This window comes from Hymenobacter cellulosivorans (assembly GCF_022919135.1).
In the GTDB taxonomy this organism is placed as follows: Bacteria; Bacteroidota; Bacteroidia; order Cytophagales; family Hymenobacteraceae; genus Hymenobacter; species Hymenobacter cellulosivorans.
The window spans coordinates 1,549,976-1,607,646 of record NZ_CP095049.1 but is presented as its reverse complement, the minus strand read 5'-3'; the positions used below and the strand labels follow the sequence as shown (position 1 = coordinate 1,607,646).

Sequence of the window (57,671 nt, the reverse complement as noted above, 5' to 3'; positions counted from 1 at the left end):
GTTCGTCAGAGGTTGAAACAGTTCAGATGCTTTGCAAACGCACTGGGCCTGCCGGAAGTTTTTACCCGGCCAACTTGCGGTAGCCCTGCCCCGGCTTCAGGACTGCCACTGCTGGCTTACCTCAGGTGCCACGTGCAGGTGTCCGGCCGGGACCTGGGCCTGCAGAAACGCCAGTAGCCGGCCCAGGCGCCCGTTTTTCTCGACTGCGCGCAACGACACGGTCCGGCTGGACCCACCCACCTGCTGCACCCGCAGCGTAGGTCCGCGCCGCAGGGCCATGACCACTGCAAAGACGCCCAGCAGCACCGGAATGACGGGCACGACGATTTCTTCAATGTAGATCCGGCCACCTTCCCCGGATCGAAAAAAGTCTAGCACCAGCCCGCCATACCACAGCCCAAACCCAATCAGGCCCACTCCGAAGGCCAGCATCAAGCGCCAGTTGCGGATGTCGGCTCCGCGCTGCACAAAGAAGGTAGCCTCTGCTAGGGGCAGACTGGCGTAGCGGAAGCGGTTGCGCAGGAAATAAATGGTGTGCTCATCAAGGCCGAACTCATCGGTGTAAAACTGGTAGGGAAGCATGGCAGGCAGCGTTGGGGCTACAACAATAAGCGTATTGAAGCCGGGCGCCAACGGTTTTGCTTTTGTATCGTTGGGTTTATTGTTCTTGCCTGCCGCTTCCTCCTGCTTTCCGTTACACTATGCGCATTCTCTCCGCCGCCCAAACCCGCCAGGCCGACCAGGCCACTATTCAGGAAGAAGGTATCAGCTCCGTCGCCCTGATGGAGCGAGCCGCCACGGCCTTCACCCAGTGGCTGCTGGCCCGCCTGAGCCCCACCGAAGCCGGCGACACCCTGATTTTTTGCGGCCCCGGCAACAACGGCGGCGACGGGCTGGTAATAGCCCGGCAGCTGCACCTGGCCGGGTTTGTGGTACAGGTATTCGGGCTTCCCGCCGACACGTACTCCGCCGATTTTGAAACCAACCGCCAGCGCCTGCCCGCCGGCCTGGCGCTGCAAACGCTGGCTCTCGACGCGCTGCCGCCCATTGCCCCGGGCAGCCTGGTCGTTGATGCGCTGTTTGGCACGGGTTTGTCGCGCCCGTTGGCGGGGCTGGCGGCCGCGGTAGTCGAGCACCTAAACCAGGCCCGGGCCCGCATCGTGGCCGTGGATATGCCCTCCGGTTTGTTTGCCGACATGCCCCAGCCCGCCGACAGCCCCATCGTGCGGGCCCGGCACACGGTAAGCTTCGAGCTGCCCAAGCTGGCATTTCTGCTGCCCCAGAATGCCCAATACGTCGGTCAGTGGCACACTGTCCCGATTGGGTTGAGCCGGCAGTTTCAGGCCCAGGCGGAAGGGAAGCTATACTTCGTGGACGCTACGCTGTTGGCAGGTCGCCTACCCAAACGGGCCCAGTTCGGACACAAGGGCACCTATGGACACGCCCTGCTGCTGGCCGGAAGCCGGGGCAAAATAGGCGCCGCCCTACTAGCTACCCAAGCCTGTCTGCGCAGTGGCGTCGGGCTGCTCACGGTGCGCACCCCGGCCGTGGGCTACGACATTCTGCAAACCGCCGCGCCCGAGGCTATGGCCCTCACCGACCCGGCTTCCGACTTCATCAGCGAGCTGCCCGAACTAAGCCCGTACTCGGCCATCGGTATCGGCCCGGGCCTGGATAAAGCGGACGAGACCAAACTGGTGCTGGAGCAGCTGCTGCGCGAGACCAAAGTACCCTTGGTCGTTGACGCCGACGCCTTGAACATGCTCAGGGCCAACCCGGGACTGCTCCAGCTGTTGCCCCCCGATTCTATCCTGACGCCCCACCCCAAGGAGTTTGAGCGCCTGGCCGGCCCGGCCCGGGATGACTACCACCGCCTGGAGTTGCTGCGTGAGTTTTGCCAGCAGCACCGCTGCTACACCGTGCTCAAAGGGGCCCACACCTGCCTGGGCACGCCCACCGGGGAGCTGTACTTCAACAGCACTGGTAACCCCGGCATGGCCACCGGCGGCAGCGGCGACGTGCTGACCGGCATCCTGACGGCCCTGCGCGCCCAGCATCTGCCGCCCCTGGATACGGCCTTGCTCGGGGTGTACGCCCACGGCCGGGCCGGCGACTTGGCCGCCCGCCATACCGGAGAAGCGGGCCTAATTGCCGGCGACCTGACGCGCTTTATCGGTCCTGCCTTGCAGGAGCTGACCACACCGGACGCGTTTTAGCACCCCTCACGCTATCCAGTAGACGGCCAGAAACTGCACCACCATAATGCCGTCGGCCAGCAGGGCGAAGTAATAGTCGGGGCGGGTTTCGTCGGCAAACCACACAATCAGGCTGGTGAGCAACGTGGGCACGGTGAGTACCAGCAAGTGGGCCGACGTGATGCCCTGCGGGATGAGCAGGCTGGAGGCAGCCAGGCAGAGCAGCGCCAGGATTTTGGCAGCCCGGATACCGAAAATACCCGGGAAGGTGCGCGTGCCGCTAAGGAGGTCCTTGGTATAGTCGCGAATGTCGAAGACGAAGGCCAGGGCCAGAATAAACAGGAAGCGGCGGCCGAACAGTACCAGCACCACTGGGGCCGTCAGGGCCTTGTTCAGATACAGGGCCGGTACCCACACGGTAATGGCGGCCCAGACGTAGGCAATCAGAAAAACCTTGAGCAGGGGAAAGTCGCGCAGGGCCCGCCACCGGCCGCGCAGCTTCACAATTGGGAAGGAGTAAAGCAGGGAAATAGCTGCCAGGTGGCCCAGAAAAAGCGTCAGGTGTCGCCACCCATCCACCCAAAATAGCACAGCGGCCACCGCCAACGACACCAGGGCCAGCCCAAACAGCTCCCGGCGGTGCTGAATCATCCAGAGCTTGCGCCCGGAAAGCACCGCCTGCTGCCGAAACTTATAGGGCAGCACGCTGTCGATGTTGTAGAGAAAGAGCGTGGCCGTGAAAATCAGCAAAGCCAGCCGGAAAGGGATGTGCACCTGCCAGAACAGGAAGGTGGCCCAGGTCAGACTAGTAGCGGCGGCCGCCACCAGGCCGCTGCTATAGAGCAGCGCATCCAGCCAGCGCTTCAGGCCGGTGGAGGAGGCAGAAACGGCGGCCGCTGATTTTTCGCTGACGTGGCGCATGACTCCGGACGGAAGAGAGAACAGGAACCTCTACTAACGTCCCGGCACAAAGATAGGGTTCCGCCCAGTTACTCGCCGGTTTCGTCGTTGCCGGCATCCACCGGTTTCGACTGCGGGGAGCCGTGCTGCCGCAGATAAATGGACAGCCCTACGATGGACACGATGGAGAGAAACTCGCTCTGCCAGTTCTGAAACGACTGAAACCAGAACCGGGAGGTAGCCATAAACTCCAGCAGGCCCACCGTGGGCTCGCCATGCTGCTGCTGCTCGATGTTGTAGACCGACAGGCCGCCGCGGGCGTGCAGCCACACCGAGGTAAAAAACAGCAGAAAGAAGGCCAGGCTCAAAGACTTTTTGTAGAGCGCCAACTGCCAGCCGCCGCGCTTCACCGGGCCCGGCGCATCTTCCTTAGAAGGGTCGGGCTGCCGGTCTACTTCCTCTTCTTCGTACAGTTTTTTCGATTCGGAAGAGCCTTTCTGCCGAAGCCAGATGGTGAGCATCACGTATACGCCCATCTGCAGAAACTCACTTTCCCAGTTCTCGAAGGTGGCCTCCATGAAATGGCCCGAGGTCAGGTACTGGCCCAGCGTCAGAGCTGGCAGGTGCAGGTCTTCCAGGTCCTTGTTGTACTCGTGCCAGCCGGTCAGGGCCTGCCCTACCATAGTGACCAGCACCAGGGCAAAGCCCACCAGCAACAGGCTGTTTTCGTAGAGGAAGCGTAAAAACGGTGACGAGGAAGGTTGCTTGGGCATGTTCGGCCTACGTAAGCATCCCCATAAGAGGTATAGTCGAGCTGTTGATTCGCCTAGCCCTCAACGCTCTACATGCAAAAGCCCCGCCGGCCTGCTGGGCCAACGGGGCTTTTCGTACGAAACCGAAGTCGAATTCTTACAGTTCGACGCCGGTAGAACGTTTCACGCCCGAGGCGTCGAACGTCTCGTTGTAGAGCTTGATGCTGTCCTCGATGATGCGGTAAGCATCTTCGCGGCCCATGAAACGCTCTACGGTTACTTGCTTGTGCTCCAAGGCTTTGTAGTCCTCGAAAAAGCGGCGCATTTCCAGCAGCGTGTGCGGGGGCAGGTCGGCAATATCGTTGTAATGATTCACGGAAATATCGTGAGCGGCCACGGCAATGATTTTGTCGTCCTCTTCGTCGCCGTCAATCATCTGCATCACCCCGATTACCTTGGCATCGACCAGGCACATGGGTACGATGTCGACGGAGCAGATAACCAGAATGTCGAGTGGGTCTTTGTCGTCGCAGTAGGTCTGCGGAATGAAGCCGTAGGCGGCCGGGTAGTGCACGGCCGAGAACAGGACCCGGTCCAGCTTCAGCATGCCGCTGTCTTTGTCGAGCTCGTACTTGCCTTTCGAGCCTTTGGGAATTTCAATGATGCCGTTCACAACTGCGGGGGCGTTTTCGCCGCGCTCCACATCGTGCCAAGGGTTAAAGTGAGCCATAGAAAGATGGACGCGTCACGCGCCCGGGCTGTAGGGGCGCATTGCAGGCGCCCGGTTCGTTAAGAAGAAGTACAAAGTTCACTGGGGTGCGTTATACGCGCCCGGCGGGCCGGCAGCCGACGGAAAACAGACTGGCCGGACCCAAATTTACAGACGGATTGAATAGGCCGGGCAAAAAAGCTTGCACAATTGCCAGTTTCTGTTGCCAAAAGGTGCTAAACCTGCCCCGCTCCTACCGCAGAACTTCCAGCAGCGGAGTGCCGGTGCTGCCGTTGGGCTCCTGAATGTGCAGCCAGCGGGCCAGCGTGGCGGCAATATCGGTAATCTTGGCCGGAGTGCTCGACTCGCCGCGTTTCACGTGCCAGCCCCAGAACACGAGCGGCACGTGCGTGTCGTAGTTGTTCAGGGAGCCGTGGGTCGTGCCCTTGCTCACGGGGAAAGAGTACGACTCCAGCCAGCCGGGCTCCAGCACCACCATCACGTCGCCGCTGCGCTTGGGGAAGTAGCCGTTTTCCAGGTACATCAACATCCCACTTTCCCAGTGCGACTTCTGCAAATCGTCGGCCGTAATGGCGCGGGTTACGCCAGCCAGAGTCACGGCAATGTCGACTACCTCATCCTGCACCGTGCGCAGGTTGAGCTGCTTCTGGGCAATGAGCGGGCGGTTGAGGTACACCTGCTGGTTTTCGTAGCTCAGCACCCAGTTGCCGGCCCCGTGCCGTTTCACCAGAGCCTGCTGAATAGAGTCGCGCATGAGGCGGGGACCCACCGAGCCGGCCGGCAGGTGGTGCTCCACCATAAAGTTAGGCGACTGGGCCGCGGCGTGGTCGGCCGACAGGAACACGAGCACCTGACCTTTGCCCACGGTTTTGTCGAGGGAGCTCAGCAGGCGGGCAATGTCCTGGTCGAGGCGCAGGTAGGTGTCCTCGGTTTCAATGGCGGTGGTGCCGAACTGGTGCCCCACGTAGTCGGTCGAACTGAAGCTCAATGCCAGGAAGTCGGTCTGGCCGCGCTGGCCCAGCTGCTCGGCCCGCACGGCTTCCAGGGCAAAGTCCAGGGTGAGCGAGTTGCCGAAGGGCGTGGACCGAATCAAGTCCAGGTTGCGGGGCGTGGCTACCGGCGCCTTTTCGCCTTCGGCCTTCAGGGCACCCTGCACGGCCTTGGGGGCCTGGGCGCTCAGCGTCGGCAAATCATGGGGGAATACGGGCTTGACTTCGCCCTTAAATGCCGATTCCCAGGCCACGTCGTCGGGGGTGCTTTCAGTGTACTGGCCGATGGGCAGCAGCGTCGTCCAGGGCTTGTCGAGGTACTGAGCGGCCCGCTGCTGGCTATTGAACTGCGCTACCCAGGCCGGCAGCTGCTGGGCGTAGAAGGTGCTGGTAATAAAGGCCCCGTTGGAGCCGTCGTACCAGTAAGCGGCGTTAGCGGCGTGGCCGGCCGGCAGAATGGAGCCCCGGTCCTTGATGCAGACGCCAATCACCTTGCTCTCGAAGTTGGTCGCCAGGCGCAGCTCATCGGTGATGGTGGTGGTTTTCATGTGGCGCGGCGACATTTGCCCTTCCGGCCCGCTGCCGCCCACGCCCTGCACCGTCTTGTCTTCGGTTACATACGTGCCCTTGCCGGTTTCGCGCTCAAACCAGTTGTTGCCCACGATGCCGTGCATGGAGGGCGTAGTGCCGGTATAGATGCTGGCGTGACCCGGCCCGGTATAGGTCGGCACATAGTTGTAGTGGGTGTTTTCGTAGCTGAACCCCTCGCCCAGCAGGCGCTTGAAACCATCGGTGCCGTATTTGTTCCAGTACCGGTAGAGGTAGTCGTAGCGCATCTGGTCCACCACGATGCCGACCACCAGCTTGGGGCGGGCAAGGGGCTTGGTTTTTTTCTGGGCAAAGGCGGGGGCCGCCAGCAGGGCAGCACCCAATAAGAACAGGCTCTTTTTCAAATCCGTAACGCGTTGGTTCGGCTGCGCCACCGTCTTAGAGAATCGGGCGGCTGCAGCGGCCGCAAAGGTAAGGCCCGGCGGCCGTAACACGGCGCTAGCGGCCAAAATAGCAGCCCGCGCGTACACCCAAGCACCATTCCCGGCTTATAGTATCCGCTTCCGACCTATGACTTCGCAACCTCCCTACGCCCTGATCTTCGATATGGACGGTGTCCTCGTTGACAATACGCCCTACCAGGCCAAGGCCTTCCAGCTGCTCTTCCGGGAGCATGGCCTGACCACCAACGCCCGCCAGCTGCTCAAGCGCCTGAACGGAATGCCGGCCACCAATATTCTCAAAACCGTGTTTCGCCATCCAGTGCCAGACAAGCAGCTCAAAGAGTACGCCAGCCAGCGCGAGTTCCTGTACCGGGTGCTCTACTGGGACAAGCGTCGGGAAATGCCTGGCCTCTCGGAGTTTCTGCAAGCGGCCCGGGCGGCAGGCTTCAATATCGGGCTGGGCACCGGCTCCCCACCCGAAACCATCAGCTACATCATCGACCACCTGGATTTGCGCCAGTACTTCGACGTGGTGACCGGCAAGGACGACGTGGAGAAGGGCAAGCCCCACGCCGACACGTTCAGCGTAGTGGCCCAGAAGCTGGGCGTGCCACCGGAGCGTTGCGTGGTCTTCGAAGACGCCCTGCTGGGCGAGCAGGCGGCCTACAAGGCTAAGATGCGCTGCATCGGGGTCAGCAGCGGCCTGAAGCCCGAGCAGTTTCAGGCCCCGCTGCGAGTTATCAGGGACTTCCGCGACATCACGCCCGAGCAGGTGCGCGAGCTGCTCGACCAGAATCCGACCGTGCCCAAGCCGAGCAAGGAACTGGCCAAGCGCCAGTACATGCACCTGTAGAGGCGCAATCGTGCGGCCCAGCACTGAACGACGATGCCAGGTCGGCATGGGCAGGACGCCGGGCCGCAAGGGGGCGTCATTGTAATCATTCGACAATACTGCAAATAGCAAAGGCCGGCTGCTCACGCAGCCGGCCTTTGTAGTAACTCTCTATAGAGAACTGGTTACTCGCGCACCAGGCGCACAGCTTGCTGGCCGGCACGCACCACATACACGCCCGCCGACAGCGCGGCTGGCAGCGCGAGCCGCGCCGCGCCCGTAGCATCGGCCGTGGTGCTCAGCACTACCCGGCCGCGTACGTCCAGCACCTGCACCGAAGCGCCGGGCTGCACACCGCTAAGCAGAACCGCGCCCGTGGTCGGGTTGGGGTAAAGCTGCGGCACCGAAGTCATACGACCCGCCGTGGTGGCTAGCGCCGTGGCGCTCACGCTCAGGTAGAAACGGTCGGTGAGCAAAGCCGTAGCCTGGGTTGCCGTTACACTGAAGGTGTAGCCGGCGGCTGGCAGTGTAGCCAGGTCCGTACGCGTATTCAGTTCTGTGTCGACCAGCATCACGGCAGTACCGGCGGGCAGGTTGAGCAGCTGGTTTACGAGCAGGGCATACGTGCCGGCGACGGGCACGCCTACGGCTAGCGGTACAACCGTACCCGGCCCGAAGGCTGGTACCCCATTCAGAGCCAGGCGCGGACCCACAGTAGTCTGCGAGAGGTTCAGTCCGTGTGGGTTGGCTAGCTTCACGGCATCGTAGGAGGCATCCAGGCCCGTGGTGGCGCGGGCATCGGCATAGAGCGTGGTTCGGTCACGCAGGGTGCCGGCGGCATTGGTCAGGGCCAGTTCCAGCAGCGGGCGCGTCTTGGCTTCAGCCCGGTGGAAGGTCGAGTTCGTGGTGAAGTCTACGCGCCGCCCGCTCACGGCGAAGGTGAGCGTAGGCGTAGTACCCGGCGTGCTGGTGCGGACAAAAAAGCCTTGGCCCACGGCTAATAATGGTTGCCCGCTCAGGCCGGTGAGGTAAGTGTCGTAGCCGCCAGCGTAGGGGCCGGTGCTCTGGAATACGTACTTCGCATTGTCTACACCGGCCGTGCTGTCGAGGCTAGACAGGGCGAAGCTGCTGGCGAAGGGGTTACCCAGCAAGTGCCAGCCCCGGCTGTCGTCGGGGGTGGCAGTGCCGGCGGCCCGGGGCAGGACCACAGATACAGCAGCTTGGTTGAGCGCGCCTACGAAGTCCACCATCTGGTTAGCGGCCAGGTTCACGGTGTAGCCCCGGCCAGCAAGGAAGTTGTCGGGACCATTGCCAGCGGCCGGCGAGTACCAGCCTTGGTCGAAGCCGGTATAGCTGCTGGCGGCCGTGCCGATGCGGGCCGGGTCGAAGCCGAACACCGTGGGGAAGGGCGTAATCAGGCCCGAAGTGGCGCTGCTGTTGTAGCCCGCGTTGAAAACGGGCTGGAAGCCACCCGCCACGGTTAAGTCTGCCAGGGAGTTACCGCTCACTGGCGAGGCAAGATGGCGGTAGCCCAGGCCGGCGTTGCCATTGGCCGGCACAAAGCGCTGTACCGTGACGTTGCCGCCGGTCACCGTACCTGTGGTGGTGCGGCCGTCCTGGTTTACCTGGGCCGTGGTAGTCGCGTCGCTGAGCAACGTTAAGGCTTGGGCGTTCAGGTTCAGGGTGCCAGTGGTAAGGCGTAGCTCACGGCTGATGCTCGTCGGCTGGCTTAGCTGAACAGGGCCACCGCCGTTGGCATTGTCGAGGGTACCTACTATGGCTGGCAGGGCCGTGCCGGTCACCTGCGCCTGCAGCCCGTTATAGATATAGGTGGCTTCGGGCGAGAAGCTGCGTGTTCCGGTGGTTTGCACAGCTCCGGCTCCGGGGGTAGTGCTCAACCCAGCTGGGTCGCAAATGCCAAGGGTGGCTCTGGCGGCCAGCGTGAAGGTGGCCGCCCCGGTCAGGGGTTGGCAATTGGTGAGCAGTACGCCCCCACTCTGCACGTTCACCGCAGCCGAGACGCTAATACCGCCCGTCAGTACGGCTACGCCGATACCCGTTACGGTAACGCTAGTGTAGGTGCCAGCCGGCACGACTGTAGGATTAGCCAGCGTGCCGGTGCTCACAACAAGGCTGTTGGTAGCGGCGGCGGTGTAGATGCCGAAGTGCGCCGTTTGCTTCGTATTGTCGCCTACGGCCAGAAACAGGCCTCCAGCCGTTATCTGCTTTCCACTCACTGCCAGGGCTCTTACGGAACCGTTCACTCCTGCACCTAGCGTACTCCAGGCCGTGCCATTCCAGATGGCTACATTGTTTGCCGCTACTGTGCTGGTGCTGCTGGTGCGAGCCTGCGTGAATATGCCGCCCACGTAGAGCTCTCCCGCATCACCGAAGACGAGGGCAAAGGCTGCGCCATTTACCCCATTGCCATCAACGGAACTGCCGTCGCCCAGGGCGCTCCAGACCGTGCCATTCCAACGAGCAATTCCTTTCGCAGCCACTCTACTGCCGGTACTAGTGCGAACCTGACTAAAGTTGCCGCCCACGTAGAGTTCTCCGGTGGTGGCTACCGCCAGCGTATATACATGGCTATTGGTCCCGTTGTTATTTATGTTACTACCGTCGCCGAGCGCGCTCCAGGCTCCGTTGCTCCACTTGGCGATGTTGCTAACGGGTAAGGTGCTGGTGCTGCTGCTACGTGCCTGATTGAATTCACCACCCACGTAAAGTTCTCCGGCGCTGCCTAATGCCAGTGTACTCACTGTGCCAGTTACCCCATTGTTGTTCACGCTGCTACCGTCGCCAAGCGTGCTCCAGGTTCCGTTGCTCCACTTGGCTACACGGCTGGCGGGTAAAGTGCTCGTGCTGCTGGTGCGGACCTGGCTGAAGACGCCACCCACGTAGACTTCCCCGGTGTTACTCACGGCCAAGGCACTCACTTGATTATTAGCACCGTTGCCGGTAGCAGTGCCGCCGTCGCCGAGCGCGCTCCAAGCCCCGTTGCTCCACTTGGCCACGTAGCTGACAGGTATACTATTACTGAGACTGGTGCGAGCCCGCGTAAACAGGCCGCCCACGTAGAGCTCCCCCGCGCTGCCTAGGGCCAGCGCGTTCACCTCGCTGTTTACCCCGTTGCTGCCTAGGGCACTGCCGTCGCCGAGCGCACTCCAAGCCGTGCCGTTCCACTTAGCTATATAGCTGGCCGGAACCGTACCTACGCCGGTAAATTGCCCGCCTATGTACACGTCGCCGTTGGCCATCCGTACCACGGCCTGAATGTTACCATTCACTCCATTATGATCCGCGCCCAGCGCATTCCAGGTTGCTCCACTCCACTGGGCCACGTTGTTAACTGGTACGGTGCTGGTGCTGCTAGTGCGAGCCTGGCTGAAGCTACCACCCATGTAGAGTTCACCCGTGCTGCCTACAGCTATGGCATTTACCTGGCCCACTTCTACTCCGTTGTTGTCCACGCTAGTACTCTCGCCGAGCACAGTCCAGGCGCCGTTGCTCCACTTGGCTACGCGGCTGGCGGGCACCGTGGCGCTACTGCTGGTGCGGGCATGCGTGAAGACGCCGCTTACATACACTTCGCCCGCATTGCCCAAGGCCAAGCTAAAGACCGTACCACTGCCCGTAGGGCCAATTCCCACGCCGTTGTAGTTCAGGCTATTTCTCTGGCCAAGCACGGTCCAAGCTCCATTGCTCCACTTCGCTACAGCGCTGGCTGGCACCGTGTTGAAGGCACTCGTGCGAGCCTCCGAGAAGTTGCCTCCCACATACAATTCGCCCGCACTGCTCACGGCCAAGCTAGAGACCATGGTGTTGACACCGTTGTTATTTATGTTACTGCCGTCGCCGAGCGCGCTCCAGGCTCCATTGCTCCACTTGGCTATATTACTGACGGGCACTGTATTACCAGCACCATTGCGGGCCTGGGTAAATATTCCTCCTACGTAAAGCTCGCCCGTGCTGCTTACCGCCAGAGCTAAAACTCTGTTGTCTATTCCATTGCCGGTTATGGTACTGCCGTCGCCGAGCGCGCTCCAGGCTCCATTGCTCCATTTGGCCACACGGCTGGCCGCTACCGTATTTGTGCTGCTGGTGCGGGCTTGCGTAAAGATGCCGCCCGCGTAGAGCTCACCGGTGGTGGCTACCGCCAGCACATCGACCTGATTATTTATGCCGTCGCCGAGCGCGCTCCAGGCTCCATTGCTCCATTTGGCTATATTACTGACGGGCACCGTATTGCCAGCACCATTGCGGGCCTGAGTAAAGTAACCACCTGCATAGAGCTCGCCCGTGCTGCTTACCGCCAGAGCTAAAACTCTACCGTTCAACCCATTATTTTCCAAGGAACTGCCGTCACCGAGCGCACTCCAGGCTGTACCATTCCAGCGGGCTATTCTACTAGCTGCTACCGCGCCTGCGCCCGTGAACTCACCGCCCACATACACGTCACCATTGGTGGCCCGCGCCACGGCATAGATAGTGCCGTTGGTACCAGGCAGTCCGAAGCCGTCCTGCCAGTTCTCATCGCCTGCTCCGGCGGGGCGGAATACCGGCCCCCCGGTCTTGGAGTCGAGGCTCATGCGGTAGCCCCTGGCATCAAACGAGCCCGCTCCACCAGGCCGCAGCGTGCCATCGGGGTTGAGCATGGCGCCTACCGAGGGCGTCGACTGTTTCGGGTCCAGCGTCTGGGCCCGGGCCGCCCAAGGCAGCAGCAGAACCAGCAGCGCTAGCAGGCGGCTGGCCAATAGGCGATGAACAGAGCGGACCACCGGAGCAGCCACGAGGTATAGGTGCGTCATACAATAGGTGGAGTGCCACGTCCGGAGAAAAGGCTCGGATCAGCACGGAGTGCGCTGGTAGTCCGATAGATGGAGATAAAAAAGAATGAAGAGTTTCGGCTAAAGGTATTACGGCTGAGTTACTATAGTATTATGCCGGGGAAATATTTTACAACAGGGCAAGCCCGGCCTCATCTGGCCCATCTGCCCGTGGGGGCCGCTACTGAAATCCTCCTTCTACTGCGCAAGCCAGCAGACCGCCGGGGCCTGAGTTGTGCCTTGCAAATCGGCAGGCCTAATGCAGCCAGCAACCAGACCAGACGCTGAGTATCTAGCATTTACCTTTTGTTGATTCTGAAGCCGCTACTAGCGTACCAAATGCAAATCCTGCTGACCAGCGCCTACCGCGTACATGCCCCTTGGCAACGCCAGTTTGGCTGTGCCAGCGGTGTCAGCCTGAGTAAACACTCGTCGGCTCTCGTCGGACCGGGGCAGGCTCGTAAGAACGTGCTGGCTGCCTACTATTCCGGCCAGGGCAAGCCGCACCAGCGCCTGCTTGGCCGTTGTGTTATCCTTAGTACACCTGATGTACTACATCGAAATGCCCCACCCGGTTTTGTGCCAAGTGGGGCGTTCTGATATTGGCCGGAACTTAACCCGCTCCTGGAGCGGCTTACTCCACTACCAGCCGGCCCACCGTGGCCCCGGCCTGCACCAGGTACACGCCGGCCGACAGCCCAGCCAGGGGCAGCCGCACTTCGGTGGCTCCGGCGGGTACGGCTACCGTACGCAGGCGCTGGCCCAGGGCACTGAGTACTTCTACTTCCAATGTGCCGGCTGGCACGGTTAGGCGTGCTTCGTCGTGGGCGGGGTTGGGCGCGGGCTGCAAGGCCGCGGCGTGCCGAGCTTTCGTGGTGGCCAGCGCCGTCCCTGTGCCGTTGTTGAGCCGGATGCTGACCCGTTCGGTTGACAAACGATTATCGACCACAGCAATGCAGTCCAAGTCGCCGTCACCATCTACGTCGGCCGTCGTCAAGCCACGCATGTGGCCGGCCAGGGTGGTAGTCGGGCCGTTGCTAAACCTCGCTGCGCCGTTGTTGAGCCAAACGCCCAACTTATAGCCGGATGCTAAGGTGTTGGTCGTGGTGAGAATGTCCAGGTCGCCGTCGCTGTCCGCATCGGCGGCTACCAGGGATTCCAGTCCTCCTGCGTCCAGTATATCGGGGGCACTACTGAAATTGCCGTTCCCGTCATTTAGCCTCACCTTGACCTTATCATCGTATGAATCAGATACCAGCAGGTCCAGGTCCCCGTCATTATCCAAGTCACCTAGGGTCAAGGCTGCCACTCCGCCCAACTGTGGATTTTTTGTGGCAATCGAAAAGATACCGTTACCAGTATTGAGCCCCACGTTCAGGGAGTTGTAGCTGGTAGTCGTTACAAAATCCAGGTCGCCGTCATTGTCAATATCCCCTACATCCATGAAGTTGGCCCCGGACGGTAACTGCATATCCGAGCCGCCACTAAACACACCCGCGCCGTTGTTGAGCCGAACCCCTATTGAGGAAGCATTGGCAGCCGTCATCACATCATAAAGCAGATAGTTTAACACGAGCATATCCAGGTCGCCGTCACCATCCACGTCGGCCAAGGTAACTCGCTGCGAGGAATAGCCACCTCCGGATACTATGCCGTTAGTTGCGGGGGCCGTAAAGACTCCGCTGCCGTTGTTTATCCACACGCTCACGCTGCCGCTGCTGCTACCGGCGCTATGAATGCCGGTGTGAGACGTCAGTAAATCGAGGTCACCATCGCCGTCAATGTCGCCTGTTACCATGCCGAGGATCCTAGCGGGCACAGCTATTTCAGTCGTGCCCGTAAACACGCCCGCCCCGTTGTTCAGCCGAACATTTACGATAGAGCGTGCAAGGTAAGACGCCAGCAAGTCGACATCTCCATCATTGTCTATATCGGCCATGACCATGTAAGAGGTAGAGGAGTTATCGATTGCTACCTCGCTACCCCCGCTAAATATTCCTGTACCGCCATAGGTGGCCGCCCTGAACTGGAAAACCTGCGGGGTAGTCAGGGCCGTGCCACCGCTGCTGCGGGCCGCCGTGGTGACGGTAGCCTGCACCAGCTCGCCGGGCGTAAAGTCCTGGGCCGGGTCGAAGGTGAGCGTAGAACCGTTGGCCACTGTGGTACCTGAGAGCAAGCCGCCGCGCTGCTGGCTAAACACTTTTACTGCGCCCAGACTGGCAGCGGTATTGGCTACGGGCTGGGAAAGCGTAAAGCGCACGTTGGTGGCGCGGGGAGCCGCCGCAGCATTGGGGGTGGGCAGCAGACCCGTCACGGCGAAGCTTTGGGACATGCCGGGCGTGGCGGCCAGCAGCCCGACGATAAGTAGTACAGAAGTTTTCATGAAGTAGAGGATAGTAGCTGGCAGAATATAGCAGCCGGGCCAAGCCAGCCCAGTGGGGGAAGATAGCACCTTCTTTTTAGCCCATGCCCTCATAGACTATTCAACACGAAAATCCTTCCCCCGCGCACAGCGCAGCGCAGCCTAAAGTAGCGCACCCACTTAGCCACTTGTCGGGTATACGCGTACACAGTAATGCAACAATTAGCTACCAATGCTTGGTATACAGCTCGCAGCCACTTCATCAACTTGATACCGAAAGGGTATACAGCTGCGTATCGTTGTTTTCACCGGCTACCTACCGAACTCCTCATTTTCCCTTCCTCACTTAGCCCTCAGTTTTTCGAATGCCCGACTCTTCTCTTCCCGCTGCTGCTCCTGATGTAAACCTGGTGGCCACCGTACGCCACCACTTCGGCTTTTCCGTGCGCCAGCTGGCCAGCTACCTGGGCGTGTCGGCCGGCTTTATCACTCACATGGAAACCGGCCGCAAAGGTATGCCCGCCTCCCTGCTGCCCCGCCTGACCGTGCTTAGCCGCCTGTTGCCTCCGCCCCTGGGGCAAGGCCCGCCGGCGGCACCCGAGCCCCCGGAATCGGCCATCTACGACACGCTGGCTCCCCTGCCGGCCCCCGACCCGTTGCTCCAGGATACCGAGCTGCCCGGTGCTACCACGCCCGCCGCCGAGCCCCTGCGCCAGCACCTGCGCGATGTGCGCCAGAAGCTGCTGCAATACGGGCAGCGCCTGGCCCAGCAGCAAAGCCGGGCCGTACTGCTGGCCCGCCGCCGCCGGGGCGTGGCCCAGCTCCAGACGGCCCCCTTCCCTACCGAGCCCGCCGAAACGGCCCGCTACGCCCGCTGGCTGGGCGAGCTGGCCACCGACCTGGCCCGCGACGAGCCCGACCCCACCCAGGCCGCCGCCGACCGCCTACTGCTGGCCGCCCGCGTGGCAGCCCTGCGGGCCGAAGTAGCCTTGCTAGCCGAAATAAATTCGCTGGGTTAAGATTATAGGTAAGACTAGCCCGGCACTTTCCGGTAAAACCGGAAGCCTATTAGCGGGCCTACTGAAAAGGCCGGGCGCTGTTGTGCCCGGCCTTGTTGTTTTACTCACTTTGGATAACTGTACTTTACTCGCGTACCAGGCGCCCGATTTGTGTACCACTCCGGATTATATAAAGCCCGGACGATTGGCCAGCGGGCAGCACCAGCTGCGCCGTTCCTGTAGTATCGGCTTTGACAACCAGCACCACCCGGCCCAGGGCGTCAAGGACCTCTACCGCCGCGCCGGGCTTTACCCCGCGGAGCGTAGCCGTGCTACGAGTTGGGTTGGGGTAGAGATGCAGCACTGGCAACTTGGTAGAACCCTCTCGCGCAGACAGTACCGCGGGAATGTTGTACACACCAAATCTCGCAATGACTTTGGTGCCGTCGCCTACAGTGGAGAAAGCGCCGCCGGCCACTACTCGGCTGCTTGTCACGGCTAGACCACTCACGACTGTCCCCAGACCAGTGCCCAGCGGGCTCCAGGTCGTGCCATTCCACTTGGCTATATTATTGACTAGTACCGGGCTGCTGCCGTTATATACGTCTTTAAACCGGCCGCCCACGTACAGGTCATTATCTAGCACGGCCAGGGAATGGACTTCCCGGAACTCCCCGTTCACGCCGTTGTTGGTGCTGGTAGCCGGGGCCGAGCCATTGCCCAGCGCGCTCCAGCTTGTGCCGTCCCACTTAGCTATACTGTTAGTCAGCACCGTACTGCTGTTGCTACGAGCAGCCGTGAAGCTACCTCCTACGTAGAGGTCGGGGCCCATCACAGCCAGGGCCAATACGACGTTATCCACTCCATTATTGGTGCTAGTAGCCGGGGCCGAGCCATTGCCCAGTGCGCTCCAAGCCGTGCCGTTCCAGCGGACTACATTGTTAGCAGCCACCGCACTACTGCCATTGCGAGCGGAGGTAAAAAAGCCGCCTACGTACAAGTCTGAACCTAGCACAGCGAAGGCCAGGGCATTGTTGTTCAGCCCGTTGTTGGTAGCAGTGGCAGGGGCTGTCCCGTTGCCCAACCCGCTCCACACGGTCCCGTCCCACTTGGCTACTCGGTTGACCAGCACCGGGCTGCTCCCGTTTATGGCGCTGGTGAACTCTCCTCCCACGTACAGGTCGGGGCCCATCACAGCCAGGGCCCGGACCTCCCCGTGCACGCCATTATTGGTGCTGGTAGCCGGGGCCGAGCCATTGCCCAGTGCGCTCCAGCTTGTACCGTCCCACTTGGCTACATAAATAGCGGCCAGTAGGCCGCTGGCACTGTAGGCGCCGGTAAAGCGGCCACCTATATAGAGGTCATTCCCTCGTATAGCCAGGGCATAGACGGTGAAATTCACTCCATTATTGGTGCTGGTGGGCGGGGCCATGCCATTACCCAGCGCGCTCCAGGCGGTACCATCCCACTTAGCTATGCGGTTGGCATGCATTGCACCCACACTTGTAAAATCGCCAGCTACATAAAAGGCACCATTGCTGGTTCGCACCACGGCATCTACCGCGGCATTTACCCCGTTCTGTCCGGTGTGGAGTGCGCTCCAGGTCGTACCGTTCCATTTGGCTATTGCGCTAGCCGCCACTGGGCTACTGCTGGTATAGGCGGCAGAGAAGCCACCGCCCACATACAAATCAGTGCCGATTACAGCCAGGGCATTGACGGTGTAATCCAGGCCATTGGTAGTGCTGGTCGGCGGGGCCGTACCGTTGCCCAGCCCATTCCAGACCGTACCATTCCACTTAGCCACTTGGTTAACCGGCACTATACTGCTGCCATTTTGGGCGGCCGTGAAGCCACCGCCCACGTAGAGGTCGGAGCCTAGCACGGCCAGGGCTCTGACGCTGTTATTCAGGCCGTTGTTGGTGCTAGTGGCCGGAGCCAGCCCGTTACCCAGCCCGCTCCAGGCGGTCCCGTCCCACTTGGCTACTCGGTTGACCAGTAGTGGGCTGTTCCCATTTGGGGCAGCTGTGAAGCCACCGCCCGCGTACAGGTCAGTACCGAGCACGGCCAGGGCTCTGACGCTGTTATCCAGGCCGTTGTTGGTGCTAGTGGCCGGAGCCAGCCCATTACCCAACCCGCTCCAGGCGGTACCGTCCCACTTGGCTATATTCCTGGTATACACTGCGCCGCTGGCGTTGTGGGCAGAGTCAAATTCACCGCCCACGTACAGGTCATTGCCCAGCACGGCCAAAGCATAGATGGAACCAAACACGCCGTTGTTGACACTAGTAACAGGAGCCGTACCATTGCCCAGCCCGCTCCAGGCCGTGCCGTTCCACTTGGCTACGTTGTTAACCAGTACTTCGCCGGTGGTGCTACGGGCAGTACCAAATTGACCGCCCACGTAGAGGACATTACCCAGCACGGCGAGGGCGTGGACGCGGCCACTCACTCCGCTGTTAGATTCGGTGGCCGGGGAGGTGCCGTTGCCCACTGCGCTCCAGGCCGTGCCGTCCCACTTGGCTATGCAGCCGGTATACACTACGTCGCTGGCGTTGTGGGCAGTGCCAAATTGACCGCCCACGTACAGGTCATTGCCCAGCACGGCGAGGGCAAAGATTTGGCCCCTTATCCCATTGTTGGAGAGGGTGACCGGGGCCGTGCCATTGCCTAGTGCGCTCCAGGACGTGCCGTTCCACTTGGCTATATTAAAGGCCGGCACTGTGCCTACGCCCTGAAAGCTACCACCTACGTAAAGGTCTCCATTACCGGCCCGAGCCACGGCGAAAATGAAGCCGTTAACACCGTTTCGGCCGAAGCCGTCCTGCCAGTTCTCATCGCCGGCTCCGGTGGGCCGGAAGCTGGGCTCACCCGATGCCGGGTCTAGTAGCATGCGGTAGCCCGTGGCACTGAAGGAGCCCGCCTCGCCAGGACGCAATGTGCCGTCAGGGTTGAGGATGGTGCTTACGGAAGGAGTCGTACCGCCAGCCGGGGCCTGGGCCCTGGCCGCCCAAGGCAATAACAGTAGCAGAAACAGCAGGGCGAAGAAGAACCCGCCGCCTAAGCGCCCGGCCTGGGCCGTGCGGACGGCCGATAAAGGAAAGTGAATCATATAATAGGCGGTAGGCCCGATGGGCAATAAGACCGGACACGAACAGCGTACGCTGACCGTGCGCTACATAGAAAGTAAAGAGAACCAGCAGGCTAAAAGTACGCGCGGCGAGCCAAGGCTGAACTGTAGCAGGAAAATATTTTCCGCCGGGAAGAAAGTTACTGGCTTTGCCATAGCAGCAAACCAGCCGCCGGGTAGCAACAACGGCTAAGCGGCCCTGCGACGGGGTAGGCTGGCTGGGTAGGCAGTGCCTGGGATATTGGCTGAGGTGCCTACCTGGCTGGGTAGGCAGTGCTTGCAGTATTCGCCGGGGTGCCTACCTTACTGGTATGGCTTCTGCTTTCTATCCCCCTGGCCTTAGCCTGATGGCCGCCGTGCGGGCGCACTTAGGCATTTCGATACGGCAGCTGGCCCGCTACCTAGGCGTGTCGATGGGGTTTGTGACACATATCGAGGCGGGCCGTAAGGGGGTGCCTCCGGCGCTACTGCCGCGCCTGCTCCGGCTGGCCCAGCTGCTACCGGCCCCGTGGGGCCAGGGTCCTCCGGCTCCGCCGCCCCCGCCGGCTCCTTACGACCCGCTGCTGCCACTGCCTGCCCCCACCTCGGCCCAGGTACCCGAGCCGCTACGCCAGCGCCTGCGTGATGTGCGCCTGCGCCTGCTGGTAGTAGGTCGGGAGCTAGCCCGGCAGCAGGTCCTGGCCGCAGCCCTGGCCCACCGCCACGCCGGGCTGCAGCTGCTGCACACTGCCGCCGCTCCGCCGGAGCCCGCCGAAGCCGACCATTTCGCCCACTGGCTCCACGAACTGGCTCTGGACCTGGCCCGCGACGAACCCAACCCGGCCGCCACCGCCACTACCCGTCACTTATTGGCAGCCCGCGTCGCGGGCCTGCGCGCCGAAGCAGCGGCTCTGGCCGAAATAAATACGCTTACCTAGTACCTATCCCGCTGGCAATCTGGCCTTTTCGATTACCTTAAAGCTGGCAACTCCGCCACCTTTATTTATTTTATTATATGCCATTTCCAGTAGCATTACTTACCACTAAAGCCGAGTGCGACGCCGCCCTCACGGCCCTGCAACGCGAGCTGCGCGAGTTCGTCCTCAACGACGAGGTGCTCGATTTGCGCGCCGACAAGTCGGCCGAGCGGGCCGAAGACCGGGCCAAGGCCTTGCAGCAGGCCAAGGATGAGGTAGCGCGCCTCACCCCGCAGGTAGCGGCCATGACGGCCGGCACCCGGGAGCACCGCTACCTCGACCGGCTTCTGACCCAGGCCACGCGTCGGGTGCAGGATTTGAGCCTGCCGCCCGCAGTCGGCACCAAAACGTCCGTGGATGCCTTTCTGCAAGCCGTGGACGGGCGCCAGGTGGCCGTGCAGGTACCCGAGCTGGAGCAGGCCATCCAGGAAGTAACTGCCCACCGGCCCACCCTCACGGCCTAACGGCACCCCGCTATTCACTATACCTATCCGCAACGCCAAACGGCCCGTTTCCTGGTAAGGAAGCGGGCCGTTTTGGGTTTGGGGGCGTTTCGGGTGCGCATGGTGGGTCGTAGCCCGTGGAGCGGCTTGAGTCCTACCCGCTACACCCCCGCATCGAGGCGGAGTTGCTTAATCATCTCCTCCCCCAGCTTCCAGGCCTGGGGCCAGTCCTTTTCGGGACTCTCGAAGAGCAGCAGGTAAAACGTATCCGTGGCGGTGTTGGCAATGGCCCACTGCTGAATGATTTTGGCGCCGGCCGCCCCGTTGTTAACGCGGTAACGCACGCCAAACAGCCGCAAAGGGCCCTGGGTCTTGCTTTCCTGGCCCAGCACCTGCTGTCCGGCCTTCCGCCCACTGCTGGCGCTGAAAGCCTGGGCATACGCCGCCGCCGACTGCTTGGACTTAGCCTTCATCTGCCGTACCACGTTCACCGACATGCCGGTCTGGAACTGGCCGCCGGCCACGATTCGCTCCCGGGTCAGGAAGTAGGCCTGGGCGTCGCGGCTGGTTTCGGCCTTGTAGCTCCACGTGTAGGGTAGCAGCATGGCCGCCTTCACTTCCGGCAGCAGCTGCCATTTAAAGCCCATGGGTGCCGCGACCTGGCCGGTGGCTGGAGCGGGCGGCTTGGGCGTTTGGGCCGCCGCCGGACCCGCCAGCAGCAAACCGTAGAGAACAAGAAAGGAGGAACGGACCATAAGCAGTTGAGCAGTAGTGGATCCATTCTTATACGGACCGCCCGGCAGTAGGAGGGGCTGCCTGTGCATTCTACGGCGGTCTAGGACGTACGAATCAATACCGTACTATCCTGGCACTGTCTCCGCGCCCCAGCACTAGTTGGCCGAGAGGTTTCTCCTAATGAGCAAGGCCCGCCTCCTTCCGGAAGCGGGCCTTCTTAGGTTGGCAGACAGATACCACTAACAGCGGCGGCTTATTCAACCAGCAGCCGGGCCGTGGCTTCTCCAGCCTGCACAACATACACTCCGGGCCGCAAGCCGTTCAGAGACAGTGGAGTTTGCTTGCCATTGGCACTCGCCTGCACCACCCGTACAGTTCGGCCCAACGCATCCAGCACCTGTACTTCGGTGGTACGGTCTGGAACCTGCACGTAAGCCGTACCGGTAGCTGGGTTTGGTAGTACTTCAAGACGTGCTGTAGCCAGCGGCCGGGCTGCTCCTAACGTCACCGATTGGTTTAGCCGCAGACTCATTTTACCAGTATTATGGCAGGTAACCATATCCAGGTCCCCGTCGCCGTCTACGTCACCCAGAGCCAAGTCAGCCCCCGCATTAAGGATGGCTGGCTCTCCGCCGGGGTTGATAAAGCTGGCGCTGTTTACCCCATTATTCAGCCGGAGTTTCACGGTGGTGCTGGAAGCATAGCCAAAGTTGGTGGTCACGAAATCCAAGTCGCCGTCGCCGTCCAGGTCGCCCAGCTTAACACCCAGGGTTCCGCCCCAGATAAACGGGTTGGGGTCGGTGCTGGGCGCTACGAAATTACCACTGTTCAGGCCACTATTCAGGCGGATGCTCACCGTGCCTTCGCCGGCGCTTGAGCCGTTGCCTATGTTGGCAGTGAGCAGGTCCAGGTCGCCGTCCCCATCAATGTCGCCCAGGGCCAGGTCGCGGGGGCCGGGCCCTACGATGACCTCCGCGTTGGCAGCCGGCGCGACAAACACCCCACTGTTCAGGCCGCTGTTCAGGCGCACACTCACCGTATTCCCGGTACCGTTGGTTCCGGGGCTGGTTGCCAGCAGGTCTAGGTCCCCATCGCCATCTACATCACCCAGGGCCATATTCCAGGGAGCAGCCTGTACTGCTACCTCCGCGCCAGTGCCGGGGGCCACGAAATTGCCACTGTTCAGGCCGCTGTTTAGCCGGATACTTACGGTGCCGACTCCCGCACTGCTGCCCGCGCCGGCATTGCCCGTTAGCAGATCCAGGTCCCCGTCGCCATCCACGTCCCCGAGCAGTATCCGGTAAGAGCCACCGCCTACTGCCACTTCGGCATTCGTTGCCGGCGGAACGAAGTCGACTGCCGGGAGTCCATTGTTGAGGCGGATGCTCACCGTGCCAGAGTTATTAGCCAAGGCTACGTCCAGGTCCCCGTCGGCGTCCACATCACCCAATGCCAGGTCACGTACATCAGAGGCTAAGTTGGCACTTGGTGCACTGCCTGGAGCCACAAAATTGCCACTGTTCAGGCCGCTGTTTAGCCGCAGAGCCACCGCTCGGTTCAGTGCCGAAATAGAAACTACATCCAGGTCTCCATCCCCATCCACATCGCCTAGCATGAGCCGGCCGGCATCTTTTCTATCCGTGTCAAAGTCTGCATTGCTGGCCGGGGCCATAAAGCTGGCTGGGCCCGCTCCACGCACGGCAGTCATAAACTCAAACACCTGAGGCGCTACCGCCGCACCGTTGGTGCCCTGCACGGTAGCGGGTACGCTTACCCATAGTTTTTCGCCAGCCCGAAAAGCGGTTGTGGGGGTAAATGTTACCTGATTGGTAGTTACGCTGGTGGTCCCGGCTTTGGCCCCTCCTGCCGTCATCGACTGCACCCGAATGCCCGCCGTAGTAGCAGGATTAATAGGCTGCGTGAACCCTATACCAAGGGCCGTTGACCGAGGTGCCGCTACTGCGTTGCGGGCGGGGCTTAGCGAATTGATAAGAGGCGTTTGGCCCACGGCCGGCACTGACAGCAAGCCGGCTCCTAGAAGTAGAGAATATTTCATTGCAAAACAGGTATGAGTGAGGAATGAACGAGGCATACTTTGATAGAATGCCAAGGTAGCATGAGGATTTGTTTTTGTGTATTTTTCTTTAAACCGCAGGGCAAGGAACGCTAAAAGGCCCGCCTCCTTGCGGAAGCGGGCCTTTTCAGCAAAAATATCAGCAGTCCTAGCCGCGGCTGGCCGCCAGGGCTTCGGCCCCACCCACGATTTCGAGAATCTCGGTGGTAATGGCCGCCTGACGCGTACGGTTGTAGGTAAGCTTGAGCGACTTGAGCAGCTCGCCGGCGTTTTCGGTGGCTTTGTCCATGGCCGTCATGCGGGCGCCGTGCTCCGAAGCGTTGCTCTCCAGCACCGCCTTGTAAAGCTGCACCTTCAGCGACTGGGGAATCAGGGTCTGCACGATTTCCTCTTTCGAGGGCTCGAAGATGTAGTCCACGTTCGAGGTAGCGGCGGCCGTAGCGGGAGCCTCAACCGGTACCAGGGGCAACAACTGCTCGGCCCGAACGATTTGCGTCGCCACGTTCCGGAACTCGTTGTAGACCATCGTTACCTCGTCGAACTGCCCGGTCCGGAAACCTTCCATGGCTTGTTCAGCCGCGGCGCGTACCGTGTCGAACGACAATTGGCCGAAGACGTGGGTGTAGTTGCCCAACACCGGTCCACGCTTCGAGTAGTACTCGTGGGCGCGCTTGCCAATGGCCAGCACCGTAATGTTGCCGGCCGCAGCCTGAGCAGCATAGCGCTCCGCAATCAGGGCATTCACCCCCTTGAAGATGTTGCTGTTGAAAGCACCGGCCAGACCCCGGTCGGAAGTAATGGCGATAATCAGCACGCGGCGCACGTCGCGCTGCTCACCGTATTCGCTCACTACGTCGTCGCCGGCCAGGCTGGTGAGGTTGCTCAGAATGCTGTTGAGCCGCTGGGCGTAGGGGCGCATGCGCAGGATGTTGTCCTGGGCCCGACGCAGCTTAGCCGCCGCCACCATTTTCATGGCTTTGGTGATTTGCTGCGTGCTTTGCACCGATACAATGCGGTTGCGGACTTCTTTTAAGCTAGCCATTCTCGTGAAAATAAGTTGTCAGTTGCTCGTTGTCGGTTGTCAGTTTGGGCAAGACCCTGCGGCCTTCTCCTGACAACTGACAACCAACAACTGACAACCAATGAATTACTTAGAAGCGTAAACCGCCGACAGGTCTTTGGCAACCTGACGGATAGCACCCGTGATGGTGTCATCCAGCTTACCAGCCTTCAGAGCCTTGAGCTCCTCGGGGTGGCGCGACTGCATCACCTGACGGAACTCGGTTTCGAAGGCCCGAACCTTGTCTACGGGCACCTGGTCGAGCAGACCGTTGGTAGCAGCGTAGATAATGGCCACCTGGTCTTCCACCTTTACGGGCGAGAACTGGGGCTGCTTCAGGATTTCGAGGTTACGACGGCCCCGCTCGATGGTGAGCTTGGTCGAGGCGTCGAGGTCGGAGCCGAACTTGGCGAAGGCTTCCAGCTCGCGGAACTGGGCCTGGTCGAGCTTCAGCGTACCGGCCACCTTCTTCATCGACTTGATCTGGGCGTTACCACCTACGCGCGATACCGAGATACCTACGTTGATGGCGGGACGCACACCAGAGTTGAAGAGGTTGGTTTCGAGGAAGATCTGCCCGTCCGTAATCGAAATTACGTTCGTCGGGATGTACGCCGAAACGTCACCAGCCTGGGTTTCGATGATGGGCAGAGCCGTCAGCGAACCGCCACCTTTCACCAGGTGCTTGATGCTCTGGGGCAGGTCGTTCATGTCGGCAGCAATCGAGTCGGAAGAATTGATCTTCGCGGCGCGCTCCAACAGGCGGCTGTGCAGGTAGAATACGTCACCAGGGTAAGCCTCACGTCCGGGAGGACGACGCAGCAGCAGCGACACTTCGCGGTAGGCTACGGCCTGCTTCGACAAGTCGTCGTAGACCACCAGGGCCGGGCGGCCCGTGTCGCGGAAGAATTCGCCGATGGCGGCACCGGTGAAGGGAGCAAAGAACTGCATCGGAGCCGGGTCGGAAGCCGAAGCGGCTACTACTACGGTGTAGTCCATGGCGCCACCGCGCTGCAGGGCGTTTACTACCTGAGCTACGGTCGAAGCTTTCTGGCCTACGGCTACGTAGATGCAGAAAACTGGCTCGCCGCGCTCGAAGAACTCGCGCTGGTTCAGGATGGCGTCAAGCGCTACCGTCGACTTACCCGTCTGACGGTCGCCGATGATGAGCTCCCGCTGACCCCGGCCAATCGGAATCATGGCGTCAATAGCCTTGATACCTGTCTGCATGGGCTCGGTTACGGGCTGCCGGTAGATTACACCGGGAGCCTTACGCTCCAGGGGCATATCGAACGTGTCGCCGGCAATAGGACCGCGGCCGTCGATGGGCTGACCGAGCGTGTTTACTACGCGCCCGATGATGCCTTCGCCAACCTGGATCGAAGCAATCTTATTGGTCCGCTTTACGGTGGCACCTTCCCGGATTCCGCTGTAGTCGCCGAGCATTACGGCACCTACGTTATCTTCTTCCAGGTTGAGAACCAGCGCTTGCAGGCCGTTTTCAAATTCAATCAATTCCCCCGACTGGGCATTGCCCAGCCCGTAGATGCGGGCTACACCGTCACCAACCTGCAGAACCGTACCAACCTCTTCGAGTTCGGCTTCAGTCTTGAAGTTGGACAGCTGCTCCCGCAGAATGGCGGATACTTCATCCGGACGCACGTCTGCCATGTTGTTAATTTATATGGTGTTGGTAGGGGTTCTCTTTAAAGGAATTGCGCAGCTTGCGCAAGCTGTTGCGAACCGACTCGTCGAGCTGACGGTCGCCGACCCGCAGGATGAAGCCACCAATCAGCGACTCATCAACCTTTTCTTCGAGCGTAACGTTCTGCAAACCCGACTGTTCGCGAACAATCGTATTCAGCTGCTCGCGCAGGGCCGGAGCCAGCGGGGCTGCGGTGGTAACCTGGGCTACCTGCATGCCGCGCAGCAGATCGTACTGGCTTTGAAACTCAGTGGCTACCCATTCCAGGGCGCTTTCGCGGTTGTGCTGGGTCACAATGGAGAAAAACTTCTCCGTGATTTCCGACACTTTGCCACCGAAAATAGCCCGCAGAATCGCCAGCTTCTTATCGGATTTCACGATGGGATTGCGCAGCAGCAAGCGCAGGTCACGGTTCTGTTCCAGCGTTTTGCGGAACAAATCCATGTCGAGCTTTACTTGCTCCAGCGTTCCACGCTCCTCGGCCAGATCCAGCAAGGACTTGGCGTAGCGGGAGGCAACTCGTTGTTCTGACATCGTTCTTAGTATTGAGTAGCTGGTAGTTGGCCCTAAGCTAACCGGCATTGAACAGCCGGCTTATTCAGAACCGAGTACTCACTACTAATTCAACTTTACATCCTTCAGGTACGAGTCCACGAGTTGCTGCTGGGAGCCGGCATCAGCCAGCTCGCGGCGCAGGATGCGCTCAGCAATGTCGATGGAAAGCTTGGCAGCCGTGTTTTTCACCTCGGTCAGCGCAGCGTGTTTCTCGTTCTGAATGGCTTCGCGAGCCTGCATGATCATGCGGCTGCCTTCTTCGGTCGCTTTGTCCTTGGCCTGCTCGATAAGCTGGTTAGCCATTTGCGTGGCTTCCTGCATCATCTTGTCGCGCTCTAAGCGAGCTTCGGCAATAAGTTTTTCGTTACCGGCTTTGAGCTGCTGCATCTCCAGCTTGGCTTGTTCGGCCATGCGCAGAGCATTCTCAATCGAATCCTCACGCTCCTTGAGGGAGCCGAGAATTGGTTTCCAGGCAAATTTGGCCAGCAGAAACAGCACGATGAGGAAAATCACCAGCTGCCAGAAGACCAGGCCAATATTAGGGGTTATTAAGTCCATATTCTCAGAGTAGGAAGTGGGTGGATTAAGGAAGAGAAAGGCGGTAAACCAGCCGTTCCAGCAACCCCAAAAAGCCAAGTCAGCCCGCCGCGCCGTGCGCCGAAGCGATGCGCAGCGGGCTGCTTAGGCAATGCCCCTAGCTCTAGAGGGCGAACGAAATCAGCAAGCAGACTACTACGGCGAACAGACCCAGACCTTCGATCAGAGCCGCTACGATCAGCATAGCAGTTTGAATTTTACCGGAAGCTTCTGGCTGGCGGCCGATGGCCTCCATAGCGCTACCACCAATACGACCGATACCCAGGCCTACGCCCAGAGCAACCAGACCGGCACCGATAGCTGCACCAAATACAGCCAGACCCGTCGAATTAGTAACAGCCTGCAACAAGAGAGAAAGAAGCATAAAAAAAGATTAGAGGGGGAGTGAAAAACAAAAAATCTGGGGTGAGGAATACTAGTGACCGTGAGCGTGAGCCGGCTCAGCACCGTCGCCGCCACCCATCTGGTAATCAGCATCGTGGTGTTCTTCAACGGCGCCACCGATATACATAGCGGTGAGTAGGGTGAAGATGTAGGCCTGCAGAATGGCAACCAGCAGCTCCAGCAAGTTGATGAACAGGCCGAAGGCCAGGGTTACGGGGCTGATGAAGACGCTCTGGAAAATGAAGATGAGCGAAATAAAGCTCAGAATTACAATGTGGCCGGCCGTGATGTTGGCAAATAGACGAATCATCAGGGAGAAGGGCTTTACCACTACACCGATGAGTTCTACCGGAATCATGATGGGCAGCAAGGCCTTGGGCACGCCGGGGGTGGCGAAGATGTGAGCCCAGTAGTTCTTGTTAGAGCTAGCCAGCGTGATAATCAGCGTCAGCAGAGCCAGGGTCATCGTCACGGCGATGTTGCCGGTGAGGTTAGCAGCACCTGGCATGAGGCCCAGCAGGTTGTTGAACCAGATAAAGAAGAAGATGGTCAGCAGGTAAGGCATGTAGCGCTCATACTTGGGACCGATGGACTTCTTCGCTACTTCGTCGCGGATGAAAACCACGATGGGTTCGAAGAATGACTGCACACCGCGGGGGGCACCGCCGTGGTTTTTGCGGTAGCCACGGGCTACGGCCGTAAACACGAGCAGCAGAATGATACCGCTTAAAATAAGCGAGGCTACGTTTTTGGTAATCGAGAAATCGTATACCTTGCCGCCGTCTTCGGCTACGAGGTGCTCGTGCTCCAGCTTCAGGCCGTTGTATGACTTACCTTCGGCCAGGTTAGAGGACGAGAAAACACTCAGGCCTTTGGCGGGTTGATAGGCAATAACGGGCAGCGGAATGGTCAGGTGCGTACCGTGTTCCTCGTCGCCGAGGGTGGCGAAATGCCATTCGTGCGCGTCCCCGATGTGGTGCAGAATCATCTCCCCGGGGCTGAAGGCCTCCTTGTCGGTTGCTTCGGCCTGTGTTGCGGTGGGTTCGTTGGCAAACACGGGAAGCGAAAGAATGCAGAAGAGAGCTATCAGTAAACGCTTCATTCAAAGAGGGTTAGGGTGCTGTTCACAAAACCTTCACAATTGGCTTTCACCCGGTTTTGAAAACGGGCGCAAGTTACTCAGGATGCTCCAGATTTCAAACCCGGCAAATAAGAAATACATTAAGAAGAAGCTCCCGAGAAAGGTCCAGGTGCCGTGACCTTCCTTGCCACCGCCTTTGTACAGGAAGACTAATACCAGAGTCAGCGACAGTAGCAGCCGCAGCACCATGCCGCCGAAAAAGGCGACCATGAACCCGTCGGGGTTGGCCCTGAGCAGCACTGCGGTCAGCCAATAAGTGACGCCGGTAAGCACGGCAAAGAAGCCCAGGATGTAGTAGGCTTTGGGGTGAATAACGGCGGCCCCAAACTGCATCTGCAGGCCGTACATGATGGCCCAGATGATGGCGCAGAAAATCAAAAAGTTGCGAAGAAACGTCACGGCTTGGGCTTATTCGTTGCGGGAAAGGGAGCGGATGACCTGGTAGGTGGCCGCAATCAGGCCGAACACCATCAGGCCAATGGTGTACCAGGGCTTGTCGTTGTGAACGTACTCGTCGAGCTTGATGCCGGCCCAGGCACACACTCCTATTATAGCCAGCATCTGAAAGGCCAGGCCGGAGTATTTGGCGAAGGCCCGCAGCCGGTCGGTTTCGTTGGAGTTTTGGGGCTTGGGTGGGACGTCGGCCATGGCAGGAGCAGGTTTGGGGGTGCGAAAGTATTGATTTTCCGGGCACTGACGGCCAGCCGACTTGCCAGATACGCAGGCAAACGGTGGTGGCTACGGAAAAACCGTAATTTTACCCAAAGTGCTGCGTTGTAGAGGCAGCGCGTGCTGCCCGAGCGAACGAATCGGCGGAGGATGCGCGTTTAAATCTGCTACCCCAGGCCTCGACCCTACTATCTGCTTTGACAAAGTATCCGCTTTTCCGCCTGCTTATTGCCCCGGTTGCCCTGCTGCTGGGCGTGGCGGCCTGCTCTTCGGAACGTAAGTCCGTGGTGGGCCGTACCTACGAGAACATCGTGGCCCGCGACAATGGCTTTTTCCTGGCCCGCGAGAAGCTGCGGGCTACCGAGGAGACTTTATATAAGGCCCGCATCAACGACTACAATCGGGTGCTGCCGCTGTTTCCGACCCTGGACGATGCTACCGTGGGCCGCGTAACGGCCGACCTGGACGACATTATTAAAAAAGCTTCGCTGCCGATTCAGCACCGCCCCGGCTCCGACTGGACCGATGACAGCTACCTGGTTATCGGCAAGGCGCGCTATTATAAGAAGGAGTACGAAGACGCAGGCAAGACCTTCAAGTACGTCAACACGACCAGCAAGGACGTCAATGCCAAGCACGAGGCCCTGATCTGGCTGATGCGTACGTTTCTGGCGCTGAAGGAATATGACAACGCTGCCGCCGTTTCGGATATTCTCGACAAAGAGCAAGGCGTAGAGCAGAATGCCCGGGAGCTGTTTTTGACCCGGGCCGAGTATTTTTTGCTGACCGGCGACCAGAAACAAGCCATCGTCAACCTGGAGAAAGCCATTCCTTACATCTCGCCCAAAAACGAGCAGTCACGCACGCGCTACATTCTGGCCCAGCTCTACCAGGCCAACGGGCAGGACAAGGATGCCTATGCGCAACTGAATAAGATTCTGAAGAAGAATCCGCCCTACGAGCTAGACTTTTTCTCGAAGCTGATGCTGGGCCAAGTTTCGGACCTGAACGCCAACGACCGGGCCCGCCTGGATAAATATTTTGCCAAGCTGCTTAAGGACACCAAGAACAAGGAGTATACCGACAAGATATACTACGAAATGGCGCGGCTGGAATATCGGCAGCAGCAGTACGACAAGGCCTTGGCTCTGCTGCGCAAAGCTTCCCGAGCCAATAGCGCCAACCGGGCGCAGAAGTCCTACACCTATCTGCTGTCGGGTCGCATTTACTACGAGAACCTGCAGAAGTACCGGCTGGCCGCCGCCTACTACGACAGCACCGTGCAAAACATGGACCGGGCGGCCCCCGAATACGCCGCTACGGCCGAACGGAGCGACATTCTAAAAGAATTCGCCAAGCAGATTACTACCATCGAAACCCAGGACAGCTTGCAGGCCCTGGCTCGGCTGGACTCGGCCGCGCTGCGCACCCAGCTCCTGACCTTTGCTACGGCCGAAATAACAGCCCGTAAGCAGGAAGCTGACCGCATAGCCGCCCAGCAGGAACGTGCGGCCCGGATTGAGCAGCAAGCGGCCAGTGGCGTGAGTGCCCTGCGGCCCGGTGACTCTAATGTGGACCCGCTGGCCTTGGCAAATGGGGCTGGTGGCGCACTTTTCTACTTCGATAACCCCACGGCGCTGAGCACGGCTAAAGCGGAATTCGTCCGGCGCTGGGGTGACCGGCAATTGCAGGACAACTGGCGGACCAGCAGCCAGATTTCCTCGTCGCCGGCTACGGCGCAGGGCGGCAACGTGCCGCTGTCCATTGCGGGCGGAAGTAGCACCCGGGTCAACCCGGTGGAAGGCGCTACGCTGTCGGCCGCCGCTGACCCGGCCGCCCAGGCCCGGCAACTGGCCGCCACCTACCGCCAGAACCTGCCCCTGACCGAGGCCCAGATGCAAGCTTCGCAGAAGCAGGTGGAAGAGGCTCTGTTTGCCTTGGGCGCTATTTACAGCCAGCAACTAAAGGAGCAGGCGCGTGCCGCCGAAACCTACGAGAAGCTGGTGACGCGTTTTCCGCAGAGCAAGCACTCCCCAGAGGTTTTCTACAGTCTCTACCTGATTTATAAGGAACTGAACGACCCCAAAGCGGAGGCATACGCCCAGCGCCTGCGTCAGGAATATCCGAACTCGTCGTACGCCCGCCTGGTAGCCGACCCGGAATATCTGCGGCGTACTTCCCTGGCCAATGAGCAGGTGGCTGTGCAGCTCGACTCGGCATTTGCGTTCTACAAAAAGCAGGAGTTCAAAAAGGCGACGGCCGTATTGGCCCGAAGCAAAAAGCAGAACCCAGTAAGTGACCTGAACGACCGGGTAGCATACCTGAACACCCTGTTGGTTATCCGGACCCAGCCCCCGGCTGCCGCGAAGCTGGCCGTGGAGAAGTTCCAGAAAGATTACCCGGAAAGTCCGCTGGCCGGGCAGGCGCGCGACCTGCTGGCTAGCTACAAACGCTACGAAGAAGGACAGATTGCCGGAGCCCTGGCGTCTACCGACAAGCCGGTAGTTTCTATGTTTCGGCCCGGAGAGGTTGAAAACCGGATGCGCATCCTCTTTGCCCCCGATGAAACTCCGGCCTCCCTGGTAAAGCCCGCTCCGACTATCCCAGCAACTCCGCCCGCCGCCCCCGCTCCCACCGTACCAGTTCCTTCCGTGGTTCCTGCGCCTGCGTCGCAGCCAGTACCAACCCCGACTACAACGCCTGCTACAGTGGCACCCAGTGTAACGCCCGAACCCAAGGCACCAACTAACAAGGATCCTAAGACGAACCGGACGCTCACCAAAAGGGAAATAGCGGCAGCAGCAGCGGCCGCCGCTAAAACGCCAGCGCCTGCACCTGAGCCAACTGCTGCCGCACCCGCAGCGCCTGCACCTGCTACAACAAAGGCACCTGAGCCAACGACTCTGCCCGCGGCCCCGGTTAAACCAGCTACACCTTATGCCGCCAATCTTACAGCTGGGCACGCGGTGGTACTGGCTTTCCCGAAAGGAGCTGCGCCCACCCAGGAACTGCCGGCGCAGCTGGCGACCTACAACAACCGCTTCTACCGCGTCAATAATTTGCAGGTACAGCAGGTAGTGCTCGGCGACAATATGGACCTGGTGGTGGTACAATCATTGCCGGGCGCCAAAGTAGCCCAGAGCTACGCCCTGAAGCTGCGCGGGCCCCAGTCGCCGTTGGCCAAATTGCGGGGTGCGGGTTACCAAACTGTCATTATCGGTATTGATAACCTCCCGCTGCTGCTGCAAAGCAAGGACGTAGAAGAGTATCAGCGCTTCTACGAGAAGACCTATAAATAATTCTGAGTACTGAATTCTGAGTAAAGACTTGTTCGGCGGCGTCGGACGAGCTCAGTTCAGAATTCAGCACTCAAAATTCAACATTCAATAAATGGCTTACCCCGCCACCAAGTCCAAGAATACCCGCAAACCGCAACGCCCAGGCCGTTTTACGGGTCTTACCCGCACTCTCTGGTTTTTATTCGGGGGCGGCGTCTTGGGCCTGATTCTGTATATTCTGGCTGTTAGCGTCAACTTCCTGAACCTGTTTGGGCGCATGCCCAACCTCAAGACGCTGGAAAACCCGAAGAGCGAACTGGCTTCCGAAATCTATTCGGCCGACGGGGTACTGATGGGCAAGTATTTCCGGGAAAACCGCACACCCGCCGATTACGAAGACCTGCCTCAGGCCCTGATAGATGGCCTGATTGCCACCGAGGACGTGCGCTTCGAAGGCCACTCCGGTATCGACTTCAAGGGCTTGGCAGCCATTCCCTACTACATGGTGAAAGGTAACGTACGGCGCGGCTCCAGCACCCTGACGCAGCAGCTGGCCAAGATGCTGTTCCGCACCCGTGAAGACCTCAATGACGGACGCCTGAGCCAGGTCCCGGGCCTGCGCACGCTCATTATTAAGACCAAGGAGTGGATTGTGGCCGTGCAGTTGGAGCGTAACTATACCAAGCGCGAAATCCTGCGCATGTACCTCAATACGGCCGAATTTGGGTCCAATGCCTTCGGTATTAACGTAGCGGCCAAGACGTTCTTCAACAAACAGCCGCGCAAGCTCAACCTAGAAGAATCAGCGCTGCTGGTGGGATTGGTCAACGGCCCGTCCTGGTTTAACCCGGTTCGTAACCCGGAACGCTCCAAGCGCCGCCGCGACTGGGTATTGGGCCAGATGAAGAAATACGCCTTCATTGAGGAGCCTGCCTATGCCGCTGCCGTGGCCAAACCCATTGTGCTACACTACAGCGTCGAAAACTCGAATAAAGGCATTGCGCCATACTTCCGCGCCGAGGTCAGCAAGGCGCTGCTGCAATGGGCCAAGGAAACCGACCACGACCTGTATGCCGACGGCCTGAAAATATATACTACCGTTGATTCTCGGATGCAGAAATACGCCGAATCAGCGGTGGCCGAGCACATGAAGCAACAGCAGAAGATGTTCGACGCGCACTGGAAAGGCCAGCTGCCCTGGCGCGACGAAAACGGCAAAATCATTCCTAACTTTCTGCAAACTGCTATCCGGCGCACCGAGCGGTACCGCTCCCTCGACAACCGTTTTGAGGGCAACAAGGACTCCATCAATTACTATCTGAAGAAGAAGTACAAGATGATGGTCTTCTCCTGGAAGGGTGAAAAGGAAGTCATGATGTCGCCCCTCGACTCCCTAGCCTACTACAAACGCTACCTGCATGCCGGCTTTATGGCCATGAACCCGCTCAACGGGCAAATCAAGGCCTGGGTAGGCGGTACCAACTTCAAGTACTTCAAGTATGACCACGTGAAGCAGGGCAAGCGGCAGCCGGGTTCCACGTTCAAGCCGATTGTGTACACGGCTGCTATCGACCAGGGCTACTCGCCTTGCTACCAGCGCCCCGATATTGCTACCACGTTTCCGCCCGTAGCCGGCCGAGCACCCTACACGCCCAAAAACTTCGAAGGCGGGTTCTCGGGCCGCACCTTTACGCTGCGGCAAGCCCTAGCCCGTTCTATGAACTCCATTACAGCCTGGCTGGTGCAGAAACTAGGACCCGAAACGGTGGTATCGTATGCCAAGCGCCTTGGCATCACCTCCCCCATCGAGGCCGTGCCGGCCGTGGGCTTCGGCTCCAGTGATGTGAGCATCTACGAACTGAGCGGGGCCTACAGCACCTTTGTGAACAAGGGCGTCTGGACGGCTCCGATGATGGTAACGCGCATCGAGGACAAGAACGGCAACGTACTCCGCGAATTCGTGCCCCAAACGCGCGAAGCTCTCAGCGAGGAAACAGCTTACCTGATGACCTATATGCTGCAAGCCTCCACTACGGAGCAGGGCGGTACCTCGGTTATCCTGAAAACCGGCTTCAAGTTTCCGTACGAAATCGGGGCCAAAACCGGTACTACCAGCAACTACTCCGACGCCTGGTTTATGGGCATCACGCCGGATCTGGTATGCGGCATGTGGGTCGGCGGTGAAGACCGGAGCATTCACTTCCGCAACGGCTCCTACGGCCAGGGCGCCCGGGCCGCCTTGCCCATCTACGGCCTGTTTATGCGCAAGGTCTACGCCGATAAGAGCATCGGCGTCAGCACCAGCCCCTTCCCCAAGCCCGAGCAGCCGCTGTCCATCGAAATCGACTGCAGCCGCTACTATGGCGGGCAGCGTGACACGATTCCCTACGACCAGAAGCTTAACCAAACCGACTTACAGGATATCGACGAGGAAGATATTTAACCGCGTCGGAAACTCCTACAAGAGTTCGAATTCAACGTGGCAGGCGGTTTCCGTCTGCCACGTTGCGTTTTGTCGCTCGGCATGCACTATCCTTGCTCAACCGAATTATCCCAACCTCTGCTTTGTTTTAGGAGTTAAATCCGTACTCCGCTCCTGTCCTATTTTCCTATGGCTGCCAAAGACCATCTGCAAGAACAAATCCGGCACCTGCCCCACCGGCCGGGCATCTACAAATTCTTTGACGACGAAGGCATTATCTACGTCGGCAAGGCCATCGATATCCGCAAGCGGGTCAGCAGCTACTTCAATAAGCAGGACCACAACAAGAAGACCCAGCAGCTGGTGCGCAACATCAAGCGTATCGAATTCACTATCGTGGATAGTGAGTCCGACGCATTTCTGCTGGAAAATAACCTTATCAAGCAGAATCAGCCCAAATACAACATTCTGCTGAAGGATGGTAAAACCTATCCCTACCTCTGCCTGACCAACGAGCGTTTTCCGCGTCTGCTGCCCACGCGCAAGAAAATCAACGACGGCTCGCGCTACTATGGTCCGTACGCCAACCTGACGGCGATGAACATCCTGCTGGAGCTGATCCGGGCCCTCTACCCCCTCCGTACCTGCACCTATAACCTCTCGCCCGAAAACGTAGCGGCCGGCAAGTTTAAAGTGTGCCTGGAATATCATTTGGGCAACTGCAAAGGTCCGTGTGAAGGTCTAGTGGATGAGGAATCCTACAACCAGAACATCCAGCAGATACGCAATATTTTGAGCGGTAACCTGAGCGTACCCAAGGCCTACTTCAAGGAGAAGATGATGGCCGCCGCCCAGGACCAGCAGTTCGAACTGGCCCATTCTTTTAAGCAGAAGCTCGACCGACTTGACGAGTTCCAGGCCAAGTCAACAGTGGTCAATGCTTCACTGTCCAATATCGACGTTTTCAGCATTGCTGCTAATGAGAAAAGCGCCTTTATCAACTACCTGAAGGTGATGAACGGGGCCATTATCCTGACCCAATCAGTGGAAGTGCAGAAAAAGCTCGACGAAACCGATCCTGAAATCCTGGCCCCGATGATTATGCAGATGCGGGAGGAGTTCGAAAGTCAGTCGCGCGAAATCCTGGTCAATGTGGCTCTGCCCGAGCTGCCCATTGCCAATGCGACGGTCACCGTCCCTCAAATTGGCGACAAGCGTAAGCTGCTGGAGCTTTCCATTAAGAACGTTATGTACCTGCGTAAGGAGAAGGAAAGTATGAACGACCGGTCCAAAGATCTCAACGAGGTACGCATCATGGAAACCATCAAGAAGGATCTACGCCTCACTGAGCTGCCTAAGCACATTGAATGCTTCGACAACTCCAACTTCCAGGGCGACAATCCGGTGGCTGCCATGGTATGTTTCCGCAATGCTAAGCCTAGTAAGAAAGACTACCGCCACTACCACATCAAAACGGTGGTGGGCCCCAACGACTTTGATTCGATGTACGAAGTCGTCACGCGGCGCTATCGGCGTTTGGTGGACGAAGGTGCCTCCCTACCCCAGCTAGTCATCGTCGATGGTGGCAAAGGCCAGCTTAGCATGGCTGTCAAAGCCCTAAAAGACCTGAACCTTTGGGGTCAGATTCCCGTCATCGGCATTGCCAAGCGCTTGGAGGAGATTTATGTTCCCAACGACCCGCTACCGCTCTATATCGATAAAAAGAGCGAATCATTGCGCCTGTTTCAACGCATGCGCGACGAAGTGCACCGCTTCGGCATCACCTTCCACCGTAGCCGCCGCGACGCCGCCACGCTCAAAACGGAGCTGACGGACGTAAAGGGTCTGGGGCCCGTCACTGCGGAGAAGCTGCTGACCAAGTTTAAGTCGGTAAAGAAGATCAAAGAGCTGACCGAAGCACAACTGATTGAAGAAGTAGGTAAAGCGAAGGCTCGTATTTTGCTCAACTATTTTAGTGAGCAGGAAGCTGCTGAAACCAATTCCTCCGCCGAGTAAATACCCAACCAAGGACAATAAAAAAGCCCCTGCCAGTGAGGCAGGGGCTTTTTTATTCGACCTATGGTTGACTTAGAAGCTCCACAGGTTGTACTCGTACTCAATCAGGTCGGAAGCGGCTTGCTGAGCAGCCAGGATACCCTGCTGCGGCCCGCCATATACTTCATCCAGACGTGAGTCGTTCGGGTTCGAAACCTTTACGATGTAGGAGTTGAACAGCCACAATTCGAAAGCATCAGCCAAGTTCTTGTGCTGGGCATCGTTCTGCGAGTTAAACCAGATAGCCTTATCTGGATTAGCCCGGAATACGCGTACCAAGTCGCTGTATTTAAAAGTCCCAATTGGAGTTTCAATACCGGATACGTTCGAGCTCAGCGTGGAAGGAACCAGCAGCGTGACGGTTTTGATGTCATGATACATCCGTGACCGTTTCTTGTCAAAGATCATATCCTCTTTCAATTCCATCTGATACAAGTCCTTATAGCGGTACTCGTAGCTTGGCGGAGCAGCGGGAGCTTTAGGCTTCGCAGCCGTTTTGCCTTTGCCCTTTTTGGAAGGCTTGGCACCCCAGCCATCATCAGAGGTTTCGTCGGTAAAACCAGCAGCTTTCTCTTCGTCGCTTAGACCGGCGCTAGCCTCTACATACGACATCCGACCTGATACTTCCGAAGCATTAAAGGTAGACGTCAGCGAGTCATTGCGGTAGGCCTGGAGTTCGCCACGCTTCACTGCTTCCAAAATTACCCGGCTGATTTCTTTGCCTTCCGAGAACATGGGCTTGTTCTGCTTTTCGCGAAGGTCAACCGCACGCCAGATCGTTTTCCGGAACATAATGTCCGAATTTGGGATCGGGCGGTACGAGCCGTTGCTGCTGGCGGTCGTAGCTTGTTCCTGAGCCGATGCTGAGACCGACAGCGTCAGGCTGGCCGCCAAAGCGGCGAAGGAGAGGAATTTGTTCATACCGTGGTAATCAAAAAAGCGCTGCGGTTAGTTCAGAAGAATAACGCTTACAGCAACGGAATATTGAACTGCTTCGCTACGTTTACTTCTTCCTGCTGATCCTGGAAGTTCAAACGACGAACTTCTTTCACTTCGATGTAAAGACGGTCGCCTTCGCGGGCCGAGTTTACTACGTCGTTCAAGTTTGCCTCGGGGCCGTTGATGGTGCGGGTCGGAATAGCGGGACGCTTACCACGAACCAGAGTCACTTCGTAACGAGTTACGCGGTAACGAGCATCATCAGGCAGGAAGGTGGCGAAACCAGCGTCCGGTACAGCTTTCAGGCTCATGTTACGGACCGCCGTGATGGGTGTCCCCTGCTTTTCGTTAGCCTCACGGCCACCTACGATGCACTTAATCTCAGGCTTAGGAATCGGACGAACCTGGAAGGTCTGTGAGCCGATGGCGTTGCCGCCGCTGCTCACGCTCAGAGTTACTTCGCGCGAGTTAGGCACCAAGGTTACTTCGCCCGTTTTAGCACCGCTGATAACCGAAGCGCCGGAAGCCGAGAAGCCTGGCTTGTACTGGGCACCCAGAGCGGGTACTTGTACACTTAGCTTATTGCCGCACTTGAAATACAGAGCCTGTACCGAAGCGGACTGAATCTGCATTACAGGCTTGGTCACCGTGTAAGGAACCGTCACTTTAAAGGTCGTGTCGCGGCCATTCTGCTTGAAGCGGATAGTGCCAGTCCACTGGGCTTTGGCATTGCCAGCGGCATCAAACGAGCCAGGACGAGCCGTGAATTCAACTTTGCCTTTGCCATCGGGACCAACTGCCAGCGGGCTGCCGTTCAGGGTCATCGAAGGTTTCAGACCGGTAGCCGAAGCCGTCAGGAACAGCTCTGCTTTGTACTTAGTACCAGCAGCTACTGTATTCGACTCAGCACTGGCAAAAGCACCTACTTTGTCGAACACGATGATATTGCCACCAACTTTAGCCGACTGTGCAGCCAGAGCATCCGACTCGTACTTCAGAACTTCAGCTTCTTTCTGGGCCAGAGTAGCCAGAGCAGCTACTACTGGAGTGTTTTCGAAGTTCAGTTCAGCGAAGTTCTTGTTACGCTGTTCTTTGTCAGTAACCATCGGATCGTCCTTGGCATCGAGTGCCAGAGGAGCAATACCAGGAACGAATTTGCCGATGTACGAAGAATAAGTGTTGAGCTTGTTCTTCATATCGTAAGCCAGACCGTCTCTTTTGCCGCCCAGCATGGTGCTAGCGACTTTATCCTCGGCACTCATATTCTTGAACTCATTCTTGCCCTTGTTTTCAGTGGCAGTCAGGAGCTTTTCGCGAACAGTGCCCAAGTAGGCAATCATGTCCTGGGTCGTCTTGCGAATTTCTTCGCTTTGTTTCAGCACAGCTAGGTCTCCAGCTTGGTTGCGGTTTTTCTCAACCTGCGCCTGGATGCCTTTTACCGTACCATCGTTCGACTTCGAAACCTTATTGTTGATAGCAGAAAGGCTGTCGTCGAGGAACTTGAATTTGAGCAGTATTGCTGAGTTTACTTGAAGGGCTAGAAGAGCAGTCAGTACCAGGTACATCATGCCAATCATCTTCTGCCTTGGAGTTTCTTTTCCTCCCGCCATCGTGGTCGTGCCTAGTCTATATGTATTGGACGGAAACTATTGCTACGCTATGATTAGCTGGTAGCACGCATAGCGTTGAGCATGTTGCCATACACCCGGTTCAATGAACCCAAGTTGCTGGTCAACTGAGTTACTTCCTGCTTGAACTGGTCGGTTTCTTTGCCAGCTTCGGTCAGGTTTTCCATGGCCTGGCTCAGGGTACCATAGAATTTGTTCATGGATTTCAGGTGCGTATTGGCATCCTGCAGCTCCATTTCGTACACTGCATTCAGAGCGCCCAGGTTTTTGGTTACGTTCTGTACCTGCAGGTGGTACTCACGAGCATCAGCCGTAGCACTCGACATAGCGGTGATGGCTTCTACCGTGTTCGAGTAAGCATCGTTGATGCGCTCCAGCGACTGAGCAGCCGAACGAACTTTGGTCGTGTACTCTTCAGTAGCATTCGTAGCATCGCCCAGCGAGGAAAGCTGCTGCGTGGTCGTCGACAGACGATTCAGGCCAGCGCCCAGGGAAGAAATAGCTTCGGGCGTTACGTTGGCGTCCTTCAGCATGTCGTCCAGCTTCTTGGTCAAGCCCTTGCTGTTGTTATCCGTAGCCGCGAAGCTCTTGTTACCCGTTGAAGGATCGTATCCTTCGCTCAACTCGGGGTAAACCAATGACCAATCAGGTTCGTGTGAAGTAGGTTGAAATGCGCTGAGTAGGAAAATCAATGCTTCAGTGCCGAGACCAACGATAAGCATTTCGCTAGCGCCATCCCAGTGCTGAATTTTAAACAAAGCCCCGACGATTACGACTGCGGCCCCGATGCCGTACACCTTGGGCATAACCACGTCATACAGGAAACTACCGCCTTTTGCTGCCATTTGAATTTGAATTGAAAGAATTTGTTGAGTGATGATGTAAAAGCGAGGGAGGGTGTGGGTATTAGTTTCCTTACAAAGCCGATCCAATCTGGATCATAGCAGTGCGGAAACCAATGTAAGAGCGAGCGGAATCTTGGTACTCAAAGTTGCGAGTGCCCGTTTCCAAGAAGTAAGAGATGTCTTTCCAAGAGCCACCACGCACTACTTTGCGAGGCTCGTTGTCATCAGGGTTGGTAGGGTTCATATCCCATACCACCGGCACCGAAGCTTCCATGTAGGCATCATCGCACCACTCGGATACGTTGCCTGACATGTCATACAGGCCGAAGTCATTAGGGAAGAAAGCGCCTACTGGAGCCGTGTAAGCATAACCGTCGCTGGCGTAGTCACCGCGGCCGGGCTTGAAGTTAGCCAGCATGCAGCCCTTCGAGTTGCGCAGGTAAGGTCCACCCCAAGGATAGGTAGCAAGGTCACGACCACCGCGGGCAGCGTATTCCCACTCAGCCTCAGAAGGCAGGCGGAAGTTAGGCGTAGGAGCCAAACCAGCTTCAGCGTTAGCAGCATTCTTGTTCTTGGTGCGCCAATTGCAGAAATACTTGGCAGCGAACCAATCCACTCCTACTACGGGATAATCGTCGAAAGCAGGGTGGGTGTAGTAATACTCCATCAGCGGGTCACCCATGTGGTAAGTGAAGTCCCGAACCCAGACGGTCGTATCAGGATAAAGCTCCGTCATCACATATTCCTCGCCCAGCACGTCAATAGAGTCCTGACGGATGGCGTTCATGAATTGACGGTACTCATTGTTAGTAATCTCCGTCTCATCCATGTAGAAGCCGGCGATAGTCACCTGCTTGTTCATGTTGACCATGGAAGCTGAAATGTCCTGGTCTGTTTGTCCCATGTGGAAGGTTCCACCCGGGCAGGGTACCATGCCAAAAGGAACTTCCTGCGGATTGAACTCGGGGCGGTCCTCCGCTCCGACCAAATCGCCTTGCGGTCCTTTGCCGAAACCACAGCCTCCCAGAAACAGCGCCGACAGGGCTACGAGAGGCAATACGAGAAACTTGTTCATGTTAAGGAAAAAAAGACTGTACAGGCGGCGATACCCTAAGATTACAATTTAATGAGCCGGCAAATCTAGCGAATATTACATTCGTTCGCAAGCCTGTCGCTCAATGCTTACCTTTTGTCTACGAACCGGGGTAGATACCGGTTAAACGATGGAAAGCAGCGAGTTAGTGTAAAAGCCCTACAAATTAACCACTCCCACACCCAACAACCCAACAATCTTGAAAGATTCCCCTAAAATCAGAAGCTGTATCGGGGAGTGCGGATAGCTGGACGGGTAGCCAAGCCAGGCTTAGGCAACCGGTAAGAAAGCATGATTTCGTGGGAGCTGAATGCACGCGCGTCTTGGTTAAATGCAATAAGATCAAATGCGTAGCCGAAGCGTAAAGCATTATCCTTAGCAAAGCTCATGCCCAACATCCCCGTAATCGACTCGTCGTACCGATAACCCACTCCACCCCAGAACTTATCGTTGAGCGTAGCACGCACACCACCTTCATACGAGTTGTTCTTCAAACTGAATTTATTGTTGTCGCCAAACTTCCCGGGCAATACCATCTTCACAAGGACTGTGGGGGTAACAACAACGGACGACGACGCTTCAATATTGTAACCAGCCGTCAGATAAGCGTGATTTTCACCGATTACCGTGGCGCTGTTCGTTCCTCCTTCACTTTTAAAGCGGTACTCAGAGCGTAGCAGATTATTTGTACTGAGACCTGCATACAGCTTATCTGACTCATACCATACCCCAACCCCAGCATCAAACTTTTGGTCAGAACCTTCCCGTGGTACGCTACCATCCGGGCGTTCATCAGCGGGACGATACACCCCTTTGCTGAGATGGTTGAAAATACCTTGAACCCCAATCCCCAATCGGCCCTCTCCTACCTTCAAGTGCTTGGAATAGGACAGCTGCACGTTAGTGATGTTCGACTGAGCTATTTTGTCACGAAATACACTAACCCCAACCCCGCCACCAATTGCCGCTACGGGCAAAGAGGCGCTCAGTGAGTAGGTCTGTGGAGAGCCCCCATCGTCGAACGTAGCGTTGTAACCTAAGTACTGATAACGACCTAACGTAGTAACCTCTCCCTGTCCCTTGATACCAGCATAGGCGGGATTCAGATACATCCCATTAAAGCCGTAATGGCTAAACTGAGGCTGTTGCTGAGCAAGCGCCATAGAAGATACTACCGAGGCCAGCAGTATTGTAAGTAAAGTTCTCTTCATAGAACTGATTGATTTATGGCCTGTTAAGACTTGGATGGGCCAACGTAGGTATTTCCAAATGTATGCAAAAAACCCTCTGCAACAAACCTCTGAAAAAAAACAAGCGGAAGGACTTTTTAGTGCCCTTCCGCTTGTTTTACGTGCTAAACGTTTTGTTTGCCGCTTTTACTTTTTTCTTTTCCAACATCCGGCCCATGATGCAGGCGGATGTAAGCTTCGATAGCCCCAGTCATTGAGGGAGCATTAGGCTGAGGAGCCTCGATATCCAGCTCTAAGCCAGCGTCCAACACAGCCTTGGCGGTCGTGGGTCCAAAAGCAGCGATACGCGTGCCATTCTGCTCGAAATCGGGAAAGTTGATGAACAGAGAACTGATTCCGGAAGGACTGAAGAACGCAATACAGTCGTACTTCACATCCGACAGGTCGGACAGGTCGCTGGCTACGGTGTGGTAAATAACCGCCTCCGTGAACTTGAAGTTATTGGCCCGCATGAACTCTGGAATATCGTCTTTGCGGATATCCGAGCAAGGATACAGGAACTTCTCGCTCTTGTGCTTCTTGATAACGTCGAATAGGTCGGCAGCAGTGCGCTGGCCCACAAATAGCTTACGCTTACGAAGCACAATGTACTTCTGTAGGTAGTTAGCCGTCTGCTCCGAAATGCAGAAGTACTTCATTTCGGCAGGCATTTCCAGCTTGGCCTCCTGGCAGATACGGAAGAAGTGGTCTACCGCGTTCCGGCTGGTGAAAATAACAGCCGTATGCTCGGCGATGTTAATTTTCTCCTTGCGGAAATCCTTGTAGGAGACTGGGTCTACCTGGATAAACTCGCGGAAGTCGACTTTGATACCGTACTTCTCAGCAATGCTGAAGTAAGGGGAGACGTCGTTTGTGGGCTTAGGCTGGGTAACCAGGATGCTGGAAATACGCTTTGCGTGACGGCCCGTCCCCGGTTTGTCTGTGCTCTCGGCCATAGGGTAAAAGAAAGAGTAAATCTAAGGCAATAAGGCGGCGTTGGAGGAGTAGAAGAGCTTCTGCGACAGAGAGATTAGTAAGTAAACACAATCAATTTGAGCAGAATGATCAAGGGAATCACTTCTGTGGCGCAAAGGTACGAAAACAAATGCAGATTTAGTAAAGACGCGCGCCGGTGCAACGTCCGCCCGATGCGGATGACAGTACCAATCAACATCAAGGAAACCACCCCGTTGGATACCCACAAGACAGTTTCGGGCAATGTCTGGTTCAGTCCGAGGTAGAGCAGCATAACACCAGGCAGGAAAAGCCCCATGAAGAGGATGGTGCGCATAAACTCGCGGTACTGCACTATAACCAGCTGAGTCACGTCGAAGATGTAGCCCATTACTTCCAGGAACAGGTACTTGCCGAGTACGAAAGCGGCAATCAACGCGGCGTAGAACAGCACGCGCACGACAATGGCTGATTCAGGTACATCGAACAGCCGCCGCAGAATGATGATGCTCTGAATATTGGTGTGAATGGCAACCAGTAGCAGGGCGAAAGACAGAGAAAATACCATCACCAGCAGCAGATTCAACCAGGTCACAGTGGGCTTAGTCAAAAAGTCCTGGTCGTTGGTGGCTTTACCCCAGAGTCCTTCGAAGTGGTAGATACGGGCAAAACCGGGCTGGTAAGCCGACCGGATACCGCCATACAGCAAGCCGATGAGCAGCAGAAAGCAGAGGAACACATTTTGCCCCTGATGACCACGCGGCAGTGGTTGCACAGCAACTGGTGACACCACGCTCTTATCGGCAGCGGTACGCACGGTGGGCAAAGCGTTGGTAAACGTAGTCAGCTTGGGAGGCGTTTCGGGGTGCCACACGCAAAGCAAGTGCGGCCCTGGAACGGAGCCTGATGGCAGCAGTTTGGCAAGGTCGAGGGTGTAGGACGCGGAAGTGGCTGCAGAAAAAACCAGCCGGTTATCCAGAAAAACGCTCAGGCCTTTGGGCGCGGCAAAGCTAATGGTGAACGGGCGGTTGGGCCGAATAGAAACCCACTGGTAATACGCCAGCGCGGGGTTGTGGTAGTCGGGCAGATAGAGCACCAAGCGGTTGCGGGCCGCGTCGTGGATAAGCCAATCGGAGGACAGGCCACCTCGGGCCGCGGGCGGCAAGGGACGGTACTCGGCGGCGAAGGCCGCCGACCAGCTCAGAGCCAGCAGCAGCCCCAGCAGCCAACGCGAAAATCGAGACAAACTCGGCCGAGCCATTCCCGCTGGCATTGGGTGGTTAGGAAGCAACGCGCTGCTGGGCGCTCCGGCTCTGGTAAACGCCCAAAAAGATGCTAATCAGCACCGAAAAACCCACGAGGCAGCCGATGAGCAGCATATTGCCCAGGGCCGCAAAGTTGATGACAAACAGAATCACAACCAGGTTGAGCAAGCCGAGCAGCATCACGGTACTGATCTGCTGAAAGCCCATGGCCAAAATCCGGTGGTGCACGTGGTTTTTATCCGGGGAGAAGGGCGAACGGCCGGCCATCATACGAACAATGAATACCCGCAGCGTATCGAACAAGGGTACGAACAGGATGCCAATGGCCACGGCCGGTGAGGAAGTAGCGAAGGGGCCTCCCACCTTCAGACCCATCTCGATAAACTGGATGGTGAGAATGGACACGATAAAGCCGCAGACCAACGAACCGGTGTCGCCCATGAAGATACTGGCGCGGTGGAAGTTGTAGCGCAAAAAACCCAGCATGCCTCCAATCAGGCAGATGGATACAAACACGTAATTGCCGTAGCCAGCTCCGCCATAGCGGGCAAAGTAGTAACCGTAGGTACTGGTAATAATCAGGACGATGGTACCAGCCAGCCCGTCGAGGCCGTCAATGAGGTTGATGGCATTGGTGATGCCGACAATGGCCAGGAAGGTAAACGCGTAGCTGATGCCGATAGGCAGCTCATGAATCCCGAGAATGCCCTGAAAACTGGTAACGCGGATATCGGCCATAATCATGACTACGCCGGTGGCCAACAGCTGACCCACAAACTTCTTCGATACGGAGATACTGACCAGATCATCTTTCAGGCCCACGAAGAACAGCACGATGCAGCCCGCCAGCAGCTGCTGAATCCCGTTGCTGAGGTCGGCGAAGATGGTGAGGGCCGACATAAAGCCCGCAAAAACGGCTACGCCGCCGAGGCGGGGCGTCAGGGATTCGTGCACGGTACGCACGTTGGGCGTATCGAGCATATTTTTCAGGTGGGCAATGTAAATGATGGACGGCACTGCAAATAGTGCTACCAAAAACGCCCATAGAAAGGACAACCCCAACTGAATTCCGAGTGCATTCATCACGTATCGGCTCAAAATTAAGCAAATAGCCAGGACTTTTTACTCCCGCTATCTGCAAATAGAAGTTAGCTATGCAGCACGCCTTCGCGGTCTAACAGAGCAATATGAATCAGATTGGCGGCAACAATAGAATCGGGGACGAAGATGAACTTCTTGTCGAATATCTGGGAGCCCCGGTAGTAGCTCACCCAATACTGGTTGTTGAGATGAAACAACGCAGGGTCGATGGGCTCGATGGGCACGGCCGTGTGCGGCTCCACTTCCAGAATAACGTGACGCAGCGTGGAGGTACGTACGCTTTCCCCGTCGCTCTGAGTGCCGTAGCCGTTGGAGCTGACGATGACGTTGCTCAGCGGGTAAGGATTATGATTGAGCAGGTACACCTGCCAAGTGCTGAGACTTTCATCAAGGGCCCCCACCTGGTCAGGAACAATGGCAATGGAAACACCCTCTACCGGGTCGAAGGAAATATGCTCTTTCATGGATTAGGCAACAATAAATTCGGCCCCGAAAACATGCGCCAAGTGGGCGACGAGGCGTTCTTCGACTTCGGGCAACGGCACAGCCCGGCCCAGCTCCTGCTGCAGTGAGGTCACAGCCTTATCGGTGATGCCGCAGGGCACGATATGGCCGAAGTACGAGAGGTCGGAGTTAATGTTGAAGGCAAAGCCATGCATGGTTACCCAGCGGCTGCACTTGACGCCCATAGCGCAGATTTTACGCGGATTGACAGCTCCTTCCTCGAAATCGAGCCAGACGCCGGTGAGCCCGGCAATGCGGCCCGCGGCCAGTCCGTAGTCGGCCAGGGTCAGGATAACGGCTTCTTCGAGCAGGCGCAGGTAGCGGTGAATGTCGGTGAAGAAGTTTTCCAGGTCCAGAATGGGATACCCTACCAGTTGGCCAGGGCCGTGGTAGGTAATGTCGCCGCCCCGGTTGATGCGGTGAAACGTGGCACCGTGCTGAGCCAGTCCTTCGGCATCGAGCAGCAGGTGTTCGGGCTTGCCGCTTTTGCCCAACGTGTAGACGTGCGGGTGTTGGCACAGCAGCAAGTAGTTGGGCGTCGGCTCAGGGGCGCGGCCTTCTTCCTGGGCCTGACGGTTGCGGGTTTTGATGGCCAGCGTCGAAGCCAGCAACTCTTCCTGATATGCCCAGGTTGTTTCGTAGTCGGCCAAGCCCAGGTTGCGGACTTCCACCTGCCGGCCAGCTACTACGGGAGTAGCCGTTATGGAAGCCAGATGGGGAGCTGATGTAGTGCAGGAACTGGATTGGGACATAATCAACTCGGGAAATGACCAAACAACGGACTGCATCTGCGGTACTTCCGGCAGCTGAAAAGGAGGGGCTTTTTGGCTCTAAGCCAAGCTCAACCATTTACACTACATTCTGCCGGGAACTACTACAGAAAGCGCGCAAAGGTACTAGATTTAGACCCAACCCCAATCGACCGACTTTACCAGCTACCCCATGACCCACACGGCGCATGAACTCGGACAGGCCGGTGAAACCGCCACCAGCACCTTTCTGACAAGCCTGGGCTACACCGTGCTTCGGCAGGGCTACCGCTACCGCCGGGCCGAGGTAGATCTGATTGCCCAGTTAGGACCCGGCTTGCTGGTGTTCGTGGAAGTCAAGACTCGCTCCTCCACGCAATTTGGGTTTCCGGAAGAATTCGTGACGGAACGCAAGCGCCAACTGTTCCGCCTGGCCGCCGAGCAGTACCAGCTGGAAACCGACTGGCACGGCGACATCCGCTTCGATATCGTGGCCCTGACGCCCTCTAGCACCGGGTTTCGGATTGAGCACTTCGAAGACGCTTTCTACTAGCTGCGGCGGCTATGAAAAAGGCTCATCCTTTGCAGGATGAGCCCTTCCACTCCTATAGTATATATACTATATAAAAATCAGGGTATTAGCGCTTGGCGCCGGGCCGGTCCGTTACGGCGTCGCGCTTGTCGAGGCCTTTTTCCTTGTCGTACACCAGCACCGCGTTACGGTTATATTCCCTCACCATCTCCGGCTCGGCTACTTCCGGGTCGTAGCCCGACTCGCCGTATTGATACTCATAGTGTCGGCGGTTGCGGAAGCCCCAATATTTGGTCCAGACGCCGACTTTCTTGCCGTTCTCAAACTGTCCGTCCCAGTCACGCTGGCCGTTTTCGAGGTAACGCACGTAGTCACCTTCCACTTTGCCGGCTACGTAGGGAATGACCTCCTTTATCTTTTTCTTCTCGGCGTCATAGTAAGTCACGGCCGCGTCGCGCGGAAAACCCATTTCGTAATGGGTCTTGGTGAGCAGGGTATTCTCTTTGTTGTATCTCTCCCAGCGGAGGTGGCGGGTGCCTAAAGCAAAGTAGCCGGTTTCGATAACCTTGCCGCCCTGCAGCTTCTTGTAGGGCCCGTGCAGCACCTTATCGGTGGCCGGATTCAACTCGGCCGTCGATTTGAAAATCTTGCGCTTCTTGGGGTTGAAGTAGTACAGCGACGGCGCGTATTCATTGGGCTGCTGGAAGGTCTTGAGGTAGTAAAACTGCTCAATGATCTGGTTACGGCCCTTCGGCCCCGACTTGGTGAAGCTCTTCTTGATTTTCTCTCCCAGGAAGACGTTCTTTTTCTTCTTAGGCTTGCGCTGGGCGGCCTTTTCCTTCTCTTTGGCGGCTCGCTCCTGCTCCTTGGTCATGGCCAGGCGCTTGGTATCCAGCGACGGGCCTTGGTCGTGTCGCTGCTGCTGGTCAGCGAGTCGGGCGTAAGGGTAGCCAGCCCCAGCTGCTCAGGCTTGCTGTTAAAGGAAACCGTCTTTTTGCTGCAGGCCCCAACTGCAAGCAGGACCAAAACAAGCAAAAGCGGGAAGAAGGAAAACCGAAGTAGGCGCATCAACGAAGCTGACAGAATTCGTAGGGTCGAACGTAAAGATAAACGGAATTAGTGCCCTAGCAGTGAGATGGTGAAATAGGGAACTGGTGAGTTTGATATTCTGGAGCCTATCCAAAACAAAACGGCTCCGGTAGCAGTGCCACCGGAGCCGTTTCGTTTTCTTAAAGCGTAAGGTGTGGATGGCGCCATTTGAATGACAGCTCACCAGTTCACCACCTCACTATCTCACCGCTACGCCGTCAGCAGGTCGGCGCTGCGCTTGACGAAGGCAGTCAGGGCTTCGCCTTTCAGCAGGCCCTGGGCCAGCAACGCCAAGTCAAAGGCTTGGCGGGCCAGCTTCTGGCTAGCTTCGTCATCGGTGCTGAGCACGCGCTGGGCCACGGGGTGGTTGGCGTTTACGCTCACGGTGTAGGTATCGGGCAAGGAACCAAACATCTGCATACCGCCTCCCCCACCGGCGCGCTGCATGTCCTTCATGCGGCGCATAAACTCGGGTACGGTGATGATAACCGGGGCATCCTGGGGCGACAGGGCCTCAACCTGCACGTTCATCTGCGGGTTGCTGATGGCCGTAGTAAAGAGTTGCTGCAGCTTAGTCTTGTCGTCGTCGCTGAGTACGCTCTCGGTAGCCTCATCCTTTTCGATGAGCTTGCCAATGGTATCAGCGTCGACGCGCTTGAAGGTGACCTTCTCCAGCTTCTGCTCCAGCTGCCCGATAAAGTGGGAGTCGAGCACAGTGTCGAGCTTGAGCACGTCGTAGCCCCGGTCGAGGGCGGCCTGCACGAAGCTGTGCTGGGTTTCGGGGTCGGTGGTGTAAAGCACCACAGTTTGCTCATTCTTGTCCTTCTGGTTGGCCTGCACAAATTCCTGGTACTCGCTCAGAGTAAAGAACTTGCCAGCCGTGTTCTGCAGCAGTACGAAATCCTTGGCCTTCTCGTAGAACTTGTCGTCGGAGAGCATGCCGTACTTCACGAACAGCCCAATGTCGGACCACTTTTCCTCGAAGCCCGTGCGGTCCTTGCGGTAGAGCTCAGCCAGCTTGTCGGCGACCTTCTTGGTGATGTACGTATTGATTTTCTTCACCGCCGCATCGGCCTGCAGGAAGCTGCGCGACACGTTCAGCGGAATATCGGGCGAGTCAATCACGCCGTGGAGCAGCATCAGGAACTCGGGCACCACGTCCTTCACCTCATCGGTAATAAACACCTGCCGCGAGTAGAGCTGGATCTTATTACGCGAGAACTGTAGCTCGTCCTTTACCTTGGGGAAGTAGAGAATACCGGTCAGGTTGAACGGATAGTCCACGTTCAGGTGAATCCAGAACAGCGGGGGCTCGGAGAAAGGATACAGCTCCTGGTAGAACTTGGTGTAGTCCTCATCGGTCAGCTCGGAGGGCTGTTTGGCCCAGATCGGCTGAGTCTGGTTGATGGCCTCACCCTCAAACTCGATTTCGATGGGCAAGAACTTGCAGTACTTGGTCAGGATGGTGCGCAGGCGGGCCGCTTCCAGAAACTCATCCGAATCGGCGGCTACATGCAACACGACGTCGGTACCCCGGTCGGTTTTGTCAGTTGTTTCGAGGCTGAACTCAGTGCTGCCGTCGCAGGTCCAGTGGGCGCCTTCCGTATCGTCTTTGTAGCTCTTGGAAAAGATTTCGACGTTGTCGGCCACCATGAAGGCCGAGTAGAAACCCAGACCAAACTGCCCGATAATCTGATCCTTAGCGGCGGTGTCCTTCTCCTTGTACTGCTCCACAAACTCGGTGGCGCCGGAGAAGGCAATCTGGTTGATATACTTTTTGATTTCCTCGGCCGTCATGCCCAGGCCGCGGTCCGAAATGGTGATGGTACGGGCTTCCTTGTCCACACTCACCTTTACTTTCAGCTCGCCCAGCTCCCCTTTGAACTCTCCCAGCTGCCCCAGGCTCTTGAGCTTCTGGGTGGCGTCTACGGCGTTGGAAACCAGCTCCCGCAGGAAGATTTCGTGGTCGGAGTAGAGAAACTTCTTAATGATGGGGAAGATATTCTCGGTATGAATCGAGATGCTACCTTTCTCTTGCATAGCGCGTTGGCAAAAGGGTTTGAAATAAGAATCCGGACGAAACGCCAGCCTCGCCAGCCCGCGTTCCGTACCAGCCGGCCGTCACAAAACCTGTTCCATGACTCCCCTCCTGCCAGTTTGACAGCGCAAACTGATTCTACCCAAAAAGAAAAATCGTCCGGGGCCGGGACGATTCTCACTGCTTTTACTTCCTAACTGACTAGAACGTATCGGGGAAACGGCTAACCGGAACTGGCAATCTACCGGGCGTTGGCTTATTTAACTTTTCTATTTCCGCCCGGTGCTCCTGCAGCCACTCCAGTTCCAGCTCCGGCCCACGCCCGGAGGAGTTCGTCAGCCAGTCGAGGGCCGAGGTAACGTCGGAGAAGAATTGAATTTCTCCACAGTCGTAGCGCTGGCCGTCGGCCAGTATGGTTTCAACTACCAGCTGATTGTGCAAACTGGACGGCAGAATAATGGCAATGTCGGTTACCTGAAGCTTGGCAAAAAGTGGCAACCACGTTTCACTCAGCCACGCCTGTTCGTCAATGCCTACCACGGGCATGTCGGTAGTATCTATCAGCCAGCGCCTAACCCTCTCTTTGTTTGATAGTTCTGTCAGATAGTAAAAAGCAGCTTGGAATTCAGCCGCGTGAATAGGACCGTGCCACTGCCAGCGCAACAAGCGCAAGCCATTGTCATAGTGCAGAAGGAGAGAATCGGGCTTGGTCATACGAGGCAATTCCAGCTGCTACCCAGCAGCTGGCAATACAACAAAGATACGGCAGGCAAAAGTCAGTTTTATAACTTTTCGGCTACGCCTCCATTCAACTGGCTCAAGCAGGCTTTATAACCGTTCAGCTACTTAACAGTTTAAAAATACGAGCGGGAATAGAGTCAGCAACTTAATAAAAGTTGTACTTAATGTCAAGCACCCCTCAAGACAATGCTTATTATAGCTCTTATTACAAAATCGTTTTATTGCATTTATCATATACCAACTTGTTGTTAACACGTAAGCACCCTGTTGCTTTGCCTTCTCCTTCCTTCTGCAGTCGGATCATCAATGCTGATAGGAATAAAGTAAGCCATGGGGCTGCCAGCTTATGTTGCGGATGACTGATATGCCGCACTTAAAATATTCATGCACAAGTCACTATATTCAAGCTAACCAGGACTACCATTGGCTGCCGTACAGGAAATTCATCATGTTTTGCTGATTCGTAATTTGTTTTACCTTTGAGCCGACTCCTGACACATTGTTGCAAATGCACGCACTTCGGTCCCGGTTAGCTATTCTGTTGCTGCTCTGCTTTACGCGGGTGCTGCTGCCGGATACGTGGGTCTTGGCCATGCACGCACACCAGCACACGACGGAGGAAGCCACTCAGCAGCCCGGAGCCCCCAAAGGCAAGGCCCTGCTCACGGCTAAGCACCAGCACTGTGCCGTCGACCATTTCTACGACGTGCCTTTCCAGGCGGCTTCGCTCCTGGAGTTTACGCTGTTTACGAGCTATGGCGTGCCTGCCGCCGAGCAGGGCACCTCCGTGTGGTTAGCCGCCACCCGATTGACTGCCGACCTGCGCGGCCCTCCGAGCCAGGGGTAATAACTCACGTAATGAGCTGCTGCTAGCCTGCAATTCGTGCCTTCGCACCCGATTGGGCTGGTGCTCAGCGTAGTCTTAGGCCGCTGAGCTACTGTGCGCAGCAGTGGTTTTACCCACTGGCTTCCCCTTTTTTATGACTTTTCGCTTCCTGGCAGCCGCTAGGGCAGCGTGTGCACTGTGGCTGGGGCTGATGGCCGCTACCACCGTAGCGCAGGCTAGCCAGCAGTTGCCCGAATGCACGCTCTCCGTGAGTGGCCGCGTCTTCGACCATGAGTCGCGACAGGGGCTGCCGGGCGCTACAGTGGTGGTACTGGAAACCCAGCAGGCCACCCAAACGGACGCGGCTGGCAACTACCACTTTCACCTGTGCGCGGGCCTGTATCACCTGCAAGTGTCCTACCTCGGCTACAGCGGCGAGGCAGCCGAAGTGCGCGTGGTTGAAGCCATTATCCGGGACTTTCGGCTGCATCCCGATGCTATTCTGCTGAAGAGCGCGGTAGTGCAGGGCCAGCGGACCGCCGCGCCCACGACTCAGCCCACAGCCGAATTAGCGGGTCAGGCGCTACAGCAGACCCGAGGCCAAGCGTTGGGCGAGGCCCTGCGGCAGCTGGCGGGCGTAACGGCCATCCAGACCGGGCCAGGCATCTTTAAGCCCATGGTGCATGGTCTGCATTCCAACCGCGTCACGATTCTCAACAATGGCGTGCGTCAGGAAGGTCAGCAGTGGGGCGTGGAGCACGGACCGGAAATTGACCCCTTCATTGCCTCTCGCCTGACAGTGGTAAAAGGCGCGGCCAGTGTGCGCTACGGCTCCGATGCCATTGGCGGCGTGGTGCTGGTAGAGCCCAAGGCCCTGCGTGACTCGGCTGGCACCAGTGCCGACCTCAGCTTAGTAGGTATGAGTAACAACGGCCTGGGTGCCGCCTCGGGCACGCTCGATGGCAACCTGCGCCAGCTGCCGGCCCTAAGCTGGCGGGCTCAGGGTACCTTGCGGCGCGCCGGCACTATGCGTACTCCCGACTATTACCTGAAGAACTCGGGCTTTTCTGAACGGAACTTCTCCGGGGCTGTGGGCTGGCGCAAGCCGACCTACGGGCTGGAAGTTTTCTACAGCCAGTTCAACACCCGTATCGGCATTCTACCGGCCTCGCACGCCGAAAGCAAAACTGACCTGCTGCTGGCCATTGCCCGGACTGAGCCCCTGGAAACTACGGGCTTTAGTTACGCCATTGACCGGGCGTATCAGCACGTGCGTCACGACGTAGCCAAGCTCACGGGCTTTGTGCAAACCGGCACGGCGGGGCAGTTGCAGCTCACGTTGGCCCAACAAACGGACCTTCGAGACGAGTATGATAAATTCCGGCCCCGCAACGACAACTTAGCCAGCCTCAATAAGCCCGAGCTGAGCTACACCAACCGCACCAGTACCGGCGAGCTGCTGTGGGAACATAAGCCCTGGCACCATTTCCGCGGCAGTGTGGGCGTAGCCGGCACCTACCAAGCCAACCGTTACGCCAACGGCAGCCGGCAGTTTATTCCCTACTACACCAACCTGGTGGGCGGGGCCTTTTGGATTGAAAAATGGCAACACGGCCCCTGGCTGCTCGAAGGCGGCCTGCGCCTCGACCGGCGCGACCTGGCCGTGAAGCGCGGCGACCGGAACGCTACTGGCGCCTTCTTCGTGGACCGCAGCCGGTTTCAGTACACTACGCCAGCGGCCTCGGTGGGCGCTACCTACGACCCATCGGCCCACTTCACCTTTAGCCTGAACACGGGCCTGACACGGCGGGCCCCGGCAGCCAATGAGCGGTTTAGCGAAGGCGTGCACAACGGCATGTATGAACTGGGCAACGACCTGGTGCCCGGTGCCACACCGCTAATGCCCGAAACGGCCCTGAATACCGGCCTGACCGTTAACTGGCACGCCAATCCGCGCTTCAACGGCGAGGTGACAGTGTACCAGAACCGTATTTTAGACTTTATCTACCAGGTGCCGCTGACCGAGCCGGTGCAAACCGTGCGCGGCAGCCACATCAGCTGGCAGTACCTACAAACCGACGCCACCTTCCGCGGCCTGGATTTGAGCAGCAGCTACCAGCTCACCGCCGACTGGCTGCTGTCGGCCAAGGGCTCGGTGGTGCGCACCCGCGACACCCGCGCCGACGAGTGGCAGATTCTGATGCCTGCCGACCGGCTAGAAACCACGCTACGCTACACCTGGGGCCACGACCAAGGCCGGCTCTCGGGCCGCTACGCCCAGGCCGGCGTGTACGCCGTAGGCCGCCAGACCCGGGTGCCCGATAACTACGAAACCCGCGACCTGCTAGCCCCGCCGGCTGGCTACGCTCTGCTCAACGCGGAAATCGGCACCACTATTCGCTGGGGCCGCCTGCCGCTGGAAGTGAGCTTGGCCGGTTCCAACCTGCTCAACCAGCGCTACCGCGACTACCTGAACCGCTACCGCTACTTCACCGACGAAATGGGCCGCAACGTGAGCCTGCGGGTGCATATACCGCTGGAGCTGAGCCACAAAACGAATTAATCCTTCCTTTCCTCTTTTCCTTTTTCACCCATGACACATCCTTTGATCAAGAAATCCTGGTTAGCCCTGCTGTTGGTTGCTCCCTTACTCGGAGCCTGCAAAAAAGACGATGACGACCCGCAGCCCGACGACGACAACGAGCAAATCACGACGGTGCGCTACGAACTGACCCCGGTGGGCGGCGGCACGCCCATAACGGTGCAGTACCGCGACCCGGACGGCGACGGTGGCGCCGCCCCGGTTATCGGCACGCTCACGCTGGCTGCTGGTACGACTTATACCGGCAAGCTGGTCCTGCTCGACGAAACCAAGAACCCGGTGGTCAATACCTCTGACGAAATCAAGGAGGAGGCCGATGAGCACATCTTCTTCTTCGAGCCCAGCGGCGTGAACCTCACTATTACCCCAACCGATAAGGATGCTAAAGGCCTGGCAGTGGGCCTCGAAACCAGCGTGGCAGCTGGCGCGGCTAATGCTACAGGCACTACGGGCAACCTCAAAATCACGCTGCGGCACCAGCCCGGCTCTAAAAATGGCACGTTTGCCCCCGGCGACACCGACGTGGAAGTGACTTTCCCGACGGCCGTCCGCTAGGGCAAATTTTGATAGTAAGGTCCGGTTTCGGCCGGGCCCGACGTCTCCAATTGGTTTGGTTTTGGAGAGCTTAACGAAGACATCGGCCTATGGTCGATGTTTTCTTGTTTGCGGGCTGCATCTTCTCTCCTCATTTCCCGTTCATGCGCTACGGCGTTTTTGTAGTCATTATGCATCCTTCCTCCTGGGCCCCCGGCCTGCTCCTGTTTGCTGTTTCGGGCACCGTATTGGCCCAAACACCCCAGCCGCCCGCTCCTACCCTATCTACTCCTGCTCCCCGCACCGCCCGCGTGGCGGCCGTGCCCACCACCGGCCGGATACTCGATGCCACGACTAAAGAGCCGCTGCCCGGGGCCACCATCGTATTTCCGGACCTGCGCCAGGCCACCACCAGCGGCCCCGACGGCTCTTTCCGATTTGCCAATCTGCCTCAGGGCCGCTTTCTGATGCAGGTACGCTTTATCGGCTATAATACCTTCGTCAAAACCGTGGATACCGGCACCGGGCAGCCGCTAGAAGTAGCGCTGGCTACGGCCGCTACCGAAATTGGACAGGTGGTGGTAACGGGTGTATCGGCGTCTACCGAAATGCGCCGTTCCCCAGTCCCTACGTCCGTCGTGGACCATAACCAACTCAACCAGGCCGCTTCCACCAACGCCATTGACGCCATTGCCCACACGCCTGGCCTGGCCCAAATTACCACTGGGGCGGCCATCAGCAAGCCCGTTATCCGGGGCCTGGGCTCCAACCGCGTCATTACCCTGAACAATGGGGCCAAGCAGGAAGGCCAGCAGTGGGGCGACGAGCACGGCATCGAAATCGACGAGTACGCCATTGACCGGGCAGAGATTATCAAGGGGCCGGGCAGCTTGCTCTATGGCTCCGACGGTATGGCCGGAGTGGTCAACTTCCTGGCGCCCGACCCGGTGGAGGAAGGCAAAGTATTGGGCTCTGTGGCAGCTAATTACCAAACAAACAACCACCTACAGGGCTATTCATTGATGAACGCCGGCAACCTAAATGGCTTCAACTGGCTGGTGCGGGGCAGCGGCAAAATAGCCGGCAGCTACCGCAACCGCTACGATGGCCGCGTTTACAACTCCGGTTTTCGGGAGCTGGATGGCAACGGCTACGTAGGCCTGAACAAAAGCTGGGGCTATTCCCACCTGACGTTTAACTCGTTTAATCAGCAGCTGGGTTTGGTGGAAGGGGAACGGGACGAGGAAACCGGCCAGTTTCTGAAGCTGGTGAACGTGGGCGGCGACGCGGTGGCCGAAGTCCCTGTAACCGACCAGGACCTGCGCGGCTATGACCTGGACGTGCCCCAGCAGCAGGTTAACCACTTGCGCATCGGTACCGACAACAACTTCATCCTGGGCCAGAGCCGGCTGACGGTGAACGTGGGTTGGCAGCAGAACCTGCGCCGGGAGTTTGGCGACGTGCTGGCTCCCAAGGACCCCTCGTTGTTTTTTCAGCTCCGCACCCTGGACTACGCCGCCCGCTACTTTCTGCCTGAGATGAGCGGCTGGAGCACCACGTTTGGCCTGAGCGGCATGCGGCAGGAAAACGTGAACAAGGGCGTCGAATTTCTGATTCCGGCCTACCGATTGTTCGACGGCGGCGTGTTTGCTGTGACCAAGAAAACCTTCGGCAACCTCGACCTCAGCGGCGGTCTGCGCTACGACCTGCGCCGCATCACGGCCGACGCGCTTTACCTGGACCCTGACACCGAGCAACCAGTAGGCAGCGGGGAAGGCGAGCAGAAATTTGGGGGCTTTACCAGCAACTTCCGCAACGTATCGGGCAGCCTGGGCGGGGCTTACAACCTGACCGAGAAGCTGCTACTCAAGGCCAACGTGTCGCGCGGGTTTCGGGCCCCTAATATTGCCGAGCTGGGCTCCAATGGCATTCACGAAGGCACCATCCGCTACGAGCTCGGCGACCCGGGCCTCAAGGCCGAGACCAGCCTACAGTTCGACGGCGGTGTAAGCTACAGCACCGACCACATCAGCCTGAGCCTGGACGCCTTCCGCAACCAGATTCAGAACTACGTGTTTCCCGAGCGGCTGGAAGACGCCGTGAGTGAGGAAGGTGACCCGATATTCAAGTATACCCAAGGCACGGCCCGGCTGGCTGGCGGCGAGGCCACGCTCGACATTCACCCCCACCCGCTCGACTGGCTGCACTTCGAAAACTCG

General features: G+C 58.1%; 45 protein-coding genes (1 of these 45 cut by a window edge). 13 read left to right on the top strand and 32 right to left on the bottom strand.

From position 1 onward, the window contains the following. Nucleotides 1-96: 96 nt before the first annotated feature. Nucleotides 97-582: a hypothetical protein gene (locus MUN80_RS06885; protein WP_244721458.1), complete on the bottom strand. Its 486-nt coding sequence runs from the start codon at nucleotides 580-582 to the stop codon at nucleotides 97-99. Between the two features lie 119 nt (nucleotides 583-701). Between MUN80_RS06885 and MUN80_RS06880 the strand changes: the two genes are divergently transcribed. Beyond that, on the top strand, nucleotides 702-2,216 hold the full coding sequence (locus MUN80_RS06880; protein WP_244721455.1) for an NAD(P)H-hydrate dehydratase: 1,515 nt from the start codon (nucleotides 702-704) through the stop codon (nucleotides 2,214-2,216). Between the two features lie 6 nt (nucleotides 2,217-2,222). Here the strand turns inward: MUN80_RS06880 and MUN80_RS06875 are convergent, their stop codons facing one another. The 4 genes from MUN80_RS06875 to pafA form a co-directional block, all read right to left on the bottom strand. Then, the gene (locus tag MUN80_RS06875) at nucleotides 2,223-3,116 is read right to left on the bottom strand and encodes a UbiA prenyltransferase family protein (protein WP_244721452.1); all 894 of its coding nucleotides are present in this window, start codon (nucleotides 3,114-3,116) and stop codon (nucleotides 2,223-2,225) included. 68 nt (nucleotides 3,117-3,184) lie between these two features. Next, nucleotides 3,185-3,868 carry a DUF6766 family protein gene (locus MUN80_RS06870; RefSeq protein WP_244721444.1) on the bottom strand — a complete coding sequence of 228 codons (684 nt, stop codon included), beginning with the start codon at nucleotides 3,866-3,868 and terminating at the stop codon, nucleotides 3,185-3,187. A gap of 136 nt (nucleotides 3,869-4,004) precedes the next feature. Beyond that, nucleotides 4,005-4,577 (bottom strand): inorganic diphosphatase, encoded by a 573-nt coding sequence (locus MUN80_RS06865; protein WP_244721441.1) that lies wholly within the window; start codon nucleotides 4,575-4,577, stop codon nucleotides 4,005-4,007. 232 nt (nucleotides 4,578-4,809) lie between these two features. Further along, nucleotides 4,810-6,519 (bottom strand): alkaline phosphatase PafA, encoded by a 1,710-nt coding sequence (gene pafA / locus MUN80_RS06860; protein ID WP_244721438.1) that lies wholly within the window; start codon nucleotides 6,517-6,519, stop codon nucleotides 4,810-4,812. A gap of 166 nt (nucleotides 6,520-6,685) precedes the next feature. Here pafA and MUN80_RS06855 point away from each other — a divergent pair, with 166 nt between their 5' ends. Next, nucleotides 6,686-7,411, top strand: a complete 726-nt coding sequence (locus MUN80_RS06855) for an HAD family hydrolase (protein ID WP_244721435.1) — start codon at nucleotides 6,686-6,688, stop codon at nucleotides 7,409-7,411. A 164-nt stretch (nucleotides 7,412-7,575) separates the two neighbouring features. Here the strand turns inward: MUN80_RS06855 and MUN80_RS06850 are convergent, their stop codons facing one another. Together MUN80_RS06850 and MUN80_RS06845 are read right to left on the bottom strand one after the other, a co-directional pair. Beyond that, entirely contained in the window at nucleotides 7,576-12,201 is a 4,626-nt protein-coding gene (locus MUN80_RS06850; protein ID WP_244721434.1) for a beta strand repeat-containing protein, read from the bottom strand. A gap of 652 nt (nucleotides 12,202-12,853) precedes the next feature. After that, entirely contained in the window at nucleotides 12,854-14,602 is a 1,749-nt protein-coding gene (locus MUN80_RS06845; RefSeq protein ID WP_244721433.1) for an FG-GAP-like repeat-containing protein, read from the bottom strand. Nucleotides 14,603-14,946: 344 nt separating this feature from the next. Here MUN80_RS06845 and MUN80_RS06840 point away from each other — a divergent pair, with 344 nt between their 5' ends. Beyond that, nucleotides 14,947-15,600: a helix-turn-helix domain-containing protein gene (locus MUN80_RS06840; RefSeq protein ID WP_244721432.1), complete on the top strand. Its 654-nt coding sequence runs from the start codon at nucleotides 14,947-14,949 to the stop codon at nucleotides 15,598-15,600. A gap of 124 nt (nucleotides 15,601-15,724) precedes the next feature. On the opposite strand, the gene MUN80_RS06835 is transcribed toward MUN80_RS06840, so the two are convergent. Next, nucleotides 15,725-18,691: a T9SS type A sorting domain-containing protein gene (locus MUN80_RS06835; RefSeq protein WP_244721431.1), complete on the bottom strand. Its 2,967-nt coding sequence runs from the start codon at nucleotides 18,689-18,691 to the stop codon at nucleotides 15,725-15,727. Nucleotides 18,692-19,020: 329 nt separating this feature from the next. Here MUN80_RS06835 and MUN80_RS06830 point away from each other — a divergent pair, with 329 nt between their 5' ends. Together MUN80_RS06830 and MUN80_RS06825 are read left to right on the top strand one after the other, a co-directional pair. Continuing rightward, nucleotides 19,021-19,626: a helix-turn-helix domain-containing protein gene (locus tag MUN80_RS06830; protein WP_244721430.1), complete on the top strand. Its 606-nt coding sequence runs from the start codon at nucleotides 19,021-19,023 to the stop codon at nucleotides 19,624-19,626. A gap of 77 nt (nucleotides 19,627-19,703) precedes the next feature. Continuing rightward, nucleotides 19,704-20,129: a hypothetical protein gene (locus MUN80_RS06825; RefSeq protein ID WP_244721427.1), complete on the top strand. Its 426-nt coding sequence runs from the start codon at nucleotides 19,704-19,706 to the stop codon at nucleotides 20,127-20,129. Between the two features lie 140 nt (nucleotides 20,130-20,269). Here MUN80_RS06825 and MUN80_RS06820 read toward each other — a convergent pair whose 3' ends face one another. From MUN80_RS06820 to MUN80_RS06775, 10 genes are all read right to left on the bottom strand, one after another. Next, complete coding sequence (locus MUN80_RS06820) at nucleotides 20,270-20,863, bottom strand: hypothetical protein (protein ID WP_244721424.1); 594 nt, start codon at nucleotides 20,861-20,863, stop codon at nucleotides 20,270-20,272. A 233-nt stretch (nucleotides 20,864-21,096) separates the two neighbouring features. Further along, a complete protein-coding gene (locus tag MUN80_RS06815; RefSeq protein ID WP_244721423.1) occupies nucleotides 21,097-22,899 on the bottom strand; it encodes an FG-GAP-like repeat-containing protein in 1,803 nt (600 codons plus the stop codon). Nucleotides 22,900-23,065: 166 nt separating this feature from the next. Next, nucleotides 23,066-23,959 (bottom strand): ATP synthase F1 subunit gamma, encoded by an 894-nt coding sequence (gene atpG, locus MUN80_RS06810; protein ID WP_244721421.1) that lies wholly within the window; start codon nucleotides 23,957-23,959, stop codon nucleotides 23,066-23,068. Between the two features lie 105 nt (nucleotides 23,960-24,064). Next, nucleotides 24,065-25,648: a F0F1 ATP synthase subunit alpha gene (gene atpA, locus MUN80_RS06805; RefSeq protein ID WP_244721419.1), complete on the bottom strand. Its 1,584-nt coding sequence runs from the start codon at nucleotides 25,646-25,648 to the stop codon at nucleotides 24,065-24,067. 4 nt (nucleotides 25,649-25,652) lie between these two features. Beyond that, complete coding sequence (gene atpH / locus MUN80_RS06800) at nucleotides 25,653-26,216, bottom strand: ATP synthase F1 subunit delta (RefSeq protein ID WP_244721417.1); 564 nt, start codon at nucleotides 26,214-26,216, stop codon at nucleotides 25,653-25,655. An 84-nt stretch (nucleotides 26,217-26,300) separates the two neighbouring features. Then, on the bottom strand, nucleotides 26,301-26,795 hold the full coding sequence (locus MUN80_RS06795; protein WP_244721415.1) for a F0F1 ATP synthase subunit B: 495 nt from the start codon (nucleotides 26,793-26,795) through the stop codon (nucleotides 26,301-26,303). Between the two features lie 142 nt (nucleotides 26,796-26,937). Continuing rightward, nucleotides 26,938-27,198, bottom strand: coding sequence for an ATP synthase F0 subunit C (gene atpE / locus MUN80_RS06790; RefSeq protein ID WP_244721413.1), 261 nt, complete (start codon nucleotides 27,196-27,198; stop codon nucleotides 26,938-26,940). A 51-nt stretch (nucleotides 27,199-27,249) separates the two neighbouring features. Beyond that, complete coding sequence (gene atpB / locus MUN80_RS06785; RefSeq protein ID WP_244721410.1) at nucleotides 27,250-28,320, bottom strand: F0F1 ATP synthase subunit A; 1,071 nt, start codon at nucleotides 28,318-28,320, stop codon at nucleotides 27,250-27,252. A gap of 33 nt (nucleotides 28,321-28,353) precedes the next feature. Beyond that, nucleotides 28,354-28,758: a hypothetical protein gene (locus MUN80_RS06780; protein ID WP_244721407.1), complete on the bottom strand. Its 405-nt coding sequence runs from the start codon at nucleotides 28,756-28,758 to the stop codon at nucleotides 28,354-28,356. 9 nt (nucleotides 28,759-28,767) lie between these two features. Continuing rightward, complete coding sequence (locus MUN80_RS06775; RefSeq protein WP_244721404.1) at nucleotides 28,768-29,007, bottom strand: AtpZ/AtpI family protein; 240 nt, start codon at nucleotides 29,005-29,007, stop codon at nucleotides 28,768-28,770. Nucleotides 29,008-29,225: 218 nt separating this feature from the next. Between MUN80_RS06775 and porW the strand changes: the two genes are divergently transcribed. From porW to uvrC, 3 genes are all read left to right on the top strand, one after another. Continuing rightward, nucleotides 29,226-32,327, top strand: a complete 3,102-nt coding sequence (porW, locus tag MUN80_RS06770) for a type IX secretion system periplasmic lipoprotein PorW/SprE (protein WP_244721398.1) — start codon at nucleotides 29,226-29,228, stop codon at nucleotides 32,325-32,327. A 91-nt stretch (nucleotides 32,328-32,418) separates the two neighbouring features. Next, entirely contained in the window at nucleotides 32,419-34,749 is a 2,331-nt protein-coding gene (locus MUN80_RS06765; RefSeq protein ID WP_244721382.1) for a penicillin-binding protein 1A, read from the top strand. Between the two features lie 168 nt (nucleotides 34,750-34,917). Continuing rightward, nucleotides 34,918-36,744, top strand: coding sequence for an excinuclease ABC subunit UvrC (gene uvrC / locus MUN80_RS06760; RefSeq protein ID WP_244721376.1), 1,827 nt, complete (start codon nucleotides 34,918-34,920; stop codon nucleotides 36,742-36,744). A gap of 72 nt (nucleotides 36,745-36,816) precedes the next feature. Here uvrC and porN read toward each other — a convergent pair whose 3' ends face one another. The 10 genes from porN to lipB form a co-directional block, all read right to left on the bottom strand. Then, nucleotides 36,817-37,704 carry a type IX secretion system ring subunit PorN/GldN gene (gene porN, locus MUN80_RS06755; RefSeq protein WP_244721374.1) on the bottom strand — a complete coding sequence of 296 codons (888 nt, stop codon included), beginning with the start codon at nucleotides 37,702-37,704 and terminating at the stop codon, nucleotides 36,817-36,819. A 47-nt stretch (nucleotides 37,705-37,751) separates the two neighbouring features. Continuing rightward, on the bottom strand, nucleotides 37,752-39,332 hold the full coding sequence (gene porM, locus MUN80_RS06750; protein ID WP_262922044.1) for a type IX secretion system motor protein PorM/GldM: 1,581 nt from the start codon (nucleotides 39,330-39,332) through the stop codon (nucleotides 37,752-37,754). A gap of 53 nt (nucleotides 39,333-39,385) precedes the next feature. After that, nucleotides 39,386-40,195 carry a type IX secretion system motor protein PorL/GldL gene (gene porL, locus MUN80_RS06745; RefSeq protein ID WP_244721370.1) on the bottom strand — a complete coding sequence of 270 codons (810 nt, stop codon included), beginning with the start codon at nucleotides 40,193-40,195 and terminating at the stop codon, nucleotides 39,386-39,388. A 70-nt stretch (nucleotides 40,196-40,265) separates the two neighbouring features. After that, entirely contained in the window at nucleotides 40,266-41,270 is a 1,005-nt protein-coding gene (porK, locus tag MUN80_RS06740; protein WP_135396255.1) for a T9SS ring complex lipoprotein PorK/GldK, read from the bottom strand. Between the two features lie 236 nt (nucleotides 41,271-41,506). Further along, nucleotides 41,507-42,499: a PorP/SprF family type IX secretion system membrane protein gene (locus tag MUN80_RS06735; protein WP_244721365.1), complete on the bottom strand. Its 993-nt coding sequence runs from the start codon at nucleotides 42,497-42,499 to the stop codon at nucleotides 41,507-41,509. Nucleotides 42,500-42,642: 143 nt separating this feature from the next. Then, complete coding sequence (locus MUN80_RS06730) at nucleotides 42,643-43,473, bottom strand: uroporphyrinogen-III synthase (protein WP_244721363.1); 831 nt, start codon at nucleotides 43,471-43,473, stop codon at nucleotides 42,643-42,645. Nucleotides 43,474-43,547: 74 nt separating this feature from the next. Continuing rightward, nucleotides 43,548-44,717: a DUF4271 domain-containing protein gene (locus MUN80_RS06725; RefSeq protein ID WP_244721360.1), complete on the bottom strand. Its 1,170-nt coding sequence runs from the start codon at nucleotides 44,715-44,717 to the stop codon at nucleotides 43,548-43,550. 34 nt (nucleotides 44,718-44,751) lie between these two features. Continuing rightward, nucleotides 44,752-45,753 carry an MraY family glycosyltransferase gene (locus tag MUN80_RS06720; RefSeq protein ID WP_244721357.1) on the bottom strand — a complete coding sequence of 334 codons (1,002 nt, stop codon included), beginning with the start codon at nucleotides 45,751-45,753 and terminating at the stop codon, nucleotides 44,752-44,754. 131 nt (nucleotides 45,754-45,884) lie between these two features. Then, on the bottom strand, nucleotides 45,885-46,301 hold the full coding sequence (locus MUN80_RS06715) for a hypothetical protein (RefSeq protein ID WP_244721354.1): 417 nt from the start codon (nucleotides 46,299-46,301) through the stop codon (nucleotides 45,885-45,887). 3 nt (nucleotides 46,302-46,304) lie between these two features. Continuing rightward, nucleotides 46,305-47,093: a lipoyl(octanoyl) transferase LipB gene (gene lipB, locus MUN80_RS06710; protein WP_244721352.1), complete on the bottom strand. Its 789-nt coding sequence runs from the start codon at nucleotides 47,091-47,093 to the stop codon at nucleotides 46,305-46,307. 190 nt (nucleotides 47,094-47,283) lie between these two features. On the opposite strand from lipB, the gene MUN80_RS06705 reads away from it, so the two are divergent. After that, entirely contained in the window at nucleotides 47,284-47,643 is a 360-nt protein-coding gene (locus tag MUN80_RS06705; RefSeq protein ID WP_244721350.1) for a YraN family protein, read from the top strand. An 85-nt stretch (nucleotides 47,644-47,728) separates the two neighbouring features. On the opposite strand, the gene MUN80_RS06700 is transcribed toward MUN80_RS06705, so the two are convergent. The 4 genes from MUN80_RS06700 to MUN80_RS06685 all read right to left on the bottom strand — a co-directional run bounded on the left by MUN80_RS06700 (nucleotide 47,729) and on the right by MUN80_RS06685 (nucleotide 51,463). Continuing rightward, nucleotides 47,729-48,496 (bottom strand): toxin-antitoxin system YwqK family antitoxin, encoded by a 768-nt coding sequence (locus MUN80_RS06700; RefSeq protein ID WP_244721349.1) that lies wholly within the window; start codon nucleotides 48,494-48,496, stop codon nucleotides 47,729-47,731. After that, the gene (locus MUN80_RS06695) at nucleotides 48,493-48,648 is read right to left on the bottom strand and encodes a hypothetical protein (RefSeq protein ID WP_244721345.1); all 156 of its coding nucleotides are present in this window, start codon (nucleotides 48,646-48,648) and stop codon (nucleotides 48,493-48,495) included. Before MUN80_RS06695 ends, MUN80_RS06700 begins: the two co-directional genes overlap by 4 nt. A gap of 273 nt (nucleotides 48,649-48,921) precedes the next feature. After that, nucleotides 48,922-50,751, bottom strand: a complete 1,830-nt coding sequence (gene htpG / locus MUN80_RS06690) for a molecular chaperone HtpG (protein ID WP_244721341.1) — start codon at nucleotides 50,749-50,751, stop codon at nucleotides 48,922-48,924. Nucleotides 50,752-50,950: 199 nt separating this feature from the next. Next, nucleotides 50,951-51,463: a hypothetical protein gene (locus MUN80_RS06685; RefSeq protein ID WP_244721338.1), complete on the bottom strand. Its 513-nt coding sequence runs from the start codon at nucleotides 51,461-51,463 to the stop codon at nucleotides 50,951-50,953. A 535-nt stretch (nucleotides 51,464-51,998) separates the two neighbouring features. Here MUN80_RS06685 and MUN80_RS06680 point away from each other — a divergent pair. The 4 genes from MUN80_RS06680 to MUN80_RS06665 all read left to right on the top strand — a co-directional run. Then, nucleotides 51,999-52,337 carry a hypothetical protein gene (locus MUN80_RS06680; RefSeq protein WP_244721335.1) on the top strand — a complete coding sequence of 113 codons (339 nt, stop codon included), beginning with the start codon at nucleotides 51,999-52,001 and terminating at the stop codon, nucleotides 52,335-52,337. A 133-nt stretch (nucleotides 52,338-52,470) separates the two neighbouring features. Continuing rightward, the gene (locus MUN80_RS06675) at nucleotides 52,471-54,879 is read left to right on the top strand and encodes a TonB-dependent receptor (RefSeq protein WP_244721332.1); all 2,409 of its coding nucleotides are present in this window, start codon (nucleotides 52,471-52,473) and stop codon (nucleotides 54,877-54,879) included. A 30-nt stretch (nucleotides 54,880-54,909) separates the two neighbouring features. After that, nucleotides 54,910-55,473 carry a hypothetical protein gene (locus MUN80_RS06670; protein ID WP_244721329.1) on the top strand — a complete coding sequence of 188 codons (564 nt, stop codon included), beginning with the start codon at nucleotides 54,910-54,912 and terminating at the stop codon, nucleotides 55,471-55,473. Between the two features lie 143 nt (nucleotides 55,474-55,616). Then, a protein-coding gene (locus tag MUN80_RS06665; protein ID WP_244721326.1) for a TonB-dependent receptor crosses the window boundary here: on the top strand, nucleotides 55,617-57,671 show its 5' portion. The gene runs 441 nt beyond the window's last position; only the first 2,055 of its 2,496 coding nucleotides appear in the window; its start codon is at nucleotides 55,617-55,619; the stop codon falls past the right edge of the window.

Coding starts and splice junctions, on each gene's coding strand:
- MUN80_RS06885 (WP_244721458.1), bottom strand. CDS start 582: ATGCTTCCCTACCAGTTTTACACCGATGAGTTCGGCCTTGATGAGCAC.
- MUN80_RS06880 (WP_244721455.1), top strand. CDS start 702: ATGCGCATTCTCTCCGCCGCCCAAACCCGCCAGGCCGACCAGGCCACT.
- MUN80_RS06875 (WP_244721452.1), bottom strand. CDS start 3,116: ATGCGCCACGTCAGCGAAAAATCAGCGGCCGCCGTTTCTGCCTCCTCC.
- MUN80_RS06870 (WP_244721444.1), bottom strand. CDS start 3,868: ATGCCCAAGCAACCTTCCTCGTCACCGTTTTTACGCTTCCTCTACGAA.
- MUN80_RS06865 (WP_244721441.1), bottom strand. CDS start 4,577: ATGGCTCACTTTAACCCTTGGCACGATGTGGAGCGCGGCGAAAACGCC.
- MUN80_RS06855 (WP_244721435.1), top strand. CDS start 6,686: ATGACTTCGCAACCTCCCTACGCCCTGATCTTCGATATGGACGGTGTC.
- MUN80_RS06850 (WP_244721434.1), bottom strand. CDS start 12,201: ATGACGCACCTATACCTCGTGGCTGCTCCGGTGGTCCGCTCTGTTCAT.
- MUN80_RS06845 (WP_244721433.1), bottom strand. CDS start 14,602: ATGAAAACTTCTGTACTACTTATCGTCGGGCTGCTGGCCGCCACGCCC.
- MUN80_RS06840 (WP_244721432.1), top strand. CDS start 14,947: ATGCCCGACTCTTCTCTTCCCGCTGCTGCTCCTGATGTAAACCTGGTG.
- MUN80_RS06835 (WP_244721431.1), bottom strand. CDS start 18,691: ATGATTCACTTTCCTTTATCGGCCGTCCGCACGGCCCAGGCCGGGCGC.
- MUN80_RS06830 (WP_244721430.1), top strand. CDS start 19,021: ATGGCTTCTGCTTTCTATCCCCCTGGCCTTAGCCTGATGGCCGCCGTG.
- MUN80_RS06825 (WP_244721427.1), top strand. CDS start 19,704: ATGCCATTTCCAGTAGCATTACTTACCACTAAAGCCGAGTGCGACGCC.
- MUN80_RS06820 (WP_244721424.1), bottom strand. CDS start 20,863: ATGGTCCGTTCCTCCTTTCTTGTTCTCTACGGTTTGCTGCTGGCGGGT.
- MUN80_RS06815 (WP_244721423.1), bottom strand. CDS start 22,899: ATGAAATATTCTCTACTTCTAGGAGCCGGCTTGCTGTCAGTGCCGGCC.
- atpG (WP_244721421.1), bottom strand. CDS start 23,959: ATGGCTAGCTTAAAAGAAGTCCGCAACCGCATTGTATCGGTGCAAAGC.
- atpA (WP_244721419.1), bottom strand. CDS start 25,648: ATGGCAGACGTGCGTCCGGATGAAGTATCCGCCATTCTGCGGGAGCAG.
- atpH (WP_244721417.1), bottom strand. CDS start 26,216: ATGTCAGAACAACGAGTTGCCTCCCGCTACGCCAAGTCCTTGCTGGAT.
- MUN80_RS06795 (WP_244721415.1), bottom strand. CDS start 26,795: ATGGACTTAATAACCCCTAATATTGGCCTGGTCTTCTGGCAGCTGGTG.
- atpE (WP_244721413.1), bottom strand. CDS start 27,198: ATGCTTCTTTCTCTCTTGTTGCAGGCTGTTACTAATTCGACGGGTCTG.
- atpB (WP_244721410.1), bottom strand. CDS start 28,320: ATGAAGCGTTTACTGATAGCTCTCTTCTGCATTCTTTCGCTTCCCGTG.
- MUN80_RS06775 (WP_244721404.1), bottom strand. CDS start 29,007: ATGGCCGACGTCCCACCCAAGCCCCAAAACTCCAACGAAACCGACCGG.
- MUN80_RS06765 (WP_244721382.1), top strand. CDS start 32,419: ATGGCTTACCCCGCCACCAAGTCCAAGAATACCCGCAAACCGCAACGC.
- uvrC (WP_244721376.1), top strand. CDS start 34,918: ATGGCTGCCAAAGACCATCTGCAAGAACAAATCCGGCACCTGCCCCAC.
- porN (WP_244721374.1), bottom strand. CDS start 37,704: ATGAACAAATTCCTCTCCTTCGCCGCTTTGGCGGCCAGCCTGACGCTG.
- porM (WP_262922044.1), bottom strand. CDS start 39,332: ATGGCGGGAGGAAAAGAAACTCCAAGGCAGAAGATGATTGGCATGATG.
- porL (WP_244721370.1), bottom strand. CDS start 40,195: ATGGCAGCAAAAGGCGGTAGTTTCCTGTATGACGTGGTTATGCCCAAG.
- porK (WP_135396255.1), bottom strand. CDS start 41,270: ATGAACAAGTTTCTCGTATTGCCTCTCGTAGCCCTGTCGGCGCTGTTT.
- MUN80_RS06735 (WP_244721365.1), bottom strand. CDS start 42,499: ATGAAGAGAACTTTACTTACAATACTGCTGGCCTCGGTAGTATCTTCT.
- MUN80_RS06730 (WP_244721363.1), bottom strand. CDS start 43,473: ATGGCCGAGAGCACAGACAAACCGGGGACGGGCCGTCACGCAAAGCGT.
- MUN80_RS06715 (WP_244721354.1), bottom strand. CDS start 46,301: ATGAAAGAGCATATTTCCTTCGACCCGGTAGAGGGTGTTTCCATTGCC.
- lipB (WP_244721352.1), bottom strand. CDS start 47,093: ATGTCCCAATCCAGTTCCTGCACTACATCAGCTCCCCATCTGGCTTCC.
- MUN80_RS06705 (WP_244721350.1), top strand. CDS start 47,284: ATGACCCACACGGCGCATGAACTCGGACAGGCCGGTGAAACCGCCACC.
- MUN80_RS06700 (WP_244721349.1), bottom strand. CDS start 48,496: ATGACCAAGGAGCAGGAGCGAGCCGCCAAAGAGAAGGAAAAGGCCGCC.
- htpG (WP_244721341.1), bottom strand. CDS start 50,751: ATGCAAGAGAAAGGTAGCATCTCGATTCATACCGAGAATATCTTCCCC.
- MUN80_RS06685 (WP_244721338.1), bottom strand. CDS start 51,463: ATGACCAAGCCCGATTCTCTCCTTCTGCACTATGACAATGGCTTGCGC.
- MUN80_RS06680 (WP_244721335.1), top strand. CDS start 51,999: ATGCACGCACTTCGGTCCCGGTTAGCTATTCTGTTGCTGCTCTGCTTT.
- MUN80_RS06675 (WP_244721332.1), top strand. CDS start 52,471: ATGACTTTTCGCTTCCTGGCAGCCGCTAGGGCAGCGTGTGCACTGTGG.
- MUN80_RS06670 (WP_244721329.1), top strand. CDS start 54,910: ATGACACATCCTTTGATCAAGAAATCCTGGTTAGCCCTGCTGTTGGTT.